The sequence below is a fragment of the Brevibacterium sp. FAM 24630 genome (assembly GCF_049804075.1).
Lineage (GTDB): Bacteria > Actinomycetota > Actinomycetes > Actinomycetales > Brevibacteriaceae > Brevibacterium.
This window is the reverse complement of record NZ_JBNBZD010000027.1, coordinates 1-43,191: the sequence shown is the minus strand read 5'-3', so window position 1 is coordinate 43,191 and position 43,191 is coordinate 1. Positions and strand designations below refer to the sequence as shown.

The 43,191-nt window shown below is 64.5% G+C and carries 38 protein-coding genes, 1 other RNA gene and 1 pseudogene; 26 read left to right on the top strand and 14 right to left on the bottom strand.

The genetic code is table 11. The features are described 5' to 3' along the window. Positions 1-256, top strand: a pseudogene (locus ACPUD7_RS15920) (IS110 family transposase); the annotation flags it as partial. A gap of 97 nt (positions 257-353) precedes the next feature. Here ACPUD7_RS15920 and ACPUD7_RS15915 read toward each other — a convergent pair. From ACPUD7_RS15915 to ACPUD7_RS15905, 3 genes are read right to left on the bottom strand one after another with little or no spacing between them, the layout of a single operon-like run. Next, entirely contained in the window at positions 354-1,292 is a 939-nt protein-coding gene (locus tag ACPUD7_RS15915) for a type II secretion system F family protein (protein ID WP_135541491.1), read from the bottom strand. Beyond that, complete coding sequence (locus tag ACPUD7_RS15910; protein ID WP_425120451.1) at positions 1,289-2,299, bottom strand: type II secretion system F family protein; 1,011 nt, start codon at positions 2,297-2,299, stop codon at positions 1,289-1,291. The genes ACPUD7_RS15915 and ACPUD7_RS15910 overlap by 4 nt, the downstream gene beginning before the upstream one ends. Next, complete coding sequence (locus ACPUD7_RS15905) at positions 2,296-3,519, bottom strand: CpaF family protein (protein WP_135541487.1); 1,224 nt, start codon at positions 3,517-3,519, stop codon at positions 2,296-2,298. The genes ACPUD7_RS15910 and ACPUD7_RS15905 overlap by 4 nt, the downstream gene beginning before the upstream one ends. Positions 3,520-3,906: 387 nt before the next feature. Between ACPUD7_RS15905 and ACPUD7_RS15900 the strand changes: the two genes are divergently transcribed. The 19 genes from ACPUD7_RS15900 (at position 3,907) to ACPUD7_RS15810 (ending at position 23,259) form a co-directional block, all read left to right on the top strand. Next, positions 3,907-4,743, top strand: coding sequence for a helix-turn-helix transcriptional regulator (locus tag ACPUD7_RS15900; RefSeq protein WP_425120450.1), 837 nt, complete (start codon positions 3,907-3,909; stop codon positions 4,741-4,743). Beyond that, positions 4,740-5,840, top strand: a complete 1,101-nt coding sequence (locus ACPUD7_RS15895) for a hypothetical protein (protein WP_425120449.1) — start codon at positions 4,740-4,742, stop codon at positions 5,838-5,840. Before ACPUD7_RS15900 ends, ACPUD7_RS15895 begins: the two co-directional genes overlap by 4 nt. Further along, positions 5,837-8,590: a multicopper oxidase domain-containing protein gene (locus ACPUD7_RS15890; RefSeq protein WP_425120448.1), complete on the top strand. Its 2,754-nt coding sequence runs from the start codon at positions 5,837-5,839 to the stop codon at positions 8,588-8,590. Before ACPUD7_RS15895 ends, ACPUD7_RS15890 begins: the two co-directional genes overlap by 4 nt. A gap of 166 nt (positions 8,591-8,756) precedes the next feature. After that, positions 8,757-9,983: a globin domain-containing protein gene (locus tag ACPUD7_RS15885; RefSeq protein WP_425120447.1), complete on the top strand. Its 1,227-nt coding sequence runs from the start codon at positions 8,757-8,759 to the stop codon at positions 9,981-9,983. A gap of 182 nt (positions 9,984-10,165) precedes the next feature. Further along, positions 10,166-11,290: a peptide chain release factor 2 gene (gene prfB / locus ACPUD7_RS15880; protein WP_135541478.1), complete on the top strand. Its 1,125-nt coding sequence runs from the start codon at positions 10,166-10,168 to the stop codon at positions 11,288-11,290. 162 nt (positions 11,291-11,452) lie between these two features. Beyond that, on the top strand, positions 11,453-12,142 hold the full coding sequence (ftsE, locus tag ACPUD7_RS15875) for a cell division ATP-binding protein FtsE (protein WP_135541476.1): 690 nt from the start codon (positions 11,453-11,455) through the stop codon (positions 12,140-12,142). After that, positions 12,139-13,053 carry a permease-like cell division protein FtsX gene (gene ftsX / locus ACPUD7_RS15870; protein WP_135541474.1) on the top strand — a complete coding sequence of 305 codons (915 nt, stop codon included), beginning with the start codon at positions 12,139-12,141 and terminating at the stop codon, positions 13,051-13,053. The genes ftsE and ftsX overlap by 4 nt, the downstream gene beginning before the upstream one ends. Position 13,054: 1 nt before the next feature. Then, positions 13,055-14,284 (top strand): peptidoglycan DD-metalloendopeptidase family protein, encoded by a 1,230-nt coding sequence (locus tag ACPUD7_RS15865; RefSeq protein WP_425120446.1) that lies wholly within the window; start codon positions 13,055-13,057, stop codon positions 14,282-14,284. Positions 14,285-14,477: 193 nt separating this feature from the next. Further along, a complete protein-coding gene (smpB, locus tag ACPUD7_RS15860; RefSeq protein ID WP_135541470.1) occupies positions 14,478-14,948 on the top strand; it encodes an SsrA-binding protein SmpB in 471 nt (156 codons plus the stop codon). 201 nt (positions 14,949-15,149) lie between these two features. Further along, positions 15,150-15,526: a transfer-messenger RNA gene (gene ssrA, locus ACPUD7_RS15855) on the top strand. A 111-nt stretch (positions 15,527-15,637) separates the two neighbouring features. After that, complete coding sequence (locus tag ACPUD7_RS15850; RefSeq protein WP_425120445.1) at positions 15,638-15,820, top strand: hypothetical protein; 183 nt, start codon at positions 15,638-15,640, stop codon at positions 15,818-15,820. 85 nt (positions 15,821-15,905) lie between these two features. Next, positions 15,906-16,817, top strand: coding sequence for an ABC transporter ATP-binding protein (locus ACPUD7_RS15845; protein WP_425120444.1), 912 nt, complete (start codon positions 15,906-15,908; stop codon positions 16,815-16,817). Beyond that, positions 16,814-17,557 carry an ABC transporter permease gene (locus tag ACPUD7_RS15840; protein ID WP_425120443.1) on the top strand — a complete coding sequence of 248 codons (744 nt, stop codon included), beginning with the start codon at positions 16,814-16,816 and terminating at the stop codon, positions 17,555-17,557. The genes ACPUD7_RS15845 and ACPUD7_RS15840 overlap by 4 nt, the downstream gene beginning before the upstream one ends. A gap of 352 nt (positions 17,558-17,909) precedes the next feature. Further along, entirely contained in the window at positions 17,910-18,464 is a 555-nt protein-coding gene (locus tag ACPUD7_RS15835; RefSeq protein ID WP_425120442.1) for a hypothetical protein, read from the top strand. Positions 18,465-18,495: 31 nt separating this feature from the next. Next, the gene (locus ACPUD7_RS15830; protein ID WP_425120441.1) at positions 18,496-19,581 is read left to right on the top strand and encodes a sensor histidine kinase; all 1,086 of its coding nucleotides are present in this window, start codon (positions 18,496-18,498) and stop codon (positions 19,579-19,581) included. Beyond that, positions 19,578-20,219: a response regulator transcription factor gene (locus ACPUD7_RS15825; protein ID WP_135541467.1), complete on the top strand. Its 642-nt coding sequence runs from the start codon at positions 19,578-19,580 to the stop codon at positions 20,217-20,219. The genes ACPUD7_RS15830 and ACPUD7_RS15825 overlap by 4 nt, the downstream gene beginning before the upstream one ends. A 68-nt stretch (positions 20,220-20,287) precedes the next feature. After that, positions 20,288-21,310: a DUF418 domain-containing protein gene (locus ACPUD7_RS15820; RefSeq protein ID WP_425120440.1), complete on the top strand. Its 1,023-nt coding sequence runs from the start codon at positions 20,288-20,290 to the stop codon at positions 21,308-21,310. A gap of 409 nt (positions 21,311-21,719) precedes the next feature. Then, a complete protein-coding gene (locus tag ACPUD7_RS15815; protein ID WP_425120439.1) occupies positions 21,720-22,808 on the top strand; it encodes a type I restriction endonuclease in 1,089 nt (362 codons plus the stop codon). A 199-nt stretch (positions 22,809-23,007) separates the two neighbouring features. Beyond that, entirely contained in the window at positions 23,008-23,259 is a 252-nt protein-coding gene (locus ACPUD7_RS15810; protein ID WP_425120438.1) for a hypothetical protein, read from the top strand. A 59-nt stretch (positions 23,260-23,318) separates the two neighbouring features. Here ACPUD7_RS15810 and ACPUD7_RS15805 read toward each other — a convergent pair whose 3' ends face one another. The 4 genes from ACPUD7_RS15805 to speB form a co-directional block, all read right to left on the bottom strand. Further along, positions 23,319-24,971, bottom strand: a complete 1,653-nt coding sequence (locus tag ACPUD7_RS15805; RefSeq protein WP_425120437.1) for a thiamine pyrophosphate-binding protein — start codon at positions 24,969-24,971, stop codon at positions 23,319-23,321. A 323-nt stretch (positions 24,972-25,294) separates the two neighbouring features. Further along, a complete protein-coding gene (locus ACPUD7_RS15800) occupies positions 25,295-26,737 on the bottom strand; it encodes a sodium:solute symporter (RefSeq protein ID WP_425120436.1) in 1,443 nt (480 codons plus the stop codon). A gap of 25 nt (positions 26,738-26,762) precedes the next feature. Next, on the bottom strand, positions 26,763-28,415 hold the full coding sequence (locus tag ACPUD7_RS15795; RefSeq protein ID WP_425120453.1) for a thiamine pyrophosphate-binding protein: 1,653 nt from the start codon (positions 28,413-28,415) through the stop codon (positions 26,763-26,765). A gap of 2 nt (positions 28,416-28,417) precedes the next feature. Next, positions 28,418-29,428 carry an agmatinase gene (speB, locus tag ACPUD7_RS15790; protein ID WP_135541459.1) on the bottom strand — a complete coding sequence of 337 codons (1,011 nt, stop codon included), beginning with the start codon at positions 29,426-29,428 and terminating at the stop codon, positions 28,418-28,420. A 143-nt stretch (positions 29,429-29,571) separates the two neighbouring features. Here speB and ACPUD7_RS15785 point away from each other — a divergent pair, with 143 nt between their 5' ends. Continuing rightward, positions 29,572-30,993 (top strand): PucR family transcriptional regulator ligand-binding domain-containing protein, encoded by a 1,422-nt coding sequence (locus ACPUD7_RS15785; RefSeq protein WP_425120435.1) that lies wholly within the window; start codon positions 29,572-29,574, stop codon positions 30,991-30,993. A gap of 44 nt (positions 30,994-31,037) precedes the next feature. Here ACPUD7_RS15785 and ACPUD7_RS15780 read toward each other — a convergent pair whose 3' ends face one another. From ACPUD7_RS15780 to ACPUD7_RS15750, 7 genes are all read right to left on the bottom strand, one after another. Then, positions 31,038-32,189: a histidinol-phosphate transaminase gene (locus ACPUD7_RS15780; RefSeq protein ID WP_425120434.1), complete on the bottom strand. Its 1,152-nt coding sequence runs from the start codon at positions 32,187-32,189 to the stop codon at positions 31,038-31,040. A gap of 83 nt (positions 32,190-32,272) precedes the next feature. Then, positions 32,273-33,058, bottom strand: a complete 786-nt coding sequence (locus ACPUD7_RS15775; protein ID WP_425120433.1) for a tetratricopeptide repeat protein — start codon at positions 33,056-33,058, stop codon at positions 32,273-32,275. Then, on the bottom strand, positions 33,055-34,194 hold the full coding sequence (locus ACPUD7_RS15770) for a vWA domain-containing protein (protein WP_425120432.1): 1,140 nt from the start codon (positions 34,192-34,194) through the stop codon (positions 33,055-33,057). Before ACPUD7_RS15770 ends, ACPUD7_RS15775 begins: the two co-directional genes overlap by 4 nt. Then, entirely contained in the window at positions 34,191-35,165 is a 975-nt protein-coding gene (locus ACPUD7_RS15765; protein WP_425120431.1) for a vWA domain-containing protein, read from the bottom strand. Before ACPUD7_RS15765 ends, ACPUD7_RS15770 begins: the two co-directional genes overlap by 4 nt. Further along, the gene (locus ACPUD7_RS15760; protein WP_425120430.1) at positions 35,156-35,608 is read right to left on the bottom strand and encodes a hypothetical protein; all 453 of its coding nucleotides are present in this window, start codon (positions 35,606-35,608) and stop codon (positions 35,156-35,158) included. Before ACPUD7_RS15760 ends, ACPUD7_RS15765 begins: the two co-directional genes overlap by 10 nt. Next, on the bottom strand, positions 35,595-36,479 hold the full coding sequence (locus ACPUD7_RS15755) for a DUF58 domain-containing protein (protein ID WP_425120429.1): 885 nt from the start codon (positions 36,477-36,479) through the stop codon (positions 35,595-35,597). Before ACPUD7_RS15755 ends, ACPUD7_RS15760 begins: the two co-directional genes overlap by 14 nt. Positions 36,480-36,492: 13 nt before the next feature. Further along, positions 36,493-37,488, bottom strand: coding sequence for an AAA family ATPase (locus ACPUD7_RS15750; RefSeq protein ID WP_135541443.1), 996 nt, complete (start codon positions 37,486-37,488; stop codon positions 36,493-36,495). 664 nt (positions 37,489-38,152) lie between these two features. Here ACPUD7_RS15750 and nrdH point away from each other — a divergent pair. From nrdH to ACPUD7_RS15725, 5 genes are all read left to right on the top strand, one after another. Beyond that, complete coding sequence (gene nrdH, locus ACPUD7_RS15745; protein WP_135541441.1) at positions 38,153-38,398, top strand: glutaredoxin-like protein NrdH; 246 nt, start codon at positions 38,153-38,155, stop codon at positions 38,396-38,398. Between the two features lies 1 nt (position 38,399). Further along, positions 38,400-38,813, top strand: coding sequence for a class Ib ribonucleoside-diphosphate reductase assembly flavoprotein NrdI (gene nrdI / locus ACPUD7_RS15740; protein WP_135541439.1), 414 nt, complete (start codon positions 38,400-38,402; stop codon positions 38,811-38,813). Between the two features lie 5 nt (positions 38,814-38,818). After that, complete coding sequence (nrdE, locus tag ACPUD7_RS15735; protein WP_425120452.1) at positions 38,819-40,945, top strand: class 1b ribonucleoside-diphosphate reductase subunit alpha; 2,127 nt, start codon at positions 38,819-38,821, stop codon at positions 40,943-40,945. A gap of 170 nt (positions 40,946-41,115) precedes the next feature. After that, positions 41,116-42,087, top strand: coding sequence for a class 1b ribonucleoside-diphosphate reductase subunit beta (gene nrdF / locus ACPUD7_RS15730; RefSeq protein ID WP_135541435.1), 972 nt, complete (start codon positions 41,116-41,118; stop codon positions 42,085-42,087). Positions 42,088-42,240: 153 nt separating this feature from the next. Beyond that, complete coding sequence (locus ACPUD7_RS15725; RefSeq protein WP_425120428.1) at positions 42,241-42,744, top strand: hemerythrin domain-containing protein; 504 nt, start codon at positions 42,241-42,243, stop codon at positions 42,742-42,744. Positions 42,745-43,191 lie beyond the last annotated feature (447 nt).

Below are 43,191 nucleotides of genomic sequence, written 5' to 3'. Positions count from 1 at the left end.
CTCGGGGCGCATCAGCGGTAACCACCACCGACCGAAACGCTACGACCGCAGACTGCTGCGGGCCTGCTACCTCGCCGCGCAAGTGGCATCGCGATGGTGCCCGGTATCGAAGGCGTTCTACGACCGAAAACGGGCTGAAGGCAAGAACCACAAACAAGCGATCCTCGCCCTGGCACGCCGACGCATCAACGTGCTCTGGGCGATGCTGCGAGACCGCACAATGTTCGGTCAAGGAATCTCCCCGATACCGGGGTGAAGCACTTGACAACTTCATTGAGATTCTCCTTCTTCTGTGCGGATGGATCGGACGGTCACGGATTCCATCGGGAAGCAATCGGGGGCGGACCAGACGGTCACGGGCTGAGGTCGAGCACGGTCAGGGACGGGAAGACAGCGAAGATGACGGTGACGGGAAGGACGAAGACGACCACTGGAACGAGCATGCCGATCTCTTTGCGGCCCGAGAGCTCGAGCAGGCGTCGGCGTGACTGTTCGCGCACGTCAGCGGCCTGGGAGCGGAGGACTTCGGCCAAAGGCGTGCCGCGGGTCATCGATACTGCGAGTCCGTCGACGAACTGGACGATCTCGGGGATCGCGATCCGCGTGGCCATCCCGTCGAGTGCCTCGACCAGAGGAGTTCCGGTGCGGGTGGCGGCCAGGGCCGCGCGCAGTTCGTCGATGAGATCACCCGAACAGGTCCGACACACCCGTTCCAGCGCCTCGATGATGCCCTCACCCGCGGTGATGGACAAGGCGAGGAGTTCCGCGACGGTGGGGAACTCGGCCAGCACCCGGGACTCGTGACGGTTGATGGCCTGGCTCAGGCGCCAATCATTGAAGACATGACCTGCGATGCCGCCGCTGATGACAAGGACGAGCGTGACGATGGGGGAGAACCCGCGCTGAGCCGACAGCAGCCCGGCCAGACCGCCGGCGGCGATCATCCCCACGAGGATGCTCAGCACCTGATTGATGCGGAACTTCTCGATCGTGGCATTCCCGCCGAGGCGGTCGATGCGCAGCCGCAGAGTCGCATCCGTGGTGATGCGCGAGGTCACCCACAGCGTCGACGTCAGCAGCACCGACTTCGCCAGTCCCAGGAAGCCCTCGGCACGCGGCGTCGGCGGAGCATAGACATCGATCAACGACTCCTGATCGCGCAGATAGGGCGCGATCCGTGAGGACAGGGTCGGTCGGCGCAGCGGCGGAAGGGAGAGGACGAAGACACACAGGGCGAAGCCGTTGAAGAGCCCGAGGGCGAGGACGGACAGGGGATCATCGAGGATGTTCATGCCGCCCGACCGTCCCGCGCATCATCCGTCCCGGACGAACCGAAACCACGGAAGCCGGTGCTCGCCTGCGGATCGGCCTCGCCGGCAGAGCCCTCAGCAGCGGCGTACCTGCGGTGTGCCGCGCTGAGGGAGGACCCTTCGATGACGCGAGGTTCGGCAGGGAGCCGACCGATGCGCTTCATCGCCTGATACGCGAGCAGAGAGATGACGAAGCCGGAGGCCAAGAGCAGCAGTCCGGTCCGGGAATTGTAGGCGGTGGCCGTCTCGGGCCGGGTCGAGAGGAACGCGAGCACCACCCAGGGTGCGGCGACGGCCAGCCGTGCTCCATTGACGGTCCACTGCTGCCTCGCGGACAGCTCGTTGCGTGTGCGGGCGTCATCGCGGACGAACTGAGCCAGGGCCCGCAGCATCGTGCCCAGATCGCTGCCGCCGACCTGTCGGGTGACGCTGAGGGCGACGACGATGCGGTCGGCCACCGGGTCGGCGCTGACTTGGCGGAACCTCTCCAACGCGAGTGCGAAGGACCCGCTGGCTCGGTATTCCTCAGCGAAGACTTCGAACAGCGGCCGCAGCGGTTCCGGACCGCGATGGGCCAAGGAACTGAGCGCCTCGGGCAGAGACAGCCCCGCCCGGACACCGGAATTGAGATGATCGAGCGTCTCCGGCCACAGCTCCCGACGCATCACCTGCTTGCTGCGGGCCCGATGCTGCAGAAGCCGGTGGGGCAGCCAGGAGGCGAAGAGGCCGAAACACAGGGCGATCGCCCACGACCCGGTGAACACGGTCGCGAGGACCGCGACGACACCGAACACGGCAACGCAGATGAGCAGCAGATGCCCGGGCCGCAGGCGCGGAAATCCCGCACCGGTGAGCATGTCGTCGAGTTCGCGCACCCATCGCCGCTGCGTCCGTGCTCCCTGCGGACGCTGCCACAGAGACATCCAGATGAGGAACAGCCCGGCGCCGAGTCCCGCGCCGATGAGCAGAGCGAACTGCGAATAGCTCACGCCGCCTCCAGAACGGCGTGCAGGTCCCGACCGATGCCGGCAAATCTCTCGCCGAGGTGGCCGAAGCCCTGACCGCGGACGAGCGTTCCGCGCGGCGAATGGAAGATCGTATCGAGTTCGACGACATCGCCTTCGACTCCACCGGGGACCGCGCAGATCTCGTCGACGCGGCGGACCCCGTTGGGATCGCGTCGCAGGTGGACGACGACGTCGAGGCTGACGGCAACGGTGGGAACGACGAACGCCGAGGAGATGTTCGCCCCGGCCAGCAGCGGCAGGGTGCAGATCTTCGTGATCGCCGCGCGTGCCGAGTTCGCATGAATCGTGCCCATTCCGGGCAGGCCCGAGTTGAGTGCCACGAGGAGGTCGAGGCTTTCGGCTTCCCGGACCTCACCGACGATGATGCGGGTCGGCCGCATCCGCAGCGCCTCTTTGACCAGGGCCCGCAGGGTCACTTCGCCGGTGCCTTCCAGGGACGGCTGCCGGCATTGCATGGGCACCCAGTCGCGGCTGGGCAGGTTGAGTTCGAAGACCTCTTCGCAGGAGATCGTGCGTTCCCTGGCAGGAATCGACCCGGCCAGAGCGTTGAGCATCGTCGTCTTGCCGGCCTGTGTGGCACCGGAGACGAGGATGTTGGCTCCGCAGGCGACGGCCCCGTCGAGGAACTCGGCGGCACCGGGGGTGATCGAGCCGGTGGCGACGAGGTTCCTGAGATTGCGTGGCCGAGCGATGAACTTGCGGATATTCACTGCCGGGTGGGTGCGGGTGATATCGGGAAGGACCACGTGCAGTCGGGACCCGTCGGGCAGGATGGAATCGACGAAGGGCTGGGACAGGTCGACGCGTCGACCCGAGGTGCGCAGCATCCGTTCGATGAGGTCATCGAGTTCGCCGGAGCTCAGCTTCGTCGTCGTCAGTTGGTGGACGCCGTCGACGGCGATGAAGACCTCACTCGGGGAATTCACCCAGATCTCCTCGACGTGCGGATCATCGAAATAGTCCTGCAGGGCGCCGAACCCCGAGAGCTGATTGTCGATCTGGCGAAAGGTCGCTTCTCTGTCTTCGAGCAGCGGCAGATCGGCGACGAGGCTGCGTTCGTCGTACTCGGCGATGACGGTGCGTATGAGCTCGCGAGAACGCTGTATATCGGCGCGCGGGTCCACGTCGAGATCTCTGATCCGCTTGTGGACCTCGCTGGTGATGACATCGGTGGCTTCCACTCTGAACCCTTGCCCTGATCATTCGAATGACAGCGAGATTTGCTTTTTAACCTAGCTGTAGTCGAAAGAAGAATCCAGTGATTTCTGCAATCTGTGGATAACGCGATCGAGGGCATTCAAATGCTGACTCTGTAGTTTCAGGCGTGTCATTTCGGGTATGATCCAACCACCGGCAGCTCGCGACCGATGGTGGACTTCACTCCTGCCGCAAGCGCGACGCCGTCTGAGCTGACGTGCTGACTCCACCTGAGCCGCGCCGCCGGCGGGATGAATAGGATCTCCCGCCGGCGGCGCTTTTGGGCCCACGCGGGAAGTTCCGCGATCACTCGCCGAGGCGGGCCCGGGCGGCGTATCCACGGACGAGTACCATTTATTACAATGGGAATCGTGAAAAACAGACGTGACCGCTCAGACAGCGACTCCGCGGCTCTCGGACCGGAGCCGGCGGTCCCGCAGACGGGCCTGACGCCGGCCGTTGCCTTCGTCCACGAGCACCTCGCGGCACAGGCCGGGGCCGTGACGATCTCGGCGCTGGCCGCAATGACCGGACTGCATCAGAACACCGTGCGCGAACACCTCGACCAACTCGTCGAGGCCGGTGCGGCCACGAAGTCCAAGGCCGCCTCCTCGGGCCGCGGCCGACCGGCCTGGCTGTATCGAGCGATCGGGTCACCGCGGAAGGGAGCATCGGAATACCTCGGTCTCGCCTCGGTGCTGGCCGCGCAGATCGATCGCACGAGCCCGAACCCGCGAGCAGACGGGATCGCGGCCGGAATCGACTGGGGCCGCGACCTCGCTCGAGGCGTCGCCGAAATGCGGGTCGACGCCGAGGAGGCCGCCCCCGCCGAATCGACAGCGACCGACGAGACTCTCGCCCTGCTCGACAGTCTCGGCTTCGCGCCTGAACCCGTTCCAGCGGAAGCGACGGACGCCGGCCGACGCAGCTTCCGTCTCACCCGCTGTCCCCTGCTCGAAGCCGCTCACGAATACCCGGACATCGTCTGCGGCGTCCACCTCGGCCTCGTCCGGGGCAGTCTCGAGTCCTTCGGCGGGCCCGGTGCCGACAGCGAACTCGAGCCCTTCTCCGAACCCGGGGCCTGCCGCCTGCACCTGCACGACGACACGGTCGCCGATTCTCCAACCGCGCCCGCCGCCGATCCACAGACCGCGCTGGCATCCGGTGAGTCTGCCGGTCCCGCCGCGACCCGAAAGCCGCTGAAGTGATCCGCCGCCTCGCCTTCCTCCTCCCCGCCGGACTGGCCCTGCTGGCCGGTCTCGATGCGGCACTCATGCTGCTCGGCGTCTGGGCCCCGGTCGCCGGTGACGATCTGCCCGAACTCCACGGCATCCTCATGGTCTTCGGCTTCCTCGGCACGGTCATCGCTCTGGAGCGAGCCGTGGCTTTGGCCCGCCCGACGGGTTTCCTCGCTCCCGGCCTGCTCGGGCTCGGCGCCATCGCCGTGCTCACACCGGCTCCGCTCATCGTCGGGCAGCTGGCCCTGCTGGCCGGCAGCCTTGCCCTCACCGTCCTCTACATCCCTCTGTTCAGACGCAACCTCGACGATGCCATCCTCGTCCAGGCCATCGGGGCAGCGCTGCTGGCCGGGGCCGGTCTGATGTGGATCGGGGGAGCCCCTGTCTCCGGCCTCATCGGCTGGCTGACCGGCTTCGTCGTGCTCACGATCAGCGCCGAACGACTCGAGCTCGCTCGGGTGAGCATCAGCGCACCGGCCACCCGCATCTTCCGACTCCTCGTCTCCGTCTTCGTCCTCGCCCTTCTCGCCTCTCTGCTGTGGCCGGCCGTCGGAGGACCGGTGCTGGGCATCAGCCTGCTCAGCCTCGTCGCCTGGCTGGTGGGCAATGACGTCGCCCGCAAGACCGTGCGCGCACCGGGGCAGACCGGCTTCATCGGTGCCTGCCTGCTCGCCGGGTACGTATGGTTGGCCGTGGCCGGACTGATCTGGACACTCGGCGGCCCGATCACCTCGGGACGTGGATTCGACGCCGTCGTGCACGCGGTCTTCCTCGGCTTCGCGCTGTCGATGATCATGGCCCATGCCTCGGTGATCCTGCCCGCGGTGCTGCGCATCCGTCTGCCCTACCACCCGGGCTTCTGGATCCCGGCCGGGCTGCTGCACATCAGCCTCATCCTGCGCATCGGCATCGGTGACGGACTCGACCTCGGCTGGGCCACACAGCTGGGCGGAGTGCTCAACGTGCTCGCAGTCCTCGGATTCGCCATCGTCGCGGCCTCCTCGGCGATCGCGGCGACGAAGAAGCGTACCGGTTCGGTCGCTCGCAGATCGGAGCCCACCCGATGAGCCCGCAGCTGTCCTCACCGCGCGAGCGTGACGACGACCTCGGCATCGGGCGCGGACGCTGGCTCATCCGCGACATCCCCGTCGTCATCTGGCTCGTCTTCCTCCTCGTCATCATCGCCGCCCATCCGGGCCTGCCGGTGGCCCGCTGGCTGATGATCCATCTCCTCGTCCTCGGCGCGGTCAGCCACTCGATCCTCGTCTGGTCCCAGCACTTCGCCCAGGCGCTGCTGCACACCCCCTCGACAGCGGCCACCCGCCGCAGCCAGAGCCTGCGCCTCGGTCTGCTCAACATCGGCACCCTCGTCGTCATCATCGGCATGATGGCCGGCATCTGGGCACTCGTCATCCTCGGTGCCGCGGCTGTCGTCGCCGCTGTCGTCTGGCACGGGGCCTCGCTGTGGAACGGGGCCCGCCACGCGCTGGCCTCCCGCTTCGCCGGAACTCTCCACTACTACGTCGCCGCGGCCGCGATCCTGCCGGTCGGCGTGACCTTCGGCGTTATCCTCGCCGATGACCTCGCCGACCCCTGGCACTCGCGGCTGCTGGCCGCCCATGCGCTGCTCAACCTGCTCGGCTGGATCGGCCTGACCGTCATCGGCACCCTCATGACCCTGTGGCCGACGATGCTGCGGACGAAGATCGTCCCCGGCGCCGAGGTGGCCGCCCGTCGCGCTCTCCCGCTCCTGCTCACCGGCCTGGTCATCGCTCTGGCCGCGACCCTGTTCTCGGCCCCCTGGGCGGCCGGCATCGGGCTGCTCGCCTACCTGGCCGGCATCGGACTCATCGCCCGGCCCTTCGTGCTCTCCGCAGCGGCCAAACCGCCACGGGAGTACCCGACCTATTCGGCCGCAGCCGCAATAGTCTGGCTGGTCATCTGCCTCCTCGCCACGGCCTGGGTGTTCTTCACCTCCGCGGATTGGACTTCGGCCACCCACGGGTTCACCTGGCTGACCCCCGCACTGGCGGCAGGCTTCGCCGCACAGATCCTCTTCGGTGCCCTGTCCTATCTCCTGCCCGTCGTCCTCGGCGGAGGGCCGACGGCCGTGCGCGCCGCGAACCGGGAATTCAACCGCCTCGCGGCCTTCCGCATCACGATCATCAATCTCGGTCTGGCGATCTGTCTGCTGCCCGTGCCCAGCTGGGTGCGCGTCCTGTGCTCAGGGCTCGTGGCGCTGGGGCTGGCACTGTTCCTGCCCTTCCTCTTCCGCGGCCTCCGCGCCTCCCGCAAGGCCAAAGCGAACCCGGACATCCACCGGACGAAACGTCCGACGAAGGAGCAGCGAGCCGCCGCATCCAAACTCGACGACCGGCGTGCACTGGCATCGGCGGCTGCGGGCATGGCGCTCGTGCTCGTCGCCGTGGCCGGGGGAGTGGCCCTCGACCCGAACGCCACGACCGCGGTCACCGCGCGAGCCGCCTCGGCGGGAGTGACACCGACGGGGGAGACCACAACGGTGCGCGTTGAGGCGAAGGACATGCGCTTCAGTCCCGACAGCGTCGACGTGCCCGCCGGCAACCGGCTCGTCATCGAGCTGAAGAACACCGATGACCAGGACGTCCACGATCTCGTGCTCGACAACGGCGTCGACAGCGGACGACTGAGCCCCGGCGAATCCGCCACCGTCGACGTCGGCATCGTCGGCGAAGATCTCGAGGGCTGGTGCTCGATCGCCGGGCACCGGCAGATGGGAATGGTCTTCGCCGTCAACGCGATCGGCGGTGCCGGTGAGAATACGGCAGCGGGCCATGACGACTCCGGCGACTCCGGGGATTCCGACACGGACGGCATGGCCGGCATGGATCACGGCGGCATGGAGCACGGCAGCGGCAACGGAACCTCCGGCAGTGAGGAATCCGCGGCCGGAGACCTCGACTTCATGGCCGAACCCGGCGCAGACTTCTCTGCCCGCGATGCGCGGCTGCCGCAGCCCGATGAGTCGGAGAAGTCGAAGACGATCAAGAAGACCTTCACCGTCAGCGAGGTCGAACGCGAGGTCGCCGCCGGCGTCACACAGAAGCTGTGGATGTTCAACGGCACCATGCCCGGCCCCACCCTGCGCGGGAAGGTCGGCGACCGGTTCGAGATCACCCTGGTCAACGACGGTTCCATGGGCCACTCGATCGACTTCCACGCCGGTGAGCTCGCCCCCGATCAGCCGATGCGCACGATCGCGCCCGGCGAATCCCTGACCTACACGTTCACGGCCACGCACTCGGGCGCGTGGATGTACCACTGCGCGACGATGCCGATGACCGACCACATCGCCAACGGCATGTTCGGCGCCGTGATCATCGATCCGCCGAACCTGCCCGAGGTCGACCGCGAATACTTCATGGTCCAATCCGAGCTCTATCTCGGACCCCAGGGCGGAATCGTCGACTCCGACAAGGCCGCCCGCGAGGAACCCGATGCCGTGGTCTTCAACGGCTTCGCCAATCAGTACGATCACGATCAGCTCAAGGCGAAGGTCGGCGAACGGGTACGCATCTGGGTCGTCGACGCCGGCCCCAATCGGCCGAGCGCCTTCCACATCATCGGCGGACAGTTCGACACCGTGTTCAAGGAAGGCGCCTACCGACTCAAACCCGACAACGAGGAGCAGGGGGCGAGTCAGACGCTCGACCTGGCCGCCTCGCAGGGCGGGTTCGTCGAACTCGAATTCGCCGAGGCGGGGCACTATCCCTTCGTGTCCCACGTGATGGTCGACGCCGAACGCGGTGCCCACGGGATCGTCGACGTCACGGATTGAGGCGATCGCCCCGCTGTGACCGCGAGGGCGGTACGAAAAATCTCACATTCTACAACGTGTAGAAAACATTCTACGCGCGGTAGTACGGTCGAAACTGCAAGAAGAACAGCGACCTGGAAAGGCCGTTCCCGCTGCGCGGCGCACGGGCGCCGCAAAAGGAGCTGAAGTGATCTCCCAACCCGCTCTCGCCATCGTCAGGGACACCCTGCCCGTCATCGGATCCGCGATCGGTGACATCACCCCGATCTTCTACGACCGGATGTTCACCGCCCGTCCCGACCTGCTGCGCGACCTGTTCAACCGAGGCAACCAGGCCCAGGGTGAGCAGCAGAAGGCCCTGGCAGGGGCGATCGCGGCCTATGCCAGTCTGCTCGTGTCCGAGGATGCCCCGAACATCGATGCGATGATGAGCCGGATCGCGAACAAACACGCCTCCCTGGGCATCACCGAAGACCAGTACCCGATCGTCTACGAGCACCTCTTCGCCGCCATCGGTGAGGTCCTCGGCGAGGCGGCCACCCCCGAGGTCGTCGACGCCTGGACCGAGGTCTACTGGGACATGGCGAACACTCTCATCGCCGCCGAGCGCGATCTCTACGCCCGGCACGAGGTGGACCCGGGCGAAGTCTGGTCAGAACTCGTCGTCGTCCGCCGTCGCCAGGAGTCCCCGCAGACCGTCAGCCTCGTCCTCGCCCGCCCCGATGGGGAGGTCCTGCCGCAGGCCCGTCCCGGACAGTACATCTCCGTCCAGGTGCAGCTGCCCGACGGCGCCCGCCAGATCCGGCAGTACAGCCTCACCCGGGCGACCTCGCGGGTGTCCTGGACTGTGACGATCAAGGCCGAACCCGGCCGCACCGAGGCCGGCATCCCCGCAGGCGAGGTCTCGAACTTCATCCACGGCAACGTCTTCGAAGGCGACGGGCTGCGCTGCTCCCTGCCGTACGGCGACCTCGTCGTCGAACAGGCCGAGGCCCCGCTGCTGCTCGTCTCCGCCGGCATCGGCTGCACCCCGATCCTCGGTGCCCTCAACGACCTCGTGTCCAAGGAGTCCCAGCGTGAGGTCACGGTCCTCCACGCCGACCAGTCCATGGCCACTCACGCCCACCGGCAGGAGATGGCGCAGCTGGTCGGTCAGCTGCCCGGGGCCCGAATGCATCACTGGTACGAACAGCTGGGTGCCCGGACGGCGACCGAGACCGTCCACGAAGGGTTCATCGACCTCACCGAGGTGAGCGTGCCCGCCGACGCGCAGGTCTACCTGTGCGGCCCGCCCCCGTTCATGCGCGCCGTGCGCCGCGGACTCGACGACCTTGACGTGCCCGAGGACAACATCCACTTCGAGGTCTTCGGCCCCGACACCTGGGCCACGGTTCCCGAACTCGTTCCCGCCTGAGGCGGGCTGGTATCCGGCTCGGGTCAGGCAGGTGTTCTGCCCGGGTCGGGCCCGTCCCCGCGCGGGCGGGCTCATCCCCGGTGAGCCGGGGGATTCGACGGATGCGCGCCGAGGTGGCCCCGCCTCGGCGCGCATCCCTCGATTGAGGGCGGGGCGCGGGCATGCTTTAGAATCGAGTCATTATGGCCACCACTGATTACCCTTCTGAAATCGCCAACCTCCGCCAGACGTACAAAGCGATTCTCGACGTGTCCGACCTGGAGAATCTGCGTGACGAGGTCTCTGAGCTCACGGAGGAGGCGTCTTCGCCGACTTTCTGGGACGACCCGGACTCGGCGCAGAAGACCTCGGCCAAGCTCTCCCACAGGCAGGGCACCCTGGAGAAGCTCGAGAAGTTCGGTGAGCGCATCGACGACGCCGAACTGCTCGTCGAGATGTCCCAGGACGAAGGCGACGCGGACTCCCTTGCAGAGGCCGACCGTGACATCAAGAAGCTCCACGATCAGCTGGCCGAACTCGAGATCTCGACGCTGCTCAACCACGAATACGACGAACGTTCCGCTGTGGTGACCGTGCGCTCGGGCGCCGGCGGCGACGATGCCACCGATTGGGCGCAGACGCTCACGCGGATGTACGTGAGGTGGGCGGAGAACCGCGGCTACAACGTCCAGGAACTCGACACCTCCTATGCTGAGGGCGCAGGCATCAAGTCGGCGACGATCCAGATCAACGCCCCCTACGCCTACGGCACCCTGTCCGTCGAAGCCGGCACCCACCGTCTCGTGCGCATCAGCCCCTTCGACAACCAGGGCCGACGCCAGACCTCGTTCGCCGCTGTCGAAGTGGTCCCGCTCATCGAGTCGACCGACCATATCGACATCGACGAGAACGACCTGCGCATCGACGTCTACCGGTCCTCGGGCCCGGGCGGTCAGTCGGTGAACACGACGGACTCCGCCGTGCGCATCACCCACGTTCCCACCGGTGTGGTCGTGAGCATGCAGAACGAGAAGTCCCAGATCCAGAACCGTGAAGCCGCGATGCGCGTCCTCCAGTCGCGTCTTCTCGAGCGCAAGCGCCAGGAAGAGGCCGCGCAGAAGAAGGAGCTCGCCGGCGACATCAAGGCCAGCTGGGGCGACCAGATGCGCTCCTACGTCACGCACCCGTACCAGATGGTCAAGGATCTGCGCACCGGGTATGAGGTCAACAACCCCTCGGCGGTCTTCGACGGCGACCTCGACGGGCTCATCGAAGCCGGCATCCGCTGGCGCAAGGAACAGGAGATGGCCGAAGAGGCCGACGCCTGACCTTCTGGCGGTCAGCCTCCTCGGCGAGGTCGGCCGTCTCATTGCGGTGACTGTGAACTTCATTCGGATCGCAACACACGCCCGGCCGCCTCCCCGAACATCACGGAACTGTTACGTACAGTGGAACCGGCCGAGCCACCCGCGACATGATTGAAGACGAACTTGATCAGATTCGACTCCGTTTCGAAGTCTTACGACTCACGCTCCCGCAAGGCACTCGACGAGATCTCGTTCGAAGCTGACCGTGGGGAGTTCGTGTTCCTCGTCGGCGCATCCGGTTCGGGAAAATCGACGGTCATCCGGCTGATCCTGCGAGAAGAGGTGCCCACGACCGGACGCATCCACATCGCTGGAAAATCCGTCGTGAAGATGCCCAGCTGGAAGGTGCCCTACCTGCGGCGGGGGATCGGAACCGTGTTCCAGGACTTCCGTCTGCTGCCGAACAAGACCGTCTTCGCCAACGTCGCCTTCGCCCTCCAAGTGATCGGGAAGTCCCGTGCGGCCATGTCGACGCTCGTGCCCGATGTGCTCGAGACCGTGGGCCTGGCCGGCAAGGAGAAGCGGTATCCCAGCGAACTCTCCGGCGGTGAGCAGCAGCGTGTGGCGATCGCCCGCGCCGTGGTCAACAAACCGGGAATCCTGCTCGCCGACGAGCCCACCGGCAACCTCGACCCGACGACGAGTGCCGACATCATGAACGTGCTCGAGAAGATCAACCGCAACGGCACGACCGTGCTCATGGCCACCCATGACGGCGAGATCGTCAACCGGATGCGCAGACGCGTGATCGAACTGCGCGAAGGCACGATCGTCCGTGACGTCGAAGAGGGCACCTACGGAGTCGCCTCATGAGGGCCGGTTTCATCCTCTCCGAGGTGTGGTCGGGCCTGCGGAGGAACTTCTCCATGGTGCTCTCGGTCGTCCTCGTGACTTTCGTGTCCCTGCTCTTCGTCGGTGCCGCGATCCTGCTGCAGATGCAGGTCGGGCAGATGAAGGATTTCTGGTACGACCGCGTGCAGGTCTCCGTGTTTCTGTGCCCGCCGGATTCGGAGGCGACGAACTGCGTCGACGGTGAAGTCACCGGCGATCAGAAGGATCAGATCCGGGCCGAACTCGAAAGCTCCGAACTCGCCCCCTATGTCGACAAGGTCTACTTCGAGGGCAAGTCCGAGGCCTACGACCACTTCCAAGAGCAGTTCAAGGGCACGAGCCTCGAAGGAACCGTGCCCGAGGACGAGATGAGCGAGTCCTTCCGGGTCAAACTCAAGGACGCCGAGAAGTACGACATCATCAAGGAGACGTTCTCCTCGACCCCGGGAGTTGAGGAGGTCGTCGACCAGAATCAGCTGCTCGACCGGCTGTTCGGGGTGCTCAATGTCGCGACCATCGTCGCCGTGGCCATCGCGGGAATCATGCTCATCTGCGCGATGCTCCTCATCGCCACGACCATCCGACTCTCCGCGTTCTCGCGGCGGCGGGAGACGGGAATCATGCGGCTCGTCGGTGCGTCGAACACATTCATCCAGCTGCCGTTCCTGCTCGAGGGCGTCATCGCCTCGGCGATCGGCGCGAGCCTGTCCGCCGGCGCCCTGGGCCTCCTCGTCCACTTCGGTGTCAGCGGTTGGCTGCAGGGGCAGGCGACCGGGTTCAGTCTCATCTCCGGGTGGGACGTCCTCCTCATCGCTCCCGTGCTCATCATCATCGGCGTGCTCATGGCCGGTGCATCTTCGCTGATCACCCTGAACAAGTACACGAAGGTCTGAGATGAGACGCAGACTCGGACTCGCCCTCACCGCGGCCGCGCTTGCGCTGGTCCTACCGGTCACCTCGGCGGTGGCCGATCCGCGCGACGACAAGAGCCAGGTCGACGAGCGGGTCAAGGAGCTCCAGCAGGAGTTCGAGGGTCTCGACAAGGATCTCGCCCGGGTCATCGCCGAACGCGATGCCGCGGAGGAGAAGCTGCCCGACGCCGAGGCGGAATCGAAGGCCGCCGACGATGCGCTGGCCGAGGCGATCGAGAAGGACGAGGACATGGCGGCGCGCCTGACCTCGGCCGAGAACGCGCAGAAGGACCTCAAGGACTCGATCAGATCGGGCACCGAGGAGATCGACAAGCACAAGACCTCGGCCGCGCGGATCGGGCGTCAGGCCTACCAGAACTCGGGCATCACCTCGGATCTGGCGATGCTGCTGCAGATGGCGGAGGGTACGAGCGCCGACGGCGGAATCGGTCGCGTGGATTCGGCGGTGCGGTCCCAGCAGCGCACGATCGACAAGCTCTCCGAACAGCGGGCGCTGAACAAGAACAACGAGGAGCGCCTGTCGGGCGTGACCGAGAAGATCTCCGACCTCAAGGACGAAGCCGCCGAGGCGGTGCTGGCCAAAGAGGCCGCGCAGATCGATGCGAAGAAGAAGGCCGACAGCCTCAACGACCTGATCTCGGCGAAGGACGACGCGGAGAAGACGATCTCCGACAACAAGGACAAGACCGAGAAGCAGCTGGCCGATGAGAAGGCCGAGCAGGACCGCTTGGCGAAGAAGGTCCGCGACTGGGAGAAGGAGCAGGAGAAGAAGGGCAAATTCGTCTTCGGTGACGGCGTCTTGGCCAACCCGGCCAAGGGATACCCGACGACCTCTCCGTTCGGCTACCGCATCCACCCGATCACGGGGGCGAAGAAGCTGCACACCGGCATGGACTTCGGCGTGCCGTGCGGGACCCCGATCCGTGCGGCCGGCGACGGCATCGTCGTCACCTCAGGCTGGACTGGCGGCTACGGCAACCGAGTCGTCATCTCCCACGGCAAGATCAAGGGCAATTCGATCGCGTCGACGTATAACCACAACACGAAGCTCAAGGTCCACGACGGGCAGAAGGTCAAGAAGGGGCAGGTCATCTCGTACTCGGGGACGACCGGCGCCTCGACCGGTTGCCACCTGCACTTCGAGATCATGAAGAACGGCGGCTACGTCGATCCCAAACCCTACATCTTCTGACCCAACTGCTACCCGACGGCGGCGCAGCAACGTGGCGCCACGTTGCTGGGCGCCCGTCGGGTAGTAATTGCGGAGGGGCAGGGGGCTTTCACGGTCGCCGTTCGGTGTGTGAGACGCGACTGCCGATGAGATAGAATGGACGGCTGTGTGCGAATGCGCACACAGAGGCGCAGAAGCAGAGAGGAGGCCGGTCATGCCGAAGGAGACAGGCAAGAAAGTCATTGCGAGGAACCGCAAGGCACGCCACGACTATCACATCGAACACACGTGGGAGGCCGGTCTCGTGCTCACCGGCACCGAGGTGAAGTCGCTGCGCGAAGGCCGGGCATCGCTGACCGACGGGTTCGCGCTCATCTTCCAGAATGAAGCCTGGCTCGAAGGTGTCTACATTCCCGAGTACACCAACGGGACGTGGACGAACCATTCGGCGAGGCGCCGCCGGAAGCTGCTGCTCCACCGTGAGGAGATCCTCAAGCTCTCGCAGAAGGTCAAGGAATCCGGTCGGACTCTGGTTCCGCTTGAGCTCTACTTCGACGGTTCACGGGTCAAGGTCGAAATCGCTCTGGCCAAGGGCAAGCGCGAGTGGGACAAGCGTCAGGCTCTGCGCGAGGCCCAGGACAAGCGCGAAGCCGAGCGTGCGATGAAGGCCAAGCAGTTCCTGTAAAGACTGAGCGGGATTGAGCCGGCGGGTTCGATGCCCGCCATCTCCACCGATCCCATCACCGAGGCGGCCCTGCCGTTGGTCGGTGAAGCTCGGGAATGCAATTGGCCCGGTGTGTGTTGTACGAGTAAGCTGGTGTTCCTGACCAACGCCAGCGACCGCCCCGGCGGGAGAATGAGCTGGTCAGGTTTGGTAACAGAATATGGGGATGATCGGTTTCGACGTTGGACACTGCGTCGGGAGAAGCGGGCCGAGAATGCAGAGTCATCTCGTTAATGTCCTCTGCAAAACAATAGGTGCTAAGTCTAACAACCGCACCGATTTCGCCCTCGCTGCCTGATAAGGCCGAGCTGCGAATCCGTCAGCCTAGAGTTGCTTCCGCTCTAGATCCTGGCGTCGCTTAGGAAGCCACTGCTTCAGATATTCGTTGAGGGTATCTGAGGGACTCTTACTCAACTCCGTTCGTTGGTCCATGTGTTCGTGCCAGGGCCAGAACCTAAGAAACTATTTCACGAACTGCGCCCGGAGAAGTCCTGACAATCTGCCGACGGACGCGGGTTCGATTCCCGCCATCTCCACGCTACAGGCCCTGGGTTCCTTGAGAATCCGGGGCCTTTCCCTTGTGTGAGCGGATCACGGTTGCCAGGCAGTTTCTGATGGATGCGTCAATCGGGTCTCTATGCTGCTGGGCATTGCAGCTGACCGATGGACAGCCGTGGAGCACTGCGGTTGGTACGTTTGTTGCAGGGCTCTCGGTATCCTGGACATGTGACGGACTGTTCGGAGATGGCCTTCGGGTCGACGTGCTCGTCATCGAGCTCGTCCTCATGCTTCTCATGCTGCACCTCGACATCGTCTTGGGCTACCGCGTGTAGCGATCAGTGCGCTGGTCATCCTGTGTGCGGGGCGGACAGCCGCCCCGCACACAGGTCCGCTTGAAAGAAAGGACTATCGAAGAATATGTCAGAATCGCTGGCGATTCGCGTCGCGAACCTCGACGTGACGATCAAGCATAAGAAGATCCTGAAAGAGCTCAACCTGAGCGTTGAGGAGGGGAGCTTCCACGGCATCATCGGTCCCAACGGTGCCGGCAAGACCACACTGTTCGACACTGTTCTCGGCTTCCGTCAGCCTACCTCCGGGAGTGTCTCCCTCCTCGGGCAGAGCCCACACCCGCGCCGCCCAGAGTTGCTGGCCCGGATCGGAGTCCAGCCGCAGAAGACCGCATTCTTCCCGAAGTCCCGGTTGCAGGAGCATTTGCAGGCTGTGGCCGACATCTACGGTGCTCCCCGCACGTCAGTCGAAGCCCTCATCGACGCCCTTGGCCTCGGTTCGGCAGCGAAGACCAAGGTGGAGGACCTCTCGGGCGGAGAGAGCCAACGGCTTGCCGTCGCCTCCGCAATCGTCCATCAGCCAGACATCGTCTTTCTCGATGAACCCACTGCAGGTTTGGACCCGGCCGCTCGGCAGAACCTCGTCCACCTTCTCCAATCGTCCGATGTCCTCGACATGACTACCCTCTACACCACCCATTATCTCGACGAGGCTGAAAGACTCTGCGACACGGTTTCGATCGTCGATGACGGGAGAATACTGCGCACCGCCAGCCCTTCCCGACTCATCGCCGAAGCAAATCTGGGAGCAACAATTTTGCTGCCTGCCGCGCTACACCAAACCGATGCTGTCAAGGGGCTCCCGGGCATTGACGCAGCTCGGGTCACCGGAGACGGGGTAGAGGTCCGCACCCCGGATACCGCCACTGCTTTCGCCTCATTGGCCGAGGCCGGTATCAACACGAGCTCAGCCCAGGTGCACAACGGCCGTCTGGAAGATGTCTACCTTCAGCTGACCGGAAAGGACTATGTCGCATGAACCGCTTCCGTGCAATGTCAAGGATGATGCTGGTCTGCGATCTCCGTGACGCACCCACGCTCATCTTCACGTTCCTCGTACCCGTTGCACTGCTGATCGCATTGGTACTCTCTTTCGGGGATATGCCATCGGCATCCGGAGGGGATTCGGTCAACGAAGTAAGCTCGAACGTTGTCGCCTTCGGCACTGCTTTCGTGGGAATTTTCGCCGGGGCCTCGCACCTAGCGCTGTGGCGGGAGAATGGGATGCTGCGTCTGTTGCGGGCCTTCCCCATTTCTACAGGGACGATTCTGCTGGCTCAAGGCATTGTGGGAGTCATGTTCGCAGTGGCCCAGGCTCTGTTACTCATTGTCATCGGCTCGACACCGTGGTTGGGCATGACTCCGCTGGCCACTGCCCCGGCTGCTCTGGTCCCCATCGTCCTGGGCTATCTGATGTTCTTCTTCCTCGGGGTCCTCATCGGCATACTCGTGCCGTCAATGGCAGGAGTTTCGATGTTGGCGGTCCTCCTCGTCATCCCTCTCGGGTTTGCAGGCGGGGCGATGATGCCGATGGAAGGGTTGCCCGACTGGCTGCAGACTCTGGCTCCCTTCACTCCCATCTACCATCTGCGGGAGGCCGTGACTATGCCGTTGGTAGATGTGGGTGCCTGGAGTGACGTTGGACTGGGTTGCCTCTATCTGATCGGAGTATCCGCGGTGCTGTTCGTTCTCGTCCGTGCTCTGATGCGTTGGAGATGACTAGATGACACTGAACTGGCTACCCCAGCCGCTCGACTGTGGCGTGCGCCCCCCGCAGATGCCCTCTCGGTGAGATCACCGTGGACGAGCACATCCTTGTGAACCAGGTGGCCTCATACTGGGGTCGCCCGGTGGCGAAAAACGGGGACTGATACAAGGACAGGTGACGTCAAACAAGGCGGTGGCTCGAAACGTCTCGGTGATGACGGCGTCAGGGACCGCCACGGGGATCCCGTCGACTGCGATTCTGACCGTTCGGCCGAGCATGACCGGCCGTTCGGCCGAGGCTGCCGAGTCCCCGTTCCGGAAGTATCGATGGTGCAAAGCCATTGACATCCGAAAAGGACACCTTATGAAGAAAGCCATCATCGCTCTCGTCGTCACCTGCTCCCTCATCGCCGGGGTCATCGGCGTCGCAGTCGTCGCGGAGTTCCGTGCCAAGGCCGAACTCGAATCCCAGGTCACCGCCTACCTCGATGACTGCGGTGTCGAGCCCACATCGATCGAGGTCCACGGTCGGCCCTACCTCATCTATGCCGCACAGGATCGGGCCGACCTCACCTATGTCGACACGACTCCGGCGACCGGCACGAACAAAGACCAGCTCCTCGTCCACCGCCTCGTCGACGGGGAGGCCGACCGCCTCACCCGCTTCATCACCTTCGACTACCCCTCCGAGGCCACTCCGATCAAGAACTCCGACGGTTCGTTCTCGGACTCGGCCACAATCGGCGGTACGACGGTGACGTTCTCTGCCGAGAGCGATGGCGCCGCTGTTCGGATGTTCGCCGATGGCCGCGAGGCCGGAGAAGTCAGTCTGTCGCAGTCAGCATCGGTCAGGAACGTCTCCGCCACCGATGACGGAGTCGTCGTCGAACTCGAGTACGCCTCGAGCAGCTGCCGCTGAGTCTGTGCCGATCGGACTAAACTGGGAGCCAATGAGACGACTCATCGCATGGCTGTGGCTGATCCCGGTGCCCCTGGCATTCGGGATCGATCTGCTCACCAGCACGGGGTGGCCGCTGATCGCAGGTGCCGTGCTCCCAGTGGCGGCGGTCCTGCCCATCCTCATCCGCATCCAACTGGGCAGGACATCTGCGCGCATACTAGGGGCGGCCGTCCTCGGGCTGTTCGTCGCCCTCGGCCTCGTGGCCATCGCCGCATCGATGAGCCTGACGGTACTGTGGCTGAGCCTCGTCACCTTGACGATGCTCGGTCGTCTCGGATCAGGGTCGGGCTCGATCGCCCTCATCGCGATCCTCGCCGTCGCGAACATCATCGTCCCCAGTCTGCTGCCCGATGGTCTGCTCTTTGGCCTCGCCTTCACCACCGTCATCATCGTCGCGATCTCGATCGGTCTGATGCTGCGCTTCACCGACCGGTCGTTGGTTGAACGAAAGGCCACCGCCGCCGAGGCGGAACGCCGTCGCATCGCCACCGAACTCCACGATGTCATCGCCCACGAGGTGACCGGGATCGTCGTTCTCGCCCAGGCCGCCGGGCGCAGCGACAATGCGCAGCTGACCTCCACAGCACTGCAGAAGATCGAGGCCTCCGGCACCCGTGCCCTCGAGGAGATCCGACGGCTCGTCTCCGAGACGCGCACCGAGGCGGCATCGCGGACTCCGATCGCCGAGGGGCCGCAGGCGCTGCGCGACCGCGTCGAGGCCTACGGGCAACGAGCACAGATCTCGATCGATACCGGTGAGATCGACGACGAAGCTGTATGGCCGGTGCTCGACCGTGTGCTCGTCGAATCCCTGACCAATGTGCGCCGACATGCCGGCCCCGACGCCCCGGTGACCGTGAGCCTCACGATGAGCGACGAGGCGCCGAAGATACTGCAGATGACCGTGGCCAACGGTCCGGGCTCCGGCGGAATCGGTGCCGGCAGCGGCACGGGACTGAGCAGTCTGCGCACACGGGTGAGCCACCTCGGCGGGTCGATCGATGCCGGAGTCCACGAGGGCGGATGGATGGTCCGCACCCGGTTGCCGCTGACGACGAAGGGAGACGATGGATGATCACAGTCGCCGTGGTCGATGACCAGGAGATGGTGCGGATGGGGTTCTCCCTCATCCTCGACGCCGAGGAGACGATCAGCGTGATCGGGCAGGCCGCCGACGGTGCCGAGGCGATCGACCTCGCCCGACGCGAGACGCCCGATGTCGTCCTCCTCGACATCCGCATGCCGCGACTCGATGGGCTCGCGGCCCTGCCGAAGATCACTCCGTACTCGAAGGTCATCATGGTCACCACGTTCGACGATGATGACTACGTCGATGCCGCACTGGACGGAGGCGCCAGCGGATTCCTACTCAAGGACGCCGGCGCCGACCTCCTCATCGCCGGCGTCAGGGCCGCGGCGAACGGCGACGCGCTCATCTCTCCTTCGCTCACCCTCGACCTGCTCAAACGGCGCCGCTCGACTCCGACCCGACAGACCCATGCCGTCGAGAGACTGAGCGGGCGCGAGATCGAAGTGGCGAAGCTCGTCGCCGACGGGCGGACCAATCAGGAGATCTGTCAAGAACTCTATATCTCGCTCGGCACCGTCAAGACCCACCTCGGCAGCATCCAGAACCGCCTCGAGGCGCGCAACCGGGTCGAGATCGCCGCACGGATGTGGGAATCGGGAGTGATGAATCGGCCGAATGGCTGACCCCTGAGGCTGACTTTCGGCCCCACGGCCGATGCCACAGACACCGCCGAACACCGACGATGGATGTCATGAACACACAACTGACACAATCAGCCCGCCCGGCAACCCGCCGCCGAATCGTCGCCCTCGACGTCATCCGCGGCTTCGCCCTCTGCGGCATCCTCCTGGTCAACCTGCCGCCCATGCTCCAATTGGGCGCCATCGACGCCCACGGTGACCCGCTGGGCTTCTACCGGTTCTACGAGGACTTCGTGCAGAACCGCTTCTTCCCGATCTTCTCCTTCCTCTTCGGAATCGGGTTCGGGCTGATGTGGCTGACCGCCTCCGAGCGCAGTCCGCGGCCTCGGCTGGCGCTGCTCCGCCGTTTCCTCTTCCTCGCAGTCATCGGACTCCTCCATCAGTTCCTGCAGCCGGGGGAGGCTCTACTGCCCTACGCCCTCGCCGGAATCGTCGTCCTCCTGCCCTCGACGTGGATTCCCGTCCGAGTGCTCGCACCGATCACTTCGGTCCTCGGCGGCATTCTCTTGGCCGTCGGCATCCTCACCGGGGGAGGCCCCGCACTGATCCCCGGGCTCTTCCTCCTCGGCTTCGCGATCGGCTGGAGCGGATTCCTCCACTCGGTCCTCCGCCACCCCGGCCGCCTGGCTCTCGTGGGAGCCGGTGCAGTGGTCATCTCGATCATCGGGTTCGCGGTCACGGACTACGTGACCCGTCAGGCCAACCAGTGGATCAACGCCGGCCTGGGGATCGCCATGGCACTGACCTATATCGTCGTCGTCCTGCTGCTCCTGCGGACCCCCGCCGAGGTGGTGCTGCACCGAGTGCTCTCCCCGCTGGGTCGGATGGCACTGAGCAACTATGTCGGAGCCACAATCCTCATCATCGCCGTCCGCACGTTCCTGCCCGACCTCAGCCGCTTCGACTCCCAGGGAGGCTATGTTGCAGGCCTGGTCGTCTGCCTGGGAATCCTCGCTCTGCAGGTCGTGATCTCAAGCCTGTGGCTGCGTCGCTTCGGCCAAGGCCCGCTGGAGAAGCTGTGGCGGACCGTCACATGGGGGTCTGCCGGACGTTCGAGCAGCCAGCGCGCCTGACAGCCCATTGCCGCGCTCGGGACAATATCGCGGCCAAGTCGGATTTTCGTCCGCGGGCACGTGCAACGTGCCCGCGAACGGGAGCGCGCAACCCGAGAAAGCCCAGGGAGCGGATACCGCGACTTCGAGGACATTTATCTCAAAATCATATCGTTTATAAGAACTGTAGTGAGGTTTTGAGGCAAGTGGACTGAAGGCGATTAGTATGGCGACTGTTGACGCCGTCATCAGCAACGTCGAGATGATTGTCTACCCTGCTCAGGCTGCGTGCTGACAGGGTGGTATGCGAAATGAAAATTATTGCTCGACTCAATGCGGGCGCCGGTGAGAGATCGGTATCAATATGATGAAGAGATCTCATCCGCACCTTTTTGTGCCGACAAGCGGGTAAGTGCGGAGGAAATGAGTCTTGGCGGATATTGCTGATCAACTGAAGATCCTGGCGACCAAGCTGGAGCGGACGAGAAATGATCTCAGTACTGAGGAAGCTACGAAAACGACATTGATCATGCCGTTCATCCAGAGCGTCTTGGGGTTTGATGTCTTCGATGGCACAGAGGTCATCCCAGAGTTCATCGCGGATGTTGGTATGAAGAAGGGCGAGAAGGTTGATTTCGCCATCGTCAACGATGATGAAATTGCCATTCTCATCGAGTGCAAGAAGGTCGGTGAACCGCTCAGTCTTGAGAACGCCGCACAGCTGTTCCGGTACTTCACCGTAACTACTGCACGCATCGCGGTGCTCACTAATGGCAACGAGTACCGGTTCTACACGGATTTGGACGCTCCGAACAAGATGGATTCGCAGCCGTTCCTGGAGCTTCGGATGGACGACCTTGACGGGAGCCTCTTCCCTGAACTCGAAAAGCTGCGCAAATCGAATTTCGATCTGGAATCTGTCCTGTCGGCTGCTGAGGAACTCAAATATGTGTCAGCGGCGAAACGGGAGTTTGCCGCTGAGTCGCGCGAGCTTTCCTACGATATGGCTAGTGTGTTTCTCCCGAGAATCTACAGCGGACGGTTGACGGCGAAGATCCGCGAACAGCTCACTCCCTTGGTTGCGAAGGGGTATGCCCAGTTCATCTCCGATCAGGTCAACTATCGACTCCAGACGGCACTGGGCGGCTCTCAACGCTTCGAGACATCTCCATCTTCGAGTGAGGAAGAGTCCGCGTCTGATGAGCCATTGGCGCCAAGAAACAGCGACATTGTGACCACGGTCGACGAAATCCAGGGACATCTGATCGTTCGGGCCATCTTGAGCCGAGAATACGATCCGACTCGAGTCACGCTGAGAGACACGAAGTCCTATTGCGGAATCCTCATGGACGACAACAACAGAAAACCGATTTGCCGGTTCCACTTCGACAACCCAGATAACCTGAGAATAGGACTGTTGGACGAAGAGAAGAATGTCACCCTCCACCGACTCAACGGTCTGCCGGAGATCTACCAGCATACAAATGCACTGTTGGAGGCGGCAGCACGTTACGCGTGACGGAACGCGGTGCCGCAGACCTGCTGAGTGGTGCAGCACTGCGTTCCTGCATTCGGGGGATGCGGAATCACAGCTCGGCCGAGCTCACGAATTCACGCGGATGACCTCTTCCTGATATGGAGTGATGACGGTCCCGGAGATCCGCCGGTGCACAGAGATTCGGAACCCAAGCCGTGACCGGCTCCTGCCCTAAGCTGGCATGACTATGAGAAAGGTCGTCCTCCGATATCTCCTTCCACCGATCATCGGCGCGATTTGCGCTGGTGGCCTCTACCTGGTCATGACGTTGCTCGGGATCAACCTCTTCACGAACAAGAGCGGTACCTCGGGTGGCTTGCTCTCGAACGAGACCTTCAGCTGGGCACAGCTCGCCATGTACATGGCCATCGGGTGTGCGGCAGGCACGTTTCCCCTGATCGGCAGCAAGCGCAGACGCGAAGATGATTCGTAGAACACCAGGCTCGGATGTCCCGAGCCAGGGGCGGATGGACAATCGCCGCTCGGCCGAGCTCACGAGTTCACGCGGATGACCTCTTCCTGATAGGGAGCGATGACGGCCCCGGAGATCCGCAGGTCGAGGACGAGGAACTTCCTCTCTTCGACCGGGGTCGTCTTCCAAGCGTCGATGACGTCGAGATCGGCCAGCGACCGAACCTCGACTCCGTGGCCACCAGCGGCTGTCGCCAGTGCCGCAAAATCGATCTCGTCGATGAGCATCGGGGACTTCTCGAGCCCCTTGAGCCCATAGAGGTTGACCTCGGCTCCATAGGCGGCATCGTTGAAGACCACAGCCAGTCCGCGGCCTCCCGCTGAGCGAACCGCCGTATCGAGATCCGACAGGGCCATGGCGCCACCGCCATCGCCGGTGGCCAGCACGACCGTCGACTCCGGGTTCGCGCGGGCGGCACCGGCGACGCTGTGCCAGCCTAAGCCGATCGACTGGAATGCGGTCCCGACCATGGCCAGACGATCAGGCGCGCTGGGCTCCCAGAACATGTTCGCCCAGCCGAGGAAATGACCACCGTCGGAGACGATGACCCGGTCCTCGGGCAGCAGCTCTCCCAAACGAGCGGCGGCGGCGCGAGGATCGAGCCGACCATCCTCGGCGAATTCCGTGCCGGCGTCGTAGACGCGGTCGGCGGTCGTGTCGACATCCGTCCTCCACCCCGCAGCGACGGCACCGCGGGCCTTCACTCGCGACACGAGTTCAGCTGCGGCCAGCTTCGCATCGCTGCGGATGAAACCGCTGACGCGGGAATTCGTCGCACGATCATCCGTGTCGATCTGCCACACGGCGGTGGACGGGGCGAACAGCTCACCGAAGCGCATGGTGAACTGGTTGAGTGAGGCTCCGAAGACCACGGCGACATCGGCCTCGCGGATTCTCTCCATCGCAGCCGGGGCACCGAAGCCTCCGGCCACGCCGAGGTCGAACTCGGCATCCGGGAACAGGTTGCGCCCCAAGGCCGTGGTCGTCGTCAGCGCCCTCGTGGCAGCGGCCAGCGCACCGAGTGCGTCTTCAGCCCCAGCCAACCAGGCGCCTCGACCGGCGAGGAGGACCGGGCGTTTCGCCTCGGCGAGTTCGGCGGCAAGACGATCGAGGGAGATCTGCGCGAACTCGCTCGTCGGTGCCAGGGCGGCAGCCCGGCCGGGTCCGGGGACCGAGGGGATATCGCCGATGTCGAGAGTCGCCACGTCATAGGGGATCGCGAGGACGACGGGAACCCGGTAGGTCAGAGCATGCTCGATCGCGGTGATGGTCGCTGCCGCAGCATCGACTCGGCCGACGGTGTAGGTGCGCACACCCACCGCCGAGGCCATGGCGACCTGGTCGACGTCCCATGGGCGGGGTCCGGAGGTCGGCTCATCACCGACGACGAGGACGAGCGGCACCTTCGCCTGCGCCGCCTCGGCCAGGGCCGTGAGCGTGTTCGTGAACCCGGCGCCGTAGGTCGTCGTGGCCGCCGCGATCCGACCGGAGGTCCGGAAGTGTGCATCGGCGGCGACGACCGCGCCGGCTTCGTGGCGGACAGCGGTGTAATGCGCCGAGGTGGAGGTGAGGAGGGCATCGAGGAAATAGGCATTGCCGTTGCCCATGAGTCCGAAGACCTCATCGATGTGCTGAGTGAGAGTGGTGGCGACATGCGCCGAGGTATGAGCCATGGAAGACCTTTCGCGGATGAGATATGGAAGAACGATCCATATGTGTCTCACACGCGGTTCTTCGCGGCTTCGTGCTCCTTTTTCGAGCACCGGCTGTCGGCATCAACCGGATCCGACGGTGAAGCCGGCCTGACTTCTCGAATATAGGCGACAACCGGTTGGTCGTCCAAGTCCGCCGGCACCGTGCCGTCGAAAAACGCACGGAGCGCCGAGACACACATGCACACCGGTGTTTTTCGGCGCTGCGTGCGTGTCTCGGCGCTGGGACCCCTTGGGCCCCTGGGGCGCTTGGGGCGCCGAGGGCGCCCGGGGCGCGAGCGCCCTCAGCGGTTGATGCGCTCCCTCCACGCCGTCATGATCTCCGGCGAAGTCGGCTTCGAGGCGAACGAGCCGACGAGGTAGCCGATGAGCGAGGCGATGAGCCCGAGGTAGATCGCCTCGTTGGCGTAGATGCCCATCGTGATCATGATGACGATCGTGGTCAGCGCACCGAGGATCATGCCCGCCATCACTCCGACGATCGTGCCGCGCTTGAACACGAGCCCGCCGAGGATCGGGATGAACAGGCCCGCCACCAGCAGGTTGTAGGCCACCGTCAGCGCTTCGACGACGCTGGGCATGATCATCGCGAGCACGAGGGTGACGACGCCGAGGCCGATGAGGTAGAAGCGCGAATCGCGGATCTCGTCCCCGGTCTCGCGCACGAGGGTCTTCGCGATCCCCGAATCGGGATCGACGTCCCGCTTGGCCAGCAGCGGTTCGACGATGTCCTGACGGCACACGGTGGAGGCGGCCATGAGGGAGCCCGATGCCGTCGACATCATCGCCGCCAGTGCCGCGGCGAGGACGAACCCGCCCATCAGCGGCGACATCGCGGCATCGACGACGGCGACGAAGACATCGTCCTGAACCTCGATGCCGGGCACGATCTTCGTTGCCGCCATGCCGACCAGCGCCCCGGCCAGAGCGTAGAGCAGGCAGTAGACGCCGGCGGAGAATCCACCCCACCGGGCCACACCCGGGCTGCGTGCGGTGAACACGCGCTGCCAGATGTCCTGTCCGATGAGCAGACCGAGGGTGTAGATGAGGATGTAGCCGATGATCGCCTGCCAACCGATGCCCACCGGTGAGGTGTGCGAGGCGGGCAGACTGGAGAACAGCTCACCGATTCCGCCCGACCTGCTCAGCACGATCGGCAGCATGATGAGGAAGATGCCGATGGTCTGGATGAAGAACTGGACGAAGTCGGTCAAGGTGATCGACCACATGCCGCCGAGCATCGAGTAGAGGATGACGATGCCGCCGCCGATGAGCACCGACCAGAACTTGTTGAGGTCGAACAGGGCATGGAAGACCGTCGCATAGGCGACGGTCGACGTCGTCGAGATCATCAGCCCATAGGCGGTCATGATCGCGCCGGAGACCAGCCGCGAACCCTTCCCGTACCGCAGTTCGAGCATCTGGGAGACCGTGTAGATCTCCAGCTTCTGAATCCGTGGCGCGAACAGCAGGGAGAGGACGATGATGCCCAGTCCGATGCTGAAGACCAGCCACATTCCCGACAGCCCGGACGTGTAGCCCAGGCCCACGCCGCCGATCGTCGAGGCGCCGCCGAGGACGACCGCGGACATGGTTCCCGTGTACAGCCAACCGCCGAGGCGACGGCCGGCGACGAGGAAATCGTCCTGGTTCTTCGCCTTGAAACGGCCCCAGACGCCGAATCCCACCATGGCGGCGAGATAGATGATGACGACCAATGAGTCCACTGTGACTCCTTCGATGGTGGCCGGCTCAGCAGCCGACGGTGATGTGGATGACGGTGGGCAGATCGCGCTCGATCGCCTCGGCGACGGCAGTCGGAAGCTGTTCGTCGATGACCGATTCGGCCAGCTTCACTCCGGCCCCGCCCATGGATTCGCCGAGCTTGGCGAAGTCGGGGCGGGCGAGGCGGACGGCGAACGGTTCCATGTCCCGCTCGACCATCTGTCCCTCGATCTCCGCGTACCCGCCGTTGTCGACGATGACGAAGGGGATGCCCAGGCCCAGCTCGGCCGCGGTCATGAACTCCTGGATCGAGAACATCGCCGCGCCATCGCCGAGGATGCAGGTGACCGGACGCGTGCGATCGGCGAGTTTCGCGCCGATCGCGGCAGGGATCCCGTACCCGAGGGTGGCGAATCCGGGCATGTAGAGCAGCTGGTCAGGGGTGCGCGCAGTCAGCGCGTGCACCGTCCCGTCATAGGTGACCTGCGAGGAGTCGCCGGCGATGACGACGCCCGGACCCGCACCCTCCTCGACGAGGCGGGTGACCCGGGCCCCGATCGTGGCGAAGTCGAAATCGGCACCCCAGCTCTCCCGGATCCGGGAGACTCGGTCGGCGCCGGATTCCCTCGCCGAGGTGGCCGCAGCCTCCCCGTGGCCGAGCGCGGTCAGGAGCGCGGTGAGGAACTCCGAGGCATCCGCGCAGGCGAGGATGTCTCCGGGCAGGTTCTTGTTGAGCTGGTCGGGGTCGATATCGCAGCGGATGACGGTCTGATCAGCCGTTTCATCACGGACGCCGATCGTGGTCTGAGCGCCGATGGCTCCGCCCCACAGGTCGGAGTCGGCCAGCTCCGAGCCGAACACGATGAGGACATCGGCGGCAGCGGATTCGGCCTGCACACTGGGGAAGCGGACGTTCGAACCGAGTGAGAGCGGATGCTCCTCCGGCAGGATGCCCTTGCCGTTGGCCGTCGTCGCCACCGGAGCGTCGAGGGCTTCGACGAAGGCACACACCTGAGCGTGAGCACGCCTGGCTCCGCCACCTGCGATGACGAGCGGACGCTGGGAGGCACGGATCGCCTCGGCGGCGCGGGCGACGACATGCTCATCGAGTCCCGGACGGTGACCGGAGAAGGGCACCGGCACGTGGCCGTTCCACGCGCCCTCGAGCACATCGAGGGGAACCTCGATGTGGACGGGACCGGGCCGGGCGGAGTCGAACATGGCGAACGCCTCGGCGACGGCCTGCGCCGCGCCCTCGGCCGTGCGGGTGCGTTGGGAGGACACGAGGAGGCGGTTGAGCGCCCCCGACGAGTCTTTCGTCTCATGGAGCATCCCGACATCGGCGCGTTCGAACCCGGTGGGCACACCGGGGGAGAGGATGAGCATCGGGCGGGATTCGGCGTAGGCGGTCGCCGCCGCCGTGACGACGTTCGTCAGGCCAGGACCCGAGGTCGTGATGATGACCCCGGGTTTGCCCGAGACGAGGAAGTACCCGTCGGCACCGTAGCCGGCTCCCTGCTCGTGGCGGGGTGTCACGGCGCGGATCCCGAACTCCGGCAGGTGCCGGTAGAACTCGAGATTGTGGGTGCCGGGGATGCCGAAGATCGTATCGACACCATGGGCGGCCAGTGTCGCGACCACTGCGCGACCGCCGTTGCGGAAGTTCTGCCCCTGGTCCATCGTCACTGTCCGAGCGCTTCGCCGGCGGGGCCCGTGGGCTCGGCGATGCCGTTGTTCTCTGCCGCCCACAGCGACAGCACTTCGTAGCCGACGTGGGCGGCGGCCAGGCCCGTGATCTCGGCATGATCGTAGGCGGGAGCGACTTCGACGACCTCGGCGCCGACGACGTTGAGTCCCTGGAGTCCGCGGATCGAGTTGAGCAGCTCCCGGCTCGTCATGCCTCCGGCCTCGGGGGTGCCGGTGCCCGGTGCGGCGGCCGGATCGAGGACGTCGATGTCGACGGAGAGGTAGACGGGGGCATCACCGAGGCGTTTGCGCATCCGAGCGACGACGTCCTGGACGGAGGTGAACTGGTACTCGTCGCTGCGGATGATCTGGAAGCCGAGCACTTCGTCGTCTTCGAGGTCCTTCTTCCCGTAGAGGGGTCCGCGGATGCCGATGTGCATGCAGGACTCGAGGTCGAGCAGGCCCTCTTCGCTGGCACGACGGAATGGGGTGCCGTGCGTATAGGGGGCACCGAAGTACGTGTCCCAGGTGTCGAGGTGGGCATCGAAGTGGAGGACGGCGATCTTCCCGTGCGTCTTGTGCAGGGAGCGCAGGTTGGGCAGGGCCAGGGTGTGGTCACCGCCGAGGGTGAGCAGTTTGGCTCCGTCGGCGCGCATCTGGTCGGCATTGGCCTCGACCGTGGTGATGGCCTCTTCGATGTCGAAGGGGTTGACGCCGAGGTCACCGCAGTCGGCGACCTGCTGCCAGGTGAAGGGATGAACGTTCGTGGCCTGGTTGTAGGGGCGCAGCAGCTTCGAGGACTGACGGATGTGTGCGGGTCCGAAGCGGGCACCGGGACGGTAGCTGACACCGGCGTCGAAGGGGATGCCGATGACCTTGACGTCGATCTTCTCGCCCGGGCGCGCCGCTTCGACCTCGTCGATGCGCGGCAGCAGTCCGAAGGTCGGGGGACCGGCGTACCGGGGTGTCTTGCTGTAGTCGGCGGGGCCGAGCGGTTGAGACGTCACTGGCTTCTCCTTCGTCGTGGGGCGGATTCGACCCGGGCGGGTCGGATGCATTGTCCTCAGCCTAGGACGTGGCCCAGGCAACACCGATATCCATGGCGGAGCGTTTGAAATCGATCCTGTCCAATGCGGATAGAATCGGAGGCATGGTCACCTTGGAACAGCTGTGGTCGCGCAGTGAACTCGCCCTCGACGTCATCGTCGATTCGCCGACCGCTGCCGTGCAGGACGTCACGATCGTTCACTCCTCGGAGCTTCCCGAAGTCGATGAATGGCTGGCCGGGGGAGAGGTTCTGCTGACGATCGGCGTCGGTCAGGATCTCGGGGCGGACACGGTCGGGGACTATGTGCGTCGGCTCAAGACCGTCGGGGTGCACGCCTTGGGCATCGGGCTCGGCTCCGATCTGCCGTGGCAGGAGGTGCCGGACTCGCTCATCGCCCACGCCGAGGCGGTCGGCCTGGCCGTCTTCGGCGTGCCCGAGCCGGTGCCCTTCGTCGCCGTCGTCGACGCCTTCACCCGTATGCGCGAAGCCGAGACCAACCGGGAGCTGACCCGAGCGAGCAGCGCCGCCCGTCGGTTCGCCAATGCCCTGGCGCATCAGGGTTCCGCCGCGCTGGTGACCGACCTGGCCGAGACCCTGGACGCTGAGGTGCGTTTCGTCTCGCCGACGGGCAGGGCTCTGACCGGTGAGGATGCGGAAGACGATGTGCGTGCGGCGCTCATCGAGGAGTACCTCACTCCGACGCTGAGTCCTCGTCTGATCCGCACCGGTTCGCGGATCATCGAGGCCGTGCCCTTGGGCAGCGATCATCCTCTCGGATGGATCCTCACCCCCGCCGAGGCGGCCGGTTCTCCGAAGACACGTGCCCTGCTGCTGTCGACCGCCGCTGCTCTGTTGGCGATGACGTTGAGCGACCTGCCGGTCCTCACCGGGTACTCACGGCTGTTCGAGTCGGAGTTGAGTGCCGAGGAGAAGCGCGCCGAATGGACGCGAGTCACGGGTGCGGCGCCGGTGGCGACGATGGACGTGAGGTTCTTCGGCGGGGTTCGCGGTGACACGGCTGAGCATCTCATCGCCGATATCGTCGGTGCCTCCCTGCTCACCCGCGCGGGTTCCCTCCTCGGGGTCGCGGGTGCCGGAGACCTGGGGCTCAGCGACCTCGTGACGAAGGCCGCCGAGGTGGCCGGGCTCGAACCTCTGGCAGAGAAGCGGATCCCTGTGGGGCAGATCCACCACGCATGGATGCTATGGAGGACTCAGCACGAAGCCGAGGCCTCCGAAGTCAAGGCACTGCTGTCGGCGGTCGATGAAGAAGCCGCGGACCGTTTCGTCGATCGGGTGCTCGGTGAACTCATCCGGGCGCGGGGCGGGCAGGAGCTGCTGGAGACGCTGCGAGCCTATATCGCTGCGGCCGGGGCGAAGGAGGCCGTTGCCTCAGAACTCGGAATCCACCGGCACACGGTTCGGGCTCGGATGGCGAAGGTCGAGAAGCTGCTGGGTCGCGACCTCTCCCGCGCCGAGACCGTCCAGGCGGTATCGATCGCGCTCGAACTCGCCGAACTCTGACAACCGCTGCTGCCACGGCCCGAACCGGTGCGCACGGTGGTCGGCTACACAGACTCTGGGCCAACCTCAGCAGACTCTGAGCGAACCTCAGCGAAGTGTTCGGCGCGGAATCTCTCGGCGATCTCGAGAACGCGGGCCAGCGCTTCGTCTTCGCCGATGCTGATGCGCACGCCGGCCTCGAGGTTGCGCACCGCCACGGCCTGTTCGACGCAGGCGTCTTCGAAGGCCGCGGACTTCTCGCCCAGCGGCAGCCACACATAATTCGCCTGCGCTTCGGGCACCTCCCACCCCTGCTCGCGCAGGGCGTCGGCGAAGGCGTCGCGAGTATCGGCGATCTGCGCCGCTCGGTCGAGCACGGCGTCCCAGTGGCGCAGCGATTCGAGAGCGCCGGCCTGACTCATGTCGGTCACGCCGAAGGGGATGACGGCTTTGCGCAGACCCTCGATGACCGGCGGGTGTGCCACGGCGTAGCCGACGCGCAGCCCCGCCAGACCATGGGCCTTGGAGAAGGTGCGCAGCAGCACGAGGTTCGGATAGTCCCTGACGAGGTCGAGGCCGCGCACCCGGTCGGGGACGGTGGCGAACTCCCAATAGGCTTCGTCGAGGGCGACGAGGACATGTGCGGGCACCCGATCGAGGAACGCGCGGACTTCGGCATCGCGCAGCACCGGACCCGTCGGGTTGTTCGGTGAGCAGAGGATGATGAGGCCGGTGCGATCGGTGATCGCTTCGGCCATCGCGTCGAGGTCGTGGCGGCCGTCGGCGCTCAGCGGCACTTCGCGGCGGACCGAACCGGCGAGCCCGGTCGTCTGCGGGTACATCTCGAACGACGGCCACGGATAGATCGCCTCGGTGTTCGCATCCGACGTGATCTGGGTCAGAGCGACGAGGAGTTCGGAGGCACCGGTGGTGACGACGAGTTCGTCGAGTCCGACGCCGAGGCGATCGGCCAGGCCCTCACGCAGTGCCACCGCCGCGTCGTCGGGGTAGTGAGCGGGATCCTTCGCGTGGGAGACCATGGCGTCGAGGACCTCGGGCAGCGGAGCGAGGAAGTTCTCGTTGGAGGAGAGTTTGAACGGCTGCAACCCGGTGACTTCGCGGGGAGGCTTGCCCGGGATATAGGGCGGGAAGGTCTCCAGCACGGCCCGGAGGCGAGGTGTCGTTGAGGCGGTGGGGGTCGAGTCTGCGGCGTTCATGGATTCATGATGTCACAGGCGTCGGCCGGCGAAGCGAACGGTCCTCGCCGGTCAGCGACGAACCGGTGTGACGGGGTCGCGACTCACCACGGCTTTTCCGGTGTCGAGCGTCCGCCGTTGCCTCCGGGGCCCTGCTGGCGCTGCTGACGGTCGGAATCCTCACCGCGCTTCTCCAGCTCCTCTCGCTTCTTCTCGCGCTCTGATCTGCCTTCGGAGTCGTCGGGCTCCTTCTCGTCCTGTTCATCGTCGTCCTCGGATGAGGAGCCATCCTCGGGTTTGTCTTTCGAGTCCTCGTCCTGTGAGTCCTGGTCCTGCGAATCGTCTTCGGTGCCGTCTTCCTTGGCCTTTTCGCTCTTCTTCTTGTCCTCGACGCGTTCCTTGGCCTGCTTGTTCTTCTGCTTCTCTTCGCTCTTGTCCGGCTGGCATTCCTCAGGGGCCTCCTCGAGCGTCTTCAGCGACCGGTCGTAGAGCTCCTGTGATTGGTCGGGGTCCTGCGAGGCGATCTGATCGGCCTGCTTCTCGTAGACGTAGGAAAGGTTGATCCGCACGGCGCATTCGGCGGAGGTCGGAGCGATCTCCAGGGCGGACTCGAGGTCGGTCTGCGCCGCGTCGAAGTCGCCGACGGCCGCCTCGGCGGTGCCTCGGTTGTAGTAGCCGATGTGGCGTTGGATCGGGCTGACGCGCAGGAACGCGGTCGCGGCCTTCTTCGCCCCGGGGAAGTCATTCGAGGTGTAGCGGACCTGGGAGGCGGAGCCGAAGTACGTGGCCATCGCGACATAGCCGAAGACCAGGGCGAAGACGGTGCCGAGGATGAGGTTGATCTTCGTGATCCGGCGCAACCGCGACCACAGGGTCACCAAGCGGTTCATCGCGGGGCTCCTGACTGTCCTGGGCCGGGCTGGTGGGGCACGCCTCCGGGACCGGGCGGGCCGCCTCGGCGAGGCCGGCGTGGAGTGATCGCTTTGAGCCGGAGATATTCGCGGAAGCCGAAGACGAACTCCACGGCGATCCAGGCGAACACGAGGATGAGGGGGATCCAGAAGTATTCGTCGACGGTGACGCGGCCGTCCTTCTTCACCAGCGCCTGGTCGTACTTCGGGGCCGTGTAGATGCTGGAGATCGCCCCCTTGCCGTCCCGGTGGTGGTAGTCGACGCCGAGGTCAGAGGCGATGCGCTTGAGGTTCGACTCATCGATCTTCGAGATGCCGGGGTTGCCGTTGCGGTCGCGCACGTAATCGCCGGCCCCACCTTCGTCTGGGGAGTCGTCGTCACTGCCGAGGCCGGGTTCGTCATCGGTGCCACCGGGCTCGCCGATGCCCGATCCGTAGCCGAAGGGTTGGGATTCGCGCATCTTCCCACCGGCTGAGGTGCCGTAGCCGAAGACGGCTCCGCTGTCGATGCGGGAGGCGAATGATGACCAGGAGTCGGGGCTCTGCGTGGTCGTCTGTTCGCCGTCGCCGAAGTAGAACACGACGTTCTTGTTCTCGGGACGGTCCTCGTCGTTCGCGCTTATCCGCTTCTCGAGTTCCTCACCCGCCTCGGTGATGGATGAGCCCTTCGAGTTCAGAGAGGCCTCCGGGGTGAGGACATCGACGGCGGAGGCGAACGCCGCATGGTCGGTCGTCAGCGGCATCACGGTCGCTGCGGTCGAGGCGAAGGTGATGATGGACAGCCGGGTGCCGGGGAACTGATCGGCCAGGGCGAGCATGTCCTTCTTCACCCCTGACAGGCGGGTCCCGTCTCCGGCGAAGTCTTCGGCGGCCATCGACGTCGTCGTGTCGACGACGAAGTAGACGTCGGCCCGCGCCTCGTATTCCTCGGTCGACGATTTGATCGGGATGCCCGGGCGGGCCAGAGCGACGGCGAGGACCGCAACGATGCCCATGCGGGCGAACCACTTCCACCGTGGGCCATCGCCGCGGATGGCGGGGATGAGGCACACGGTGAGGAGGGCGAGGACGATGAAGCCCCACCCGAACCAGGAGAACACGGGATCGAAGATCATGAGCGAGTCCTCCACGCGAGCACGAAGACTCCGGCGAGGCCGAAGACCGCGAGACCGAGCGGGATCGCCGGCATGTCATGGACGACCGTGTACGAACGGCCGGGAGTGTTCTCGGCCTCCTGGCTCTGGATCTCCTCGACGATGCGGTCGATGGTCGACGCCGACCCCATGTCGAACTGCTTGCCGCCGGTGCGATCGGACACGGAACGCAGCTCCTTCGTCTGTGTGGTCGTGAGGATCGACGGCGGGGACAGGCTGTAGACGCGCACCTTGGCCTCGACGGCGATATCGGCGGCTTCATTGAGCTCGAACAGGGGATCGCCGGCGAGCATGTTGTCGGTGGCGAAGATGATCGAGCGGGAACGATCCTCGTCCTTGCGGTCGAAGTTGTCGACGCAGCTGACCAGTCCGTCGCCGATGAGCGAGGAGCCGCCGATGTTCGGTGGGGAGGTCGACCACGAATAGTCGGTGCCTTCCGACCCCCATGTGCGGAACCCGTCCTCGGCTTCGGCGAGGAAGTTCTCCACCATGTCGTAGTCGTCGGTGAGTGGGAACGCGGAGACGGCTGTGGCGTTGAAGACGGTCATGCCGATGCGTTCGCCGTCGAAGCGGTCGACGAGTTCCTGATACGCCTCGAGCAGGTCGGCGTCGTAGCCGAGCATGGATCCGGACACGTCGAGGCAGAGCATGACGTCGCGCATCTTCTTCTCCGGATTGACCGTCTCGATCCACGCCGGTCGGGCGATTCCGGCCAGCGCAGAGACACCGGTGAGGGCGATGACGCCGAGGGACGCGACAGTCATGGTCAGGCGGGTGCGCATCGCTCGCCGGAAACTCGGCAGGCTCGTCATCCGACCGCTGTGTGCCACGGCCAACGACGAGGCGGTGGCTTTGGGGCGGCGCAAGCAGTACACGGCGACGACCGCGAGAACGAGCAGGATGAGGGCCAGCCACCAGAACATCAGGACCATCGCGCCACCAACTTCCTGGCATCGGCGATCTGTGCATCCAGGTCGGCCGGTTCGGTCTCGGCGAACTCCGCTTCGTAGAGACCGAGCAGGCAGGCTGCGAGGTCGTCGAGACCGGCGACTGCGGCATCCCGGTAGGTCAGATGTTCGGCCTTGACACCCCAGGCGTCGTGAGCGAATTCGCGGACGATCTTCGCCAGCTGCCTGGCCGCATCGCGGACGTCCGGGCGCTCCGCGTTCAGCCCGGTCTCGACGGCGGCGATGCGTGAGAGGTAGGTGCTGCGCACGGGGATCGGGACCCGCGGGCCGGATGCGCCCGTGGCGCCGGCCGCGAGCCGGAAGAGCGGGGCGAAGTAGTTGCCGAGGACGATGAGGAGCACGAGCGTCGCCGCGACATACCACGCGGGTGAGATCTGCAGCGGTCCGACGAGTTCAGCGGGGCCCACGGCGATGCCTCAGCAGAAGGGTGTGGAGTCGGCCGAGGGCCGACTTCGGGTGGTCGATCTCGGTGTGGGCGATGCCCAGCTTCGCGAGGAGGTCGCTGCGCTGTTGGCGGCGGGCCGCCTCGGCGAGGGCGAATTCCTCTCTCACCTGCGGCTTCCGCATCACCGAGGTGGGCAGCCCGTGATCGGGCCGGGCGACGTCGAACGGCGCCGAGGCGGCCGGAAGGCCCGCGAGGTCCGCGTCGGTGACCGTGATCCACAGGACCTCGTGCTGGGCACGCAGCCGACGGATCGTCGCTTCCTCCTCGGGACCCAACGGTGCCTGATCGGAGATGACGACGAGCAGCATCCGGTGACTGATATGGCTGGTGATCCACTGCAGCTGCGTGCTGATCGCCCCGGGGGAGTCGGTACCGGATTCGGCGAGGATCTGCTGCAGCAGGTGTTCGAGGTGGGCTTCGCTGCCCTTCTTGGGCGAGGCGGTGGTGCGGTCGGCGCCGCCGTGGATGAGCATGACATCGTCCCCGTGCCGCACGGCGAGGTAGCCGACCATGCCGGCCATGAGGATCGCCAGGTGACGCTTGTCGGTGCCGGCGGAGGTCACTGCGTCGAAGTTCCGGGAGGTGTCGACGACGAGGCCGAGGATGTGCCGACGGTGGGCGACATAGCGTTTGACCAGCGGTTCGGTGTGGCGGGCCGTGGCCTTCCAGTCGATGTCGCGGATCTCATCGCCGGGGATGTAGTCGCGCAGGTCGTCGAAGTCGAGGCTGTGACCGTGGAAGACAGAGGAGTAGTCGCCGTCGAGGAGGCGTCGGGTCCGCCGGTGAGCGTGGATGGTCATCCGCGCCTTGATGCGATTGAGCAGAACAGTCATGGGCGTGCGCCGATCAGGGAGTGGGAACGGCCATGAGAAGGGCATCGACGATCTGGGCGCTCGTGATGTTCTCGGCGGCGGCTTCGAAGTTCAGCTGGATGCGGTGGGCGAGCACGCGGTGGGCAAGATCCTTGATGTCTTCGGGAATGACGTAGTTGCGGCCGCGGAGCATCGCCAGAGCCCGGCCGGCGTTCGTGAAGGCGATCGAGGCGCGCGGGCTGGCCCCGTACTCGATGAACGGGGCGAACCGGCCGAGGTATTTGCCCGTATTGCGGGTGGCGTGGACGAGTTCGACGAGATATCGGGTGATCGCGGGGTCGATGTAGATGGTGCGGGCGTAGCGCTGCATGGTCGTGACATCGTCGAGCGTGCAGGCGGGTTCGGGAACCGAGTCCTTGTCGAAGACGCCGGAATCGAGGCGAGAGAGGATCTCGACCTCTTCGTTGGGGTTCGGGTGAGTGAGCAGGTCCTTGATCATGAACCGGTCGAGCTGGGCTTCGGGCAGCTGGTAGGTGCCCTCCTGCTCGATCGGGTTCTGTGTGGCCATGACGAGGAAGGGACGGGGGAGTTCGAAGCGTCTGCCGCCGATCGTCGTCTGCTTCTCCTGCATGGCCTCAAGCATCGCCGACTGGGTCTTCGCCGAGGATCTGTTGATCTCGTCGAGGAGGACGATATTGGCATGTACCGGCCCGAGCACGGTGTTGAACGAGCCCTCATGTGCGTTGTAGATCTGCGAACCGATGATGTCGGCCGGCAACAGGTCAGGAGTGCATTGGATGCGGGAGAACTTCCCGGCGACCGCATTGGCCAATGCCGCGGCGGCGGTGGTCTTCGCCAGGCCCGGGACGCTTTCGAGCAGCAGGTGTCCGCTGGAGAGGAGTCCGATGAGCAGCGACTCGCGCAGACGCTGCTGGCCGACGACGAAATGGTCGAGGTAGGACTCGAGGCCATTGAGGATCGACTGTGCGTGCGCGATCTCCTGAGTATTGGCCGGTGCCGTTGCCGTCATAGTCCTGGAGCCTCTCGATTCGGTGCGGTGTGGTCTCCAGCATATTGGTTGGCCCTGACACAGAGACAGCCGAAGTCGTTCCAGTGCTGACACACGTCCCGGCACGGGGCGCCTGCGAAGATCTCATGTCAGGACCGATCTGTACCGTCGGTGAGACCACAAGGGACCGCTGGGAATCGGTCGCGGGGACCGAGGGGAGGAGGCTGAGGAGAAAGCGCGGAACAAGGAGCGCAGAACAGTGTGATCATGGCCTCCACGACTGCGTGACGGGTGCCTCACTCCACCGTGTGCGGACGATCGCCGAGGAAGCAGCGACACACCCACAGGCAAAAATTTTTCCTGTGGAAACCGGTGGATAACGGCAGTGGAAAACGGGAAGAGAATTCGGCTGTCGAGCGTTGTTCCCAGTGTCCGCGCTGGTCATCGAACTACATAGGTGTCGTTCACAGCCTGTGGACGAATGTGGACGGTGAAGTCACAGGGTGTGGAACCTCGTAATCACACTGGTGTAACACTGGATATAGGGGTAAGGTCGTACCCGAACACAACATCTAGTGGTCACCCTTGAGCCTGCGCCTCGTGATTTTCATCATGAATCGGCAGGTGAAGAGGCCGGCCACGCCACCCAGAACGCGGAGCCGCAAGGCAGAATGAAGGAGTCGTCATGATCACCGTGTACACCAAGCCGGCTTGTGTCCAGTGCAATGCAACCTACCGTGCGCTCGATGCCAAAGGGCTGAAGTACAAGTCGGTCGATCTCAGCGTCGACGAGAACGCCCTCGATGTCGTCAAGGCCATGGGTTACATGCAGGCCCCCGTCGTTGTCACCGACAACGATCACTGGTCGGGATTCCGACCGGACAAGATCGCCACTCTCGTCGGCGAGCAGAACGCTTCCGTCGTGGCCTGAAATGCTTCTGGTCTACTTCTCTGCCAACTCCGAGTACACGCACCGCTTCGTCAGCAAGCTGCGGCACCCGGCAGTGCGGTTGCCGACGTTGACCAAGGAAGAGACGCTTCGAGTGGATGAGCCATTCGTTCTCGTCACCCCCACCTACGGGGCCGGTCGCAATCGCGGGGCTGTTCCCAGGCAAGTCATCAAATTCCTCAATGTCGAAGAGAACCGCCGCCATTTGGTCGGAGTCATCGGCGCCGGAAACACGAACTTCGGCGAGGACTATTGCCGCGCGGCCCACAAGGTCGCAGCAAAGTGTCAAGTACCCCTCATGTATCGAGTCGAACTCCTGGGCACTCAGGAGGACGTCGACGCTGTGAATCTAGGATTGGATAAACTGTGCGCGAGCTCGCTGAAGACCGCAATGTAGAGGACATCATCCGCGAAGAGACGGATCTGGACTACCACGCGCTCAACGCCATGCTGAACCTGTATGACGAGAGCGGACGGATTCAGTTCGAACGTGACAAGCAGGCTGCTCGGCAGTACTTCCTGCAGCACGTGAACAACAACACCGTCTTCTTCCATGACCTCAAGGAGAAGCTCGACTACCTCGTCGAGAAGGACTACTACGAACCCGAAGTCCTCGAACAGTACTCTTTCGAGTTCATCGAGAACCTGTCGAAGCGGGCCTACGATCACAAGTTCCGCTTCCAGACCTTCCTCGGAGCTTTCAAGTTCTACACCTCGTACACGCTGAAGACCTTCGACGGCAAGCGTTACCTCGAGCGCTTCGAGGATCGCGTCGTCATGGTCGCTCTCTTCCTCGCCCGTGGCGATGAGACGCTGGCGACCCAGCTCGTCGACGAGATCATCAGCGGCCGCTTCCAGCCGGCCACCCCGACCTTCCTCAATGCCGGCAAGCGCCAGCGCGGCGAGCTCGTCTCCTGCTTCCTGCTGCGCATCGAAGACAACATGGAGTCGATCGGCCGCTCCATCAACTCCGCTCTGCAGCTGTCCAAGCGCGGCGGTGGTGTGGCCTTCGCCCTGACGAACATCCGTGAGTCCGGAGCCCCGATCAAGAAGATCGAGAACCAGTCCTCCGGCGTCATTCCGGTCATGAAGCTGCTCGAGGACTCGTTCTCCTACGCCAACCAGCTCGGAGCCCGACAGGGCGCCGGTGCCGTGTACCTCCACGCCCACCACCCCGACATCTACAAGTTCCTCGACACCAAGCGCGAGAACGCCGATGAGAAGATCCGGATCAAGACTCTGTCCCTGGGCGTCGTGATCCCCGACATCACCTTCGAATTGGCCAAGCGCAATGAGGACATGTACCTCTTCAGCCCCTACGACGTCGAGCGCGTCTACGGTGTGCCCTTCTCCGACATCAATGTCACTGAGAAGTACACGGAGCTGGTCGACAACGCGGCGATCAAGAAGAAGAAGATCAAAGCGCGCGAATTCTTCCAGACTCTCGCCGAGATCCAGTTCGAGTCCGGGTACCCGTACGTCATGTTCGAGGACACCGTCAACAAGGCGAATCCGATCGACGGCAAGATCATCATGTCCAACCTGTGCTCGGAGATCCTCCAGGTTTCCGAGCCCAGCAAGTACGACGATGATCTCGGCTACGACGTGGTCGGCAAGGACATCTCCTGCAACCTCGGTTCGCTCAACATCGCGCTGACGATGGATTCGGAGAACTTCGGTCAGACCATCGAGACCGCGATCCGCGGCCTCACCGCAGTCGCCGAGACCTCGGACATCCAGTCCGTGCCGTCGATCGCGCGCGGCAACGACATGTCGCACGCCATCGGCCTGGGCCAGATGAACCTGCACGGCTACCTCGCCCGTGAGCACGTCTACTACGGCTCCGATGAGGGTCTGGACTTCACGAACATGTACTTCTACACCGTCGCCTACCACTGTGTACGGGCGTCGATGGAGATTGCGAAGGAGCGCGGCGCGACCTTCGCCGGCTTCGAACGTTCGAAGTACGCCACCGGCGAATACTTCGACAAGTACACCGATGAGGTGTGGCAGCCGCGGACCACACGCGTCAAGGAGCTCTTCGACGAGGCGGGTGTGCACATCCCGACCCAGGAGGACTGGCGCGAGCTCAAGGCCCAGGTCGCCGAGCACGGCATCTACAACCAGAACCTGCAGGCCGTGCCTCCGACGGGTTCGATCTCCTACATCAACAACTCGACCTCGTCGATCCACCCGGTGGCCTCGAAGATCGAAATCCGCAAGGAAGGCAAGGTCGGGCGCGTGTACTACCCGGCACCCTTCATGGACAACGACAACCTCGAGTACTACCAGGATGCTTACGAGATCGGCTACGAGAAGATCATCGACACCTACGCCGAGGCCACGAAGCACGTGGATCAGGGACTGTCGCTGACTCTGTTCTTCATGGACACCGCCACCACTCGTGATATCAACAAGGCGCAGATCTACGCCTGGCGCAAGGGCATCAAGACCATCTACTACATCCGGCTCCGGCAGCTCGCTCTGCAGGGCACGGAGGTCGAAGGCTGCGTCTCCTGCATGCTCTGATCCACTGGCACGGCGGACCGATGTGAATCGGTCCGCCGGCTTTGTGCAGGGCCGCTGCTGCAGGGGCCCTGCACAGCGGACATCCGTCTGCCGAGCAGACCGCTGAAACTCAGCACGAAGACCACTTCGTGATTTTTGCAGAACAAGACTTTTTGGGAAGAGAGATAGCGTTGGAGAATCTGACTCTGGCCTCGCACGTCGACGCCATCAACTGGAACCGCGTCGTCGATCCGATCGACGACGAGGTGTGGGATCGCCTGACCGGAAATTTCTGGCTGCCGGAGAAGGTGCCGCTGAGCAACGACATCCCCTCGTGGGCGACGCTGACCGATGACGAGAAGACGCTGACGATGCGCGTGTTCACGGGACTGACGCTGCTCGACACGATTCAGGGCACGGTCGGCGCGATCTCGCTCATTCCCGACGCTGTCACCCCGCACGAAGAGGCAGTGCTCACGAACATCGCGTTCATGGAGAGCGTGCACGCGAAGTCCTACTCCTCGATCTTCTCCACACTGTGCTCGACGAAGGAGATCGACGAGGCGTTCCGCTGGTCGCGAGAGAACACCTACCTGCAGTCGAAGGCTGACATCATCCTCAGCTACTACCGAGGTGACGATCCGCTCAAGCGCAAGGTCGCTTCGACGCTGCTCGAGTCGTTCCTCTTCTACTCCGGCTTCTACCTGCCCATGTACTGGTCGGCACATGCGAAGCTGACGAACACCGCTGACCTCATCCGTCTGATCATCCGCGATGAGGCCGTGCACGGCTATTACATCGGCTACAAGTACCAGAAGGGCTTGGAGTCGCAGTCCGAAGAGCGCAAGGCCGAGCTCAAGGACTACACGATGAATCTCATGTTCGAGCTCTACGAGAACGAGGTCGCCTACACCCACGACATCTACGATTCGGTGGGACTGGCCGAGGACTGCAAGATGTTCCTCCACTACAACGCGAACAAGGCGCTGATGAACCTCGGCTACGAGGCGATGTTCCCCAAGGAGGTCACGAAGGTCAACCCGGCCATCCTGGCGGCGCTCTCACCCGGCAGCGATGAGAACCACGATTTCTTCTCCGGTTCCGGTTCGTCCTACGTCATCGGCAAGGCCGAGAACACCGAAGACGACGACTGGGACTTCTGAGACCGCTGAGTTCTGAGAACTGAAGCGGCCCATTCGAGCAATCCGGCTCGGGTGGGCCGCTCTTTCTCTGCTCACCCGACGCCTCGGCGGAAGTGGCACAATCGACAGACGGGGACGAGTTCCTCGCATCGACAGTCGAAGGAGTTGCACACCATGACAGGCTCGGGAACAGGGGAGAGCGGACGACTCAGCGTCGGCGAGGTCCTTGAGCGTGACCACCATCGCATCGACGGATATTTCGAGACCTTCGCGCGGACGTTGTCGGCGGATGGGCCGCTCGACATCGAGGCTTTCAACACGGGCGCCGCCGGGCTGCGCCACCACATCTATGTCGAAGAGGTTCTGCACTTTCCGGCGATGAAGGCCGGAGGACTCATGGGGCCGGTCTTCGTCATGCTCCGTGAGCATGGTGAGCTGTGGGATCGGATGGATGAGATCGCAGCCAAGCTGGATGCGGGTGCCGACAAGGCCGAGATCGCCCCGGTCTGGAAGTCCCTCGAAGACGGACTCGAAGCGCACAATGAGAAGGAGGAGAAGATCCTCTACCCGGTTGGCGACGATCTGCTCACCGAAGATCTCGGCGCAGAGATTCTCGAGACTCTGGCGAACCCGGACATCCCTGAGGGGTGGACCTGCGAGATGGCCGGACGCAGCTGACCGCAGGCTCAGCGTGCGGTGTGGTCGGCTATGAACCGGCGGCGTCCGAGAACATCTGCCGTTCTACCTCCGCGGCCAGAGTGCGCACATATTGATGGGTCAGATGGTTCCAGTCACGGAAGACCAGGACGTTTCCGATCACGGGTTGCACGTGACCGTCTTGGATGAGTGATTCGCTCAGGTCGAGATGGATGAAGCTGTCGGTATCGAAGACATCCGCAGCGGGATTGGTCTCGGCCAGAACCGACTCGGCGGGTACGGTGCATGAGCGTCGGCTCGGGTCCTCGCCGACGCAGACGCGCGGATCGACATGCTCGCCGCGGAACCTGTCAACCTTTTTGGGTCACTTGCTGAGCTTCGTCGTTGAGTTTGCTGGCGGGGTCTTCTCGTCCTGGTCGGGCGGGTTGATCCAGGCTGTGGTGGGCAATGCCGGCGGGACTGGGTGGT

Excerpts from the sequence above, each read along its gene's own strand:
- ACPUD7_RS15780 (WP_425120434.1), bottom strand. The coding sequence starts at position 32,189 with ATGAACGCCGCAGACTCGACCCCCACCGCCTCAACGACACCTCGCCTC.
- ACPUD7_RS15805 (WP_425120437.1), bottom strand. The coding sequence starts at position 24,971 with ATGGCTCATACCTCGGCGCATGTCGCCACCACTCTCACTCAGCACATC.
- ACPUD7_RS15915 (WP_135541491.1), bottom strand. The coding sequence starts at position 1,292 with ATGAACATCCTCGATGATCCCCTGTCCGTCCTCGCCCTCGGGCTCTTC.
- ACPUD7_RS15865 (WP_425120446.1), top strand. The coding sequence starts at position 13,055 with ATGAGACGCAGACTCGGACTCGCCCTCACCGCGGCCGCGCTTGCGCTG.
- ACPUD7_RS15770 (WP_425120432.1), bottom strand. The coding sequence starts at position 34,194 with ATGATCTTCGATCCCGTGTTCTCCTGGTTCGGGTGGGGCTTCATCGTC.
- ACPUD7_RS15765 (WP_425120431.1), bottom strand. The coding sequence starts at position 35,165 with ATGGTCCTGATGTTCTGGTGGCTGGCCCTCATCCTGCTCGTTCTCGCG.
- ACPUD7_RS15830 (WP_425120441.1), top strand. The coding sequence starts at position 18,496 with ATGAGACGACTCATCGCATGGCTGTGGCTGATCCCGGTGCCCCTGGCA.
- ACPUD7_RS15840 (WP_425120443.1), top strand. The coding sequence starts at position 16,814 with ATGAACCGCTTCCGTGCAATGTCAAGGATGATGCTGGTCTGCGATCTC.
- prfB (WP_135541478.1), top strand. The coding sequence starts at position 10,166 with ATGGCCACCACTGATTACCCTTCTGAAATCGCCAACCTCCGCCAGACG.
- ACPUD7_RS15725 (WP_425120428.1), top strand. The coding sequence starts at position 42,241 with ATGACAGGCTCGGGAACAGGGGAGAGCGGACGACTCAGCGTCGGCGAG.
- ACPUD7_RS15795 (WP_425120453.1), bottom strand. The coding sequence starts at position 28,415 with ATGGACCAGGGGCAGAACTTCCGCAACGGCGGTCGCGCAGTGGTCGCG.
- nrdH (WP_135541441.1), top strand. The coding sequence starts at position 38,153 with ATGATCACCGTGTACACCAAGCCGGCTTGTGTCCAGTGCAATGCAACC.
- ACPUD7_RS15810 (WP_425120438.1), top strand. The coding sequence starts at position 23,008 with ATGACTATGAGAAAGGTCGTCCTCCGATATCTCCTTCCACCGATCATC.
- ACPUD7_RS15755 (WP_425120429.1), bottom strand. The coding sequence starts at position 36,479 with ATGACTGTTCTGCTCAATCGCATCAAGGCGCGGATGACCATCCACGCT.
- ftsX (WP_135541474.1), top strand. The coding sequence starts at position 12,139 with ATGAGGGCCGGTTTCATCCTCTCCGAGGTGTGGTCGGGCCTGCGGAGG.
- ACPUD7_RS15750 (WP_135541443.1), bottom strand. The coding sequence starts at position 37,488 with ATGACGGCAACGGCACCGGCCAATACTCAGGAGATCGCGCACGCACAG.
- ACPUD7_RS15820 (WP_425120440.1), top strand. The coding sequence starts at position 20,288 with ATGAACACACAACTGACACAATCAGCCCGCCCGGCAACCCGCCGCCGA.
- ACPUD7_RS15835 (WP_425120442.1), top strand. The coding sequence starts at position 17,910 with ATGAAGAAAGCCATCATCGCTCTCGTCGTCACCTGCTCCCTCATCGCC.
- ACPUD7_RS15785 (WP_425120435.1), top strand. The coding sequence starts at position 29,572 with ATGGTCACCTTGGAACAGCTGTGGTCGCGCAGTGAACTCGCCCTCGAC.
- ACPUD7_RS15845 (WP_425120444.1), top strand. The coding sequence starts at position 15,906 with ATGTCAGAATCGCTGGCGATTCGCGTCGCGAACCTCGACGTGACGATC.
- nrdI (WP_135541439.1), top strand. The coding sequence starts at position 38,400 with ATGCTTCTGGTCTACTTCTCTGCCAACTCCGAGTACACGCACCGCTTC.
- smpB (WP_135541470.1), top strand. The coding sequence starts at position 14,478 with ATGCCGAAGGAGACAGGCAAGAAAGTCATTGCGAGGAACCGCAAGGCA.
- ACPUD7_RS15825 (WP_135541467.1), top strand. The coding sequence starts at position 19,578 with ATGATCACAGTCGCCGTGGTCGATGACCAGGAGATGGTGCGGATGGGG.
- ACPUD7_RS15890 (WP_425120448.1), top strand. The coding sequence starts at position 5,837 with ATGAGCCCGCAGCTGTCCTCACCGCGCGAGCGTGACGACGACCTCGGC.
- ACPUD7_RS15775 (WP_425120433.1), bottom strand. The coding sequence starts at position 33,058 with ATGAACCGCTTGGTGACCCTGTGGTCGCGGTTGCGCCGGATCACGAAG.